The sequence below is a fragment of the Rivularia sp. UHCC 0363 genome (genome assembly GCF_034931125.1).
GTDB lineage: Bacteria > Cyanobacteriota > Cyanobacteriia > Cyanobacteriales > Nostocaceae > Rivularia.
The window spans coordinates 1-45,918 of the sequence record NZ_JAYGHM010000064.1; the positions used below are offsets into that span (position 1 = coordinate 1).

Annotated in this window: 34 protein-coding genes and 2 pseudogenes; 16 read left to right on the forward strand and 20 right to left on the reverse strand. The window is 39.7% G+C overall.

Annotated elements, in window-relative coordinates; translation table 11 throughout:
- Together VB797_RS27265 and VB797_RS27270 are read right to left on the reverse strand one after the other, a co-directional pair.
- Positions 1-231 (reverse strand): annotated as a pseudogene (locus tag VB797_RS27265) (RNA-guided endonuclease TnpB family protein); the annotation flags it as partial.
- Between the two features lie 331 nt (positions 232-562).
- A complete protein-coding gene (locus VB797_RS27270; RefSeq protein ID WP_323240904.1) occupies positions 563-1,048 on the reverse strand; it encodes a hypothetical protein in 486 nt (161 codons plus the stop codon).
- A 165-nt stretch (positions 1,049-1,213) separates the two neighbouring features.
- On the opposite strand from VB797_RS27270, the gene VB797_RS27275 reads away from it, so the two are divergent.
- A complete protein-coding gene (locus VB797_RS27275) occupies positions 1,214-3,022 on the forward strand; it encodes a protein kinase domain-containing protein (protein WP_323240905.1) in 1,809 nt (602 codons plus the stop codon).
- Positions 3,023-3,570: 548 nt separating this feature from the next.
- Here VB797_RS27275 and VB797_RS27280 read toward each other — a convergent pair.
- The 8 genes from VB797_RS27280 to ndhL all read right to left on the reverse strand — a co-directional run bounded on the left by VB797_RS27280 (position 3,571) and on the right by ndhL (position 20,267).
- Complete coding sequence (locus VB797_RS27280) at positions 3,571-4,161, reverse strand: hypothetical protein (protein WP_323240906.1); 591 nt, start codon at positions 4,159-4,161, stop codon at positions 3,571-3,573.
- 305 nt (positions 4,162-4,466) lie between these two features.
- Positions 4,467-9,137: an SdrD B-like domain-containing protein gene (locus VB797_RS27285; RefSeq protein ID WP_323240907.1), complete on the reverse strand. Its 4,671-nt coding sequence runs from the start codon at positions 9,135-9,137 to the stop codon at positions 4,467-4,469.
- Positions 9,138-9,259: 122 nt separating this feature from the next.
- The gene (locus VB797_RS27290) at positions 9,260-11,566 is read right to left on the reverse strand and encodes an OmpA family protein (RefSeq protein WP_323240908.1); all 2,307 of its coding nucleotides are present in this window, start codon (positions 11,564-11,566) and stop codon (positions 9,260-9,262) included.
- A gap of 60 nt (positions 11,567-11,626) precedes the next feature.
- Positions 11,627-15,523, reverse strand: coding sequence for a hypothetical protein (locus VB797_RS27295; RefSeq protein ID WP_323240909.1), 3,897 nt, complete (start codon positions 15,521-15,523; stop codon positions 11,627-11,629).
- Positions 15,520-16,479 carry a hypothetical protein gene (locus VB797_RS27300; protein ID WP_323240910.1) on the reverse strand — a complete coding sequence of 320 codons (960 nt, stop codon included), beginning with the start codon at positions 16,477-16,479 and terminating at the stop codon, positions 15,520-15,522. Before VB797_RS27300 ends, VB797_RS27295 begins: the two co-directional genes overlap by 4 nt.
- A 1,900-nt stretch (positions 16,480-18,379) precedes the next feature.
- Positions 18,380-19,024 (reverse strand): heterocyst differentiation related protein, encoded by a 645-nt coding sequence (locus VB797_RS27305; RefSeq protein WP_323240911.1) that lies wholly within the window; start codon positions 19,022-19,024, stop codon positions 18,380-18,382.
- A gap of 649 nt (positions 19,025-19,673) precedes the next feature.
- Positions 19,674-19,979, reverse strand: coding sequence for a DUF3007 family protein (locus tag VB797_RS27310; protein ID WP_323240912.1), 306 nt, complete (start codon positions 19,977-19,979; stop codon positions 19,674-19,676).
- Positions 19,980-20,015: 36 nt separating this feature from the next.
- Positions 20,016-20,267, reverse strand: coding sequence for an NAD(P)H-quinone oxidoreductase subunit L (ndhL, locus tag VB797_RS27315; protein WP_323240913.1), 252 nt, complete (start codon positions 20,265-20,267; stop codon positions 20,016-20,018).
- Between the two features lie 1,127 nt (positions 20,268-21,394).
- Between ndhL and VB797_RS27320 the strand changes: the two genes are divergently transcribed.
- Positions 21,395-22,723 carry a hypothetical protein gene (locus tag VB797_RS27320; protein WP_323240914.1) on the forward strand — a complete coding sequence of 443 codons (1,329 nt, stop codon included), beginning with the start codon at positions 21,395-21,397 and terminating at the stop codon, positions 22,721-22,723.
- A 16-nt stretch (positions 22,724-22,739) separates the two neighbouring features.
- Here the strand turns inward: VB797_RS27320 and VB797_RS27325 are convergent, their stop codons facing one another.
- Positions 22,740-23,645 (reverse strand): lysylphosphatidylglycerol synthase transmembrane domain-containing protein, encoded by a 906-nt coding sequence (locus VB797_RS27325; protein ID WP_323240915.1) that lies wholly within the window; start codon positions 23,643-23,645, stop codon positions 22,740-22,742.
- Positions 23,646-24,178: 533 nt separating this feature from the next.
- On the opposite strand from VB797_RS27325, the gene VB797_RS27330 reads away from it, so the two are divergent.
- Both VB797_RS27330 and VB797_RS27335 read left to right on the forward strand, forming a co-directional pair.
- Complete coding sequence (locus tag VB797_RS27330; protein WP_323240916.1) at positions 24,179-24,655, forward strand: DUF6658 family protein; 477 nt, start codon at positions 24,179-24,181, stop codon at positions 24,653-24,655.
- Positions 24,656-24,753: 98 nt separating this feature from the next.
- Positions 24,754-25,341: a hypothetical protein gene (locus tag VB797_RS27335; RefSeq protein WP_323240917.1), complete on the forward strand. Its 588-nt coding sequence runs from the start codon at positions 24,754-24,756 to the stop codon at positions 25,339-25,341.
- A 787-nt stretch (positions 25,342-26,128) separates the two neighbouring features.
- Here the strand turns inward: VB797_RS27335 and larC are convergent.
- Positions 26,129-27,388: a nickel pincer cofactor biosynthesis protein LarC gene (gene larC, locus VB797_RS27340; protein ID WP_323240918.1), complete on the reverse strand. Its 1,260-nt coding sequence runs from the start codon at positions 27,386-27,388 to the stop codon at positions 26,129-26,131.
- A 297-nt stretch (positions 27,389-27,685) separates the two neighbouring features.
- On the opposite strand from larC, the gene VB797_RS27345 reads away from it, so the two are divergent.
- The 4 genes from VB797_RS27345 (at position 27,686) to rbfA (ending at position 31,523) form a co-directional block, all read left to right on the forward strand.
- Complete coding sequence (locus VB797_RS27345) at positions 27,686-28,351, forward strand: L-threonylcarbamoyladenylate synthase (RefSeq protein WP_323240919.1); 666 nt, start codon at positions 27,686-27,688, stop codon at positions 28,349-28,351.
- Between the two features lie 566 nt (positions 28,352-28,917).
- Complete coding sequence (locus VB797_RS27350; RefSeq protein WP_323240935.1) at positions 28,918-30,162, forward strand: HetZ-related protein; 1,245 nt, start codon at positions 28,918-28,920, stop codon at positions 30,160-30,162.
- 680 nt (positions 30,163-30,842) lie between these two features.
- Positions 30,843-31,049, forward strand: a complete 207-nt coding sequence (locus tag VB797_RS27355) for a DUF751 family protein (RefSeq protein WP_323240920.1) — start codon at positions 30,843-30,845, stop codon at positions 31,047-31,049.
- Positions 31,050-31,133: 84 nt separating this feature from the next.
- A complete protein-coding gene (rbfA, locus tag VB797_RS27360) occupies positions 31,134-31,523 on the forward strand; it encodes a 30S ribosome-binding factor RbfA (protein ID WP_323240921.1) in 390 nt (129 codons plus the stop codon).
- Between the two features lie 59 nt (positions 31,524-31,582).
- On the opposite strand, the gene VB797_RS27365 is transcribed toward rbfA, so the two are convergent.
- The 4 genes and pseudogenes from VB797_RS27365 to VB797_RS27380 all read right to left on the reverse strand — a co-directional run.
- Complete coding sequence (locus VB797_RS27365; protein ID WP_323240936.1) at positions 31,583-32,404, reverse strand: nitrate ABC transporter ATP-binding protein; 822 nt, start codon at positions 32,402-32,404, stop codon at positions 31,583-31,585.
- A 262-nt stretch (positions 32,405-32,666) separates the two neighbouring features.
- Entirely contained in the window at positions 32,667-34,664 is a 1,998-nt protein-coding gene (locus tag VB797_RS27370) for a nitrate ABC transporter ATP-binding protein (RefSeq protein WP_323240922.1), read from the reverse strand.
- Between the two features lie 155 nt (positions 34,665-34,819).
- Positions 34,820-35,662 carry a nitrate ABC transporter permease gene (gene ntrB / locus VB797_RS27375; RefSeq protein ID WP_323240923.1) on the reverse strand — a complete coding sequence of 281 codons (843 nt, stop codon included), beginning with the start codon at positions 35,660-35,662 and terminating at the stop codon, positions 34,820-34,822.
- A gap of 117 nt (positions 35,663-35,779) precedes the next feature.
- Positions 35,780-37,096: pseudogene (locus VB797_RS27380) on the reverse strand (CmpA/NrtA family ABC transporter substrate-binding protein); the annotation flags it as partial.
- A gap of 1 nt (position 37,097) precedes the next feature.
- Here VB797_RS27380 and VB797_RS27385 point away from each other — a divergent pair.
- Complete coding sequence (locus VB797_RS27385; RefSeq protein WP_323240937.1) at positions 37,098-37,877, forward strand: DNA (cytosine-5-)-methyltransferase; 780 nt, start codon at positions 37,098-37,100, stop codon at positions 37,875-37,877.
- Here VB797_RS27385 and VB797_RS27390 read toward each other — a convergent pair.
- The 3 genes from VB797_RS27390 to VB797_RS27400 all read right to left on the reverse strand — a co-directional run bounded on the left by VB797_RS27390 (position 37,874) and on the right by VB797_RS27400 (position 38,648).
- Entirely contained in the window at positions 37,874-38,074 is a 201-nt protein-coding gene (locus VB797_RS27390) for a hypothetical protein (protein WP_323240924.1), read from the reverse strand. The genes VB797_RS27385 and VB797_RS27390 overlap by 4 nt on opposite strands.
- A 2-nt stretch (positions 38,075-38,076) precedes the next feature.
- Complete coding sequence (locus tag VB797_RS27395; protein WP_323240925.1) at positions 38,077-38,325, reverse strand: helix-turn-helix transcriptional regulator; 249 nt, start codon at positions 38,323-38,325, stop codon at positions 38,077-38,079.
- Positions 38,326-38,387: 62 nt separating this feature from the next.
- A complete protein-coding gene (locus VB797_RS27400; RefSeq protein ID WP_323240926.1) occupies positions 38,388-38,648 on the reverse strand; it encodes a hypothetical protein in 261 nt (86 codons plus the stop codon).
- 110 nt (positions 38,649-38,758) lie between these two features.
- Between VB797_RS27400 and VB797_RS27405 the strand changes: the two genes are divergently transcribed.
- From VB797_RS27405 to VB797_RS27435, 7 genes are all read left to right on the forward strand, one after another.
- Positions 38,759-39,514, forward strand: a complete 756-nt coding sequence (locus tag VB797_RS27405; RefSeq protein ID WP_323240927.1) for a carbonic anhydrase — start codon at positions 38,759-38,761, stop codon at positions 39,512-39,514.
- A gap of 409 nt (positions 39,515-39,923) precedes the next feature.
- Complete coding sequence (locus VB797_RS27410; RefSeq protein WP_323240928.1) at positions 39,924-40,781, forward strand: hypothetical protein; 858 nt, start codon at positions 39,924-39,926, stop codon at positions 40,779-40,781.
- A gap of 39 nt (positions 40,782-40,820) precedes the next feature.
- A complete protein-coding gene (locus VB797_RS27415) occupies positions 40,821-41,513 on the forward strand; it encodes a hypothetical protein (protein ID WP_323240929.1) in 693 nt (230 codons plus the stop codon).
- A gap of 145 nt (positions 41,514-41,658) precedes the next feature.
- Positions 41,659-42,627: an acetamidase/formamidase family protein gene (locus VB797_RS27420; RefSeq protein ID WP_323240930.1), complete on the forward strand. Its 969-nt coding sequence runs from the start codon at positions 41,659-41,661 to the stop codon at positions 42,625-42,627.
- A gap of 189 nt (positions 42,628-42,816) precedes the next feature.
- Positions 42,817-43,587, forward strand: coding sequence for a sulfite exporter TauE/SafE family protein (locus tag VB797_RS27425; RefSeq protein ID WP_323240931.1), 771 nt, complete (start codon positions 42,817-42,819; stop codon positions 43,585-43,587).
- Between the two features lie 160 nt (positions 43,588-43,747).
- A complete protein-coding gene (locus VB797_RS27430; protein WP_323240932.1) occupies positions 43,748-44,377 on the forward strand; it encodes a hypothetical protein in 630 nt (209 codons plus the stop codon).
- Between the two features lie 114 nt (positions 44,378-44,491).
- Positions 44,492-45,217, forward strand: coding sequence for a hypothetical protein (locus VB797_RS27435; protein ID WP_323240933.1), 726 nt, complete (start codon positions 44,492-44,494; stop codon positions 45,215-45,217).
- A gap of 226 nt (positions 45,218-45,443) precedes the next feature.
- Here VB797_RS27435 and VB797_RS27440 read toward each other — a convergent pair whose 3' ends face one another.
- Positions 45,444-45,776 carry a DUF565 domain-containing protein gene (locus tag VB797_RS27440; protein WP_323240934.1) on the reverse strand — a complete coding sequence of 111 codons (333 nt, stop codon included), beginning with the start codon at positions 45,774-45,776 and terminating at the stop codon, positions 45,444-45,446.
- Positions 45,777-45,918: the final 142 nt, after the last annotated feature.

Sequence of the window (45,918 nt, forward strand, 5' to 3'; positions counted from 1 at the left end):
TCTTTCAGCACTGGCTTGACGAGCCATTGAGTTTAATTTAGATGCCCAAGGGAACTCGGTGTCTTCTGCAAGTACAGCACAAAACTTACTAAGGTCGTACCGACCAATACCTTTGTTATCCATCCAGTATCTCAAACAAGCATTGCGAACAAAACGAGCAGTCCTAATCGCTTCATCAAGCAATTGATACTGTTCGTTGCATCCTTCAAGTTTTGCTTCAAATACCAGCATGATTACGTCAGTTACACTAATATAATGATATCATGTTTTAAGGAAAAAAGCCGTCCTATAAGGACGGGGCTTTGTGCGATTCGTTGTTTAGTGAATCACGGTATTCAGCCCGTACATAACTAAGCCAGTGAAACTTAACCGAGCGTTAAGCACTGAACTCTCAGATTGATGTAGGTGAAAGCCCTACCCGCAAGATTCATGCGTGAATCCCTATCTGCCCACACCGAACCGATATTCATGCATTATTTATTTTTTTTAACGTCTTTTACATCTTTTTTATACTTGTTTCGTTTTATCACTTTGAAAACTTATCCCCTTGTCTCCCAACTCCCTAATTTGGTAAACTAGCAAACATCTCCTCAACAACTCGCTTTGCTTTGATATCTAAGAAATTCCATTCCACATCACCGGATTCATCGAGTAAAATAGTATCAATATCAACTGTGATATTACTAGGGGTGTATTCAACAAAACATACTTGATAACATAACTCCCATAAATCCACATTTACTTGCTGCTCTTGACGCTGCAAGCACAAATGATATCCTGGATGGGGCGTTGGCAATTTTGTCAATGTTTCTCTAATTTGCTCGGCTTGTTCGGGTGTTGCAGTTTCGAGTTCTTGCACCAATTGAGTGACCATAGCTTTAGTTTCCTCACTTGTGCCAGCAGCCCAAATCAGTACGTCATGATAAGTTGCTTTCCAGGAAGATTGTTCAAATAGCTTGCGAACGTTATCTACAACGCGAATAAATGCTGGTTGCATAAGTAGTTCAGCCTGTTGCCATGCTACTGAGTTTGTTATTTTAGGTGGCATTGTTAGTAAACAAAAATGTTGAAATCAAGATTAACAATGTGTATCTATAGAATACTGTGCTGAATAGCAAGAATCTTCTTTGTGATAAAGCGGATATCGTCGCAGTATGGATGGAGATATTTAGTACGTCCCGTAATTGTTGGTGTTAACACTAGGGAGTGAAATATGATAGGCAAGCTACTAGACACTCGTTACCAAATTGTTAAAATTCTCGCAACGGGTGGGTTTGGAGAAAATTATATTGCTCGGGATACCAAAAGACCCGGTAATCCGATCTGTGTTGTCAAGCATCTCAAACCTACCAGCACTGAATCGAAAGTGTTTGACACTGCGAAACGTTTGTTTCAAAGTGAAGCCGAAACTTTAGAAAATCTGGGGAATCACGACCAAATACCCAGATTACTAGCTTATTTTGATGAAAATCACGAATTTTTTTTAGTACAAGAATTTATTGAAGGACATCCTCTAACCGATGAATTACATGGGGAACGTTGGAATGAAAGTCAAGTCATTCAAATGCTGATTTCCATTCTTTCGATTTTAGAGTTTGTTCACAGCCAAGGTGTAATTCACCGCGATATTAAACCTGATAATATCATTCGTCGTTACAGTGACGGCAGTTTAGTTTTGGTTGATTTCGGTGCGGTCAAAAAATTACGCGCTTCATATGGTTTGGGTTTGCTCGAAGGCATCGAAAATCCTTCTGCTACAGTAGCAATTGGTACTCCCGGCTATATGCCTACAGAACAAGGACAAGGTAGACCCCGGCACAATAGCGATATTTATTCCTTGGGAATAATTGCAATTCAGGCACTGACGGGGGTTGCACCAATGGATTTACAGGAAGACCCGCAAACGGGAGAATTAATCTGGGAACATTTGGTACCGATAAGCCGCGAATTAGAAGATGTTTTGAGTCGGATGGTACGCTATCACTTTAAAGAGCGCTACCAAAGTGCGACTGAAGCGCTGCAAGCAATAAATTCATTTGCCAGCGATTTATCACCCCAACAATATCCTCAACTGCGGAATCAATCTTTTAGGGAGCATTCTCGGATCGCGACTATTGCTGTTGCGCCGAGTTATCCTCGTCAACCAGTAGAAGTTCCTCCGCAGGTTCCTCGCGGTTCTAAAGGTCCCGACTTTTTACAAATATTAATTTTATTAGGTTTAGCTGGTGGTGCTGCTTTCGCTACTCCGGCTGTAGTAAATAATGTAAATAACTTTGCAAACAATTTTACTAGTGCGAATGCAAACTGCTCGGTAATCGTTGCGGCTAATTCTAATATTCGTTCCGAACCTAGTGCTTTAACTAATAATAATATTATCAAAAATGTATCTAAAGACACTCAGTTCGGAGTTACAGGTAAACGGACAAAAAGGGGTTGGGTAGAACTGCAAAATAATTCCGAAAGTTCTGCTTGGGCGCACTCCGATGTGATTAAAAATGGGGAACAATGGGTTACTTGTCTGCGAGACAAAAACATTGCGGTTAAAACAGTTGACGAAAGCGGATTGATTGCTACTCCGGTAGCACCTTCAGAGCCAATAATTGAGTATGAAAGACCAACTCAAAACGCCGCACGAGATGATAAAGCCGTCGAACAAGCCAGAGAAAAATACGAATCCGGAGATTTAAAAGGTGCGATCGCCATTCTCAGATCTCTAACTCCTAATGAAAAGAATATCAAAGAAGCAGGGGAAATGATTAACCAATGGCAGAAAGATTGGACTAAAGCTGAGGGTTTTTTCAACGATGTTAATACAGCTATTTCTGAAGGAAAATGGGATAAAGTCCAGGATTATCAAAATAATCCGCAAAAGTTGCCAGATATTGATTATTGGCGCAAAAAAGTTGACCCTTTACTTCAGCAAGCGGCTGAAAATACCAAAGAAAGTCTTTCTCAATTAAAAGCAGAGGAAACACAAAAAGTCGAGGAAGCACAGAAAAATCAGCAGAATAAAATTAGATAAAAATCTATTTATAAGGGAGTAGGAAAATGTTGTATAGCAATCCGAATTGATATATGAGGAAATACATAGATTATACGTTAAGATTACAAGTTGAATTTGATTCAGCCCTGGCGACTGGAAGTCGCACGTTGCTACAAGTCGGGGAACCCGCCCAACGCAGTGGCTTGGCTACACAGGCAAAACCCCTCCGGGTTCACTAGTTTGGCGGGACGGAAACCGACACCGCCAACTAGATTCACCGCCTGCGCGGGTTATTTTCTATTTCAGAAAGTCCATGCCGATGGACTTTGTTTGTATAGTAACGGTTTTAACTGCCAGCTTATTTATAAATTTCTTACGAATCATTTAGGATTGCTATAGATAATCCAAAATCTAAAATCTAAAATCTTATAGGGAATAGGGGAATGTACCTCATCTCTTTGCAAACAGTTGTAGATAATCCAAAATCCATTGACGCGCAAGCGTCTTCTCGTAGAGTAATCCAAAATCTAAAATCCAAAATCTAAAATATGGGTAATGGTTAATTATTTTTCCATTACCCACACCTATTATTTATTCGTAGGGGATTCTAGAATCTGTTCTTGTGCGGCAGGTTTTATGTTTACAATTGGGGGCTTCTGCTGTAAGTCAGCATCGTAAAAGTAAACGCGACTGCAATATTGAGTAGAACTAGAACAAGTTGCTTCGATCGCAACGTTACTCACATTGTTAACATTCAGAGATAAATTAGCTACTTGGGTTGGTCTAACGGTAATAGTTTGAGTTGGTTGTCCGTCGAGATAAAATTTAACTCCAATGCTAGGACTATTTACGTTATTATCGCGCATTCCAAAACCCAAATTTAAGGTTTGAAATACATTTTGGGGACGATTATCCGGCTTAATTTTACAAGTTAGAGCAGCCGAACGATACCCAGGACTTAAATAAAATTTACTGTTGTAAACTGCTTTACCAATGGAAACATCGAGTTTTTCCATACGGACGCTACCAATTCCACTTGTAACGCAATTTGCTTTAAGTAAAGAAATCGGACGCATTTGTTTTTGCTTTTGAGCAGTGGCTTCACCCAAAGGAAACAGAGCGGGTAAGATTACCGCAATTGGTAAAATAACTGAACTGATTAATTTATTTTTTTTCATCGATCAAACATTCAAAAATTAATTTCAATCAAACAAAGCGAAAGTCCAAATAATAATACCTAATCACTCGAACTTTTTTTGTATTCGGGAATTGGGAATTGGGAATTGGGAAGTAGGTCGGCAGAAATAAACAGAACTATGTAACAGAATGTAAATTAGGTCTAAACTCTTACCCCTACTGCCTACTGCCTTGTCCTAATTACAATTTTCAAGGCGAACCTACTTAATTGGGAATTGGGAATTGAAAAAAAGGGACACGGAAACCCGCACCCCCTATCGTTGTTAAGGAAGACTTTTTGTTGAAATTAATTAACCGTGACGCGGAAGCGAACAAATCCAAATTGCCCACCAGCAGGTAAAGTACCCAAATTGGTAAGTACCGCACCATTTGCAGCAGTATCACCAGTACCGCAAATATTTTGGAATTCTGTACTTATGGTTCCTGGTGATGCGACTGGCTGAATTTCACCTGCACCTGCACCAGTTCCTGCACCAGTTACAGAAGCACTATTCGGTACCAAAGTTGTACCGTTAGGAACTAAGTCGCAGACCCTAACATTATTCAAGCTTGTGGCACCTTCGCTGAGGAAGTAGATCGTATATTCCACTTCGTCACCACTCTGTACTTCTACGGGTGTTTGCGAACCAATAATACCTACAGGTGAAGATTGCGGGGAAGCGTCTTGTAATACATTGTCATTTCTATCGCTAGGGTCATCTTCAAACTGGTTAAAGGGAACCCCGCTAACAGGTTGACCTCCTCTTAATACGTTGGTAATCCGTTTGACTAAACGTAAATTTGCAGGTCCCGATGCTGCTCCCACAAGACCGGGACGGAAACCAAAGTCTACGTCGATTGGGTTGGGATTGGCTGCGGTTAACTGAGTTGATAAGGTGGTTGCGGTAGTTGCAGTAAAGTCACTAGGTCTTGCAGATTCTACGGTGTAGTTACCTAAAGGTAAACCGTTGAAAGTGTAGTTACCGTTGTTGTTGGTGCTTGTGGTGGCAAATATGTTACCTCCGGAATCTCTCAAAGTTAATTGAATTCCGGGTATTCCGGGTTCACCTTCTTCGTTTGGTTCTTTGACACCGTTGTTATTAGTATCGGTGTAGTCCTGCACTCCGTTACCGTTTGTGTCGTTGAAAACAGTATCGCCGATGGAACCACCTTCGGGACGACGCAATCCAAAGTCAACGTTGGTTAGGGATTGTCCGGGTTGTAAAGTAGTTTGTATTTGCGAACCACCGGGGTTAGTTACTTCTGGTAAATTCAAAGGAGGAGTTACCGTAACTCTGTAAGGTCCGGGTGGTAACTGGTCAAAGGTGTAAATACCTTGGTCGTTGGTAGTAGTTGTACGGGTGGTATCGTCGGGAGTACCCAGTCGGTTATCGGGTCCGGGAAGAGTTAAGGTCAAGGGAACGTTGGGAACTCCCGGTTCACCTTCATCTCTGACACCGTTACCGTTGCGATCGTTAAAGACTTCATCACCGATCGAACCGGGATTACCACCTGTAAATGCGGTCATTCTGATCCCAAAATCAGCGCTAGTTAAATTTTGATTTGGCTGTAGATTTATTGAAAACGGATTAGTCCCACTTGTGAGAATGCTACCGTCAGGAAGCGCCAGTTGTACTTGATATCTTCCTGGTGGAAGATTGTCAAAGGTGTATCTACCCGGAGTATTTGCGTTGAAAGCAACAGTAGTAGTGTTATCAGTGTTTTGCTCGGTTATTTGGTCGTCGGTAGTACCGAAAACACCATCTTGTCCGGGACGAATTAATTTAATCGTAGCACCGCTAACTCCCGGCTCTCCTTGGTCTTGAATCCCGTTACCGTTTACGTCAGCAAATACGGTATCTCCAATGGAACCTTGTGTGGGTGGTTGGAAACCAAAGTCAACTGTATCGATATTTTGACCGGCTTGTAAGGTAACTGGGTTAGGTTGTGTCAGTGTTGGTGTCAAACCTTGAGGAGGATTGCTAACTGCAACGGTGTAAGTACCCGGAGGTGCGACAAAGCTATAGGAACCGTCTTCTCTAGTGTTCGTGGTTGCAACTACGTTATTACTACCGTCTCTAAGAATCAAGGTCAGTCCCGGAATTCCGCTTTCGTCAGCGTTGGGAGTGCGATCGCCATTATTGTCGTAAAAAACAAAGTCTCCAATTGTTCCAACTGAGGACGGTGAGAAACCAAAGTCAGCGATATCGAAGTTTTGACCCGGTTGTAAAGCAATCGGATTTTGTGGGGCTTGGGTCGGACTTAAACCTTCGGGAGGAGTATTTACTGTAACTGTGTAGTTACCAGTGGGTATGTTGGGGAAACTATATCTACCGTTAGCATCTGTGGTGGTAGTTAGATTCTCAGCACCCGGACGAGTTAAAGTGACTACAACGTTGGGGATTCCTGGTTCACCTTGGTTTTGAGTTCCGTCGCTGTTGTTATCCCGATAAACGGTATCGCCGATTGTACCAGTTGACTGGGTATAGCCAAAATCAGCATCCTCAAAATTTTGACCCGCACTTAGATCGATCAATCCAGTAGGAGTTTGAGTTTGTCTCAGTCCGCGAATTGGCTGCTGAGATTGGTCGTTGATAGTAACTCTGTAAATTCCTGCTGGTAAATTAGGGAACGTGTAGCGACCATTTGCATCGGTTCTAGTTCTACCACTGGTATCGTCATCTTCAAGAGTATCTCCAAACACGCGATCGGGACCCGTACCGGCATAGTTAACAATTACACCAGCTATTCCGGGTTCACCTGGGTCTTGTTGATTGTTACCGTTAATATCGTTGTAAACGGTATCCCCAATGGTACCTGTTCCTTGACTTTGCTGACCTGCAAAACCAAAGTCAATTGTATTAATAGTTTGACCAGATTGGAGATTAATTGTATCCGGTTGAGTTTGAGTCGCAGTTAAACCGTTGGGTGTGGTGGTTGTAACTCTGTAGTTACCCGCAGGTAAATTAGGGAAACTATAATTACCGCTTTGGTTGGTAGTGGTGGTTTGCGGGGGACTATCGTCAAGAGTATCAAATTGGCCGTCGGAGCCGGGATTAGTTAAAGTAACTGTTACCCCAGGGATACCAGTTTCACCTGGATCTTGTTGGTTGTTACTATTAGTATCGTTGTAAACCGTATCACCGAGAGAACCCGTACCAGCTTGTTGTGGTGCAAAACCGAAATCAACGGTATCTAAATTTTGATTGGCTGCTAAAGTAACCGGATTCGGTTGAGTTTGAGTTGCAGTTAAACCGTTGGGTGTAGTAGTTCTAACTCGATAGTTACCCGCAGCTAAATTAGGGAAACTATAATTACCATTTTGGTCGGTGATTATAGTTCGCGTGGTAGAGTTTGGTGTACCGAATTGACCATTTTGATCTGGAATATCTAAAGTTACCGTCACTCCAGGGATACCAGTCTCACCTGCATCTTGAGTGTTATTACGGTTGGTGTCGTTGTAAACTGTATCGCCAATACTACCTTGTCCCTGACCCAATTGTCCCGGTACAAAACCAAAGTCAACTGTATTGATATTTTGACCGGATGTTAAGGCGATGGTATTCGGTTGGGTTTGAGTGGCAGTATCTCCTTCTCTGGGACTCGTTGCGGTCACTCTGTAATTACCCGCAGGTAAATTAGTAAAGCTATAAGTACCGGTGGCGTTGGTAGTGGTAGTTTGGGTTCTATCGTCGTCATCTGTGTCGAATTGACCATCAGCACCGGGACGAATTAAGGTAACTGTAGCCCCTTCAAGACCAGCTTCGCCTTCATCTTGAACGTTGTTGCGATTTCTATCTGTATAAACTGTATCGCCAATACTACCTACAGTGGACGGTGAATAACCAAAATCAGCATCTAGGAAACTTCCACCTGCTTCTAAAACGATGGTTTGCGGTGGTGTTTGGGTAGCAGTTAAACCATTGGGAGGATTATCGACAATGACTCGGTAATTACCCGCAGGTAAGTTAGGAAAACTGTATCTACCATTTGCATCGGTAGTGGTGGTTTGCGGGGGACTATCGTCAGGAGTACCAAATTGACCATCGGAACCCGCACCTGTCAAAGTCAGGTTAGTTCCAGCAATTCCCTCTTCACCTGGATTTTGAGTTCTGTCACCATTGGTATCTCGATAAACCGTATCGCCAATTGTACCTACATTAGGAACAGGCGCACAGATAGTAAATGGTGATAAACCGATAGTTTGGTCTTGTCCCGGTGAACCATATTCTGTTCCGGCTCGGTAAACAAGACGGATTTGGTCTACAGCACCCCCTGGTGTTATGGAAACGTTACCTTGAGGTTCACTAGGAAGTGAATTTTCCACGATACCCAAAGCACTATTCCCGGAAATTCTAGTGAATTGACCCAATGCTTGCAAGGTAACGGGAACGTTGGAATTACTACTCGATGCAGTGACAGTAACTACATCTTGGAAAATTCGACCATTATCTCGTGCGCCATTGCGGTCAACGTCTAATAAGGTTAAAGGCGATGCTAAGGTAACTGGTTGGGCAAAGGTAATAGTAAGAGTCGCGCTACCCCTTGGTAGATTACCAGTTTCGGGAGGTTTACCCGGACCAATATTTAAACGTAAATCGTTTCCTGGAATGCCACCGTAGGTATCATTACTAACTCTCGATTCGGTTTGATCGATAACTTGACCGGGGAATTCTTCGGTCAAATTAAAGATGGTGCGGATACCGCCAATATTATATTCTTGTGTTAAATCTGACAGGTTATCGCTAGTGCGTAACTGTAACGTTTCTGGTGCCGTACCCGCAGGACAACTTCCTGGAGTTTGCGCGATCGCCTTGGACGATCCAAATATAGGTACTTGAGGTACACCTAATAATACCGCTAATAAGGTAGTGGATAGAAACGGTCCAGAAATATTTTTATGAGGAGGTGTATGATTAGCCACCGTACCGGGTTCCTCCTGAGTAATTGCCGATAAATGCTTAAATAAAGCTTTCATTTTTTGCTTCCTAAACAACGAAAACTAAAGAATTGGGCAATGGGTATTGGACATCGGGATAAGAAGATAAGGGGAAAATTAAACTCCTAACTCCTCACTCCTAACTCCTAACTCCTAATTGATTACCTTCTTCTTTCAATTTGCAAATCTTGCTCTTGGTCTTCAACAATCAGGTCTATACCCCTGACATCCTTAAAGATGATTTCAGTACGTCGATCGCGGGCGTAATCGACAATATCCGTACTACCGGGAACTTTGAGTTGAGATTCACCAAATGAACGTATGGTCATTCTTTCTGGGGCAATTCCCTTCTGCAATAAATAATTCCTTGTAGATAGCGCTCTTCGTTTACCTAATGCTTGGTTGTAAGCATCGCTAGCGCGGGGGTCGGTATGACCTTGCAGTTCGATGACGATGAACGGATATTGTTTGAGTACTTCCGCTACTTTGTCTAGTACTTGAGCGCTTTCGTCACTAATGAAAGATTTATCTAAGGCAAAGTGGACGTTGCGCGGTACTTGAATTCGGATCGGTTCCGGTGGCGCTTCTGGTGGTATTGGTGGTTGTGGTGGTGGTTCTGGTGGCGGTGGTGGTGTCGGTTTAGATACGCACTGGGGGGGGTTGATCCGGTCTACCTTGGGCTGTACGTTAACGTTGGGGATAGTCCCCTCAACACCAATCATCGTTGCTACTGCTGGTTCCGATGTTCCATATTTGGGGTCGGTCGCGATCGCACTTATCACATCCCCACTTTGCACGTTTTCTAGTTGCGCGGTAAATTTACCGTCTTCCCCCGCAGAAACTATAGTCAGGGGTTCCGTTAATGCGCCAAATCCTGGTTGATATATGGCTTCTTTTCCCCGCTGATAGTCACCTAACCGATAAATTGTAATTTCACTACCTTTATCTGCTTTACCCGTCACCGTGGCACTACTACCGCTGGTTGCAAAGGCTTTTTCGGCAAATTCGGGAGCGTTAATGGCGGCGTTTCCGGTTTCTTTACGACGATTACTAGAATCGCGTCTGGGGTTTGGGCCATCTCCGCGCTGAAAGTCAATTACCCCCAGGTTCCCTTGGCTGTTGAGGTCAATGCTCAATCCTTCTAAAGCCGCGAATTTATTGTTACGTATCTCATTACGTATCGCTACTTCTCTTTTGCCAATATCGTTTCGAGGAAATGCCGTAACTACTACCCCAGGTCCGGCTTGATGGTCAATTTCGTTACCTATTACCTGGTGGTCGCTGCCCATAACGAAAACCGCCGCTCGTCGCAGTCTTCTGCCGTTATAAGTAATTTTATTATTCTGTACGAGTATCTTGCCTTGAGGTTTAAATAAATACACCCCTGCGCCATCATTAGCACAAATTAAATTACCCAGAATTTGGGAATTATCCACTACTCCTTCAAACCGCAAAGCATCGGGCATTCCATCAATACCGTTACCAATAATGATGTTTTGCTCTACCTTAGTATTTTCCGCTCTTACTGAAGTAATAATTGCACTTCCAGCATGGTAGGAAATCCGATTTTTGCGAATTGTCGCACCTTGACTGTTAAATAGATAAACCCCAAAAGCGGAAATTTTTTCCGGCATTCTTTCGTCAGTGGTTATTCCCAACCAGTTATTTTCAATAACAATATTTTTCGGGGGTACATCTCTTTCCCGAAACGGAAAGTTACTCGCTGGAGGTTTCTGCTGACTGATATCGGGAGGGGGTAAGCGGTGAGCAATGACAATATCTCCCGGTGGAGTTGTCAAAGTTGCAGGTTCGGGTTTACCGTCGTAAATCAACGCGCTTCCCAACTGTTGCTTGATGGGTTCGGCATTGAAACCGTACATATTCAAGCCGCGAATGGTAATATTATCCGCGACTACCGTTAAACCACGAAATACCTCTTGTCCTGTAGCGGGTTTTATTGTCACCAGAGGAACGGGAATCGCAATTTCCGCAGTTGCGGAAGTATTAGGGTCATATCCCGGTTGCGTAGTTCCATCAATTGTTAAACCTGGTGCAGCTAAATCGGGTAGCACCGTTTGCAACTCGATGGTTGTTGCACCACTTGGTAGATTAAACTCAATGCTGCTTCCACCGCTTGCGGGAGTAACTTGAACTTGTTCCGCACTGCTGAGTTGCTGGGGGGTTAAAGTTCCGTTGACAACTTCAATCGCTTCGCGCAAAGTTAATTGAGCATCAGCCGCGATCGCACCATCTAAGTTGCTATTTACCACCACTCTTACAGGAGTGGGGGAAGGGGGAGTTTGTGCAAATGCTGCGGGTGAGACTCCGTTGAAGGGAGTAGCTAACCCGAAGGGGAGAAAAAATATTGAAGTTGGGACGCAAAATATTTTTTTGTTAAGTAAAAGCGAAAAATTCACCTTATTACTTTGACCTATAACCTTTGACCTTTTTGATCTTTTTTTTGACATTGCTCACATCCTGTGACACCACATTTAAGTAATTCGTAATTCGTAATTCGTAATTCGTAATTACTTTTTCAGGTTATTTATCAATTTGGTTTGAGAAGATTTGGTATTGGAAATTTGGGATTGTTCTACTCCCTGTTCCCCTTTCAAACGATTAACTAGTTGACTCGATTGATTTTTTTTCAAACGTTCGGTTAACTTGGTGCTGGGTTTCCCGGATTGAGAACCGTTTCTTACCAAAGGTGAAACTTCCGATTCCTGTTCCTGCTTTGGTACTGGTTTTTGCAATCCAAATCCGCCAAACAATTCGTTAAGCTTCAAGCTGACATTGAGATACAGTCCACCTTCCGAGCGATATCCGGTAAAGTCGCGATCGTCTACGCTACCAAATGCATAACCTACTCCCAAACGTAAATCGGGGGTCAAGTAATATCCACCTTCTACCGCAATTCCAAATTCGTCGAAGTCCGGATTATTATTGGAACTTTGACCAATCCAACGTCCTTCTACTGCTAAGTCGGTACGGTAGCCTAATTTATAGGTCGCTCGTGCTTGGGCTAAATTTACCGTTCCGTCGTAACGTTCCCGGTCAAAATAAGTTACACCGTTACGCAGCGCGTATTTACCGTAAAATTCCCATCTCCAAGAAGGTGCATAGATTCCTTCTGCTGAAAATACGTGTCCAGTTGCTGTGGAATTTCCCGTAAACTGATTTTCGGGTATGGAATCAAAGTTTTGTCGCCATTCGTATTTGAGCAAGCCGTTAAATTTATCGTTGGTCGGGTCGCGATAAGCTAAACCAATTTTGAGGTTAGCAGTATCTCCCAATTCTTCAAATCTCACTCCTTGGGTTTCTCCCAAGTTATTGATAGTGGAAGGTAAAAATACGTTGGCTTCACCCGCTTGTTGATAGCGTGCTAATGCCGTTAATGCTGGTGAAATTTTACCCGCTGCGCCCAAAGAAATAAAGGTGGTGTTCCCTTCCTCTCCATCGCGCAATTCAAAGCGTCCGCTGGCTTTAAAGTCTGGGTTATCGGTATATTCCAAGCCGACGCTGTACACGGAGCCGGAAAATAAGCCCAAAGAAGCTGACGTTTGCCCCACTGCGTAATATTGCGGTATTTTGTCCCCCGCAGCAGTAGCATTAAAAATATTCTTGAATACATATTGATAACCCAAGCTCAACCGTAATCCTGGCGCGATCGCCATTCCGTGATTAACTCCCAAGGCACCTTGTCCCTGCAAGCCGTTAAAGCCCGATAATACCGAATACCGTCCGTTAAAGGTGGTATCTTTGGCTAAATTGTAGTCAAGTAGAGTATCTAAAGTAGTTAGAGAATTTCCAGGTAATAAGCTGGTATCGTCGTAAAATTGATGCGCCAGCCTAAAGGTAACTCCATCAAATGCCTGCCAGTCCAAACCCAAGGTTGTGCGGTTAGGATAAAGTGGGTCGGAACCGCTCAAATTAACTTCGTTCTGCGCTTGAAAGGTCAAAGATTGACTCAAAGGCACTTTTAACCGCGAAACAATTTGCTCGGCATCGCCGCTCAAAGCATTATTGATTCGATCTTCTCGCGAACGATTCACATATTCGAGGCTGACATCAGCAAAGCCAAATTTTTGTAAAATACCTGCTCGGAAAGTCTTTAATTCGTTATCTAAAGCTTCTCCAGGACGCGCTTGGGGTTGGGGGTTGAATAAGTCAAAGAAGTTTACTAAACCCGTGGCCGCTCGACCAAAGTTTTCTTCGACATCGTAGGATACACCGAGAGTTGTAGTATCACTTAACTTACCCAATAACCCAGCACCGTAACGAGTTTGTCCTGGTGAAAAGCTGAAAGTAGCGTTGTTATTAAAATTCGGCTCTACGGAACGGTAATAAGCATTTAAACCCAAACGTTCGTTTAAGTTACCAATTGCTTCTACTCGATAAGCATTACCTTGTTGATTTTGTCCGCCACCGAGATTGCTTTCGGAACGAGCATATTCACCAAGAATCTTACCCCAGCCGCCGAAGGCAAATTGGAAATCTGCTCCGTATAATTCAAAATCGCGATCGCCTTGGTCTTCTCTTAAATAAGAACCGGCGATAAAAGACTTATTATCTAAATCCTGAGAAATATTAAACTGCGCTCGTCCACCGAAAATATTGGAATTTTCGCCAAACTCCGGCTGATAGGTGACAACAATTTGTCTTTGCAGAGCGGTGCCAAAAGGATTAAGATCTGTTGACAAAATTGGACTAAAGAGCCTAATTGTGCCTCGGTCATAATCTATCTCGTAATCTCGACCGCGATATAACTGCTGTCTTTTAACAACGGTACCCGGACGGTTGATTTCTTGTGCTTCTAAATAAACATTCTCGCTTCCTGGCACCAACAACCGCTTTGATAAAAAGTAATTACCGCTGATTCCTTGAGGTACAAAAGTATCTCGCTGGAAACCTTCGACGTTATTGGCATACAAACCAGTGATCTGCAACGGGCCAAAACTGTAATTACCTTTAAAACCGTGCAGTTGCCGAGAAGTCGCTCCATACAACTGGGAAGGTCGAGCAAATTCCTCAGTGCTGTAATCTCCCCACATGGCGTAATCGGGATCGGCTCCAGGCACCTTAGAACTACGTTCAAAACGGGCGTAAAAGCTATCTATAGAAGGCGTGGTAGGTGTGAAAGTGGAACTATCACCATATACGGGATACTGCTGTTCGCAAAACTGAATCCCGCCAAATAATTGATTTCTACCTTCGCAATCTTGGTTAATTGGTCGCTCGCTATTAAATGCACCAGTAAATAACCATTCTCCGACTTTACCTGTAGCAAACACCTGGGAAGTCAAATCTACCTCAGTCCCACTCGAAGCATCCGGGTTGAGGAAATCTCTACGGCTACCCCAGAAATTCGTACCCCTCGCACCAATCCGCAGATTGACAATACCTGTAACCAAGGAAGGGCGTAAATAGGTGGTGAATTCTACTTGGGTATAGGCTTCTATGGGCTGGTCGATCAGTTCGTTATTAAATAGAGTCGTATCTCTACCGCTTTCTAAGATATTTTCTCCATCAATTGACTGCTCTCTCTGTCTCAGGGTAGATGTGGGCTTTTTAATTTTATTGACAGATGCTCGGATGCGGACAGATTGAGGCTTCAATCCTGATTGCAAAGTGGCGATAAATTCACCATTAATGGCACGCGCTTGAAATCCTGGTGCATCTTTGTCTTGGTCAGAACCGATAAACTTACCAGCGCTACTTGTCAGAGTCACCAGCACATCTTTAGGAATTACTTCTCCTTTTACGTTGACAATCTGCCCTCGGATCTGAATTGTCGAACGTCCGTCAGCCTGTACTACCGGGTCGCCTACGGGCGAAATATCTAGCTGTACCTGACTACGACTTCTCCTCACAGGAATTGAATTTTCTTGTAGGGGATTCGTCGGTTCTGTTTGGGTTTTTTGGTCGTTGGGAGCAGCAGGAACCGATTGCTGTTGCTCCAATAAAGACCCTCCCTGGCGATCAAACAAAGAGTCTGACTGTGAATTGGGACTCGGAGCAACAGGAGTATCTCCTATTTCTGCAAGCTTAATTGACTGTTGAGGTGCAGAAATCTTAGAATCTGAAATTAAATTTTTAAGTGCTTGACCTTTGTCCTCTTTTAATGTATAGACAGGCTGTGATTCAGCAGGTTCAGACAATAAATTCCGATCTTGACCTTTGACCTCTTTTACTGTATCGAGAGCCTCTCTCAATCTAGAACCTATTTCTAATTGAGCCTTTTCATCTGACTCAGCAGCGACGGCACTAGAAGAAATTACACAAAATCCGATAATTACCATAACTGTGGGTAAAATACCCGCGCTACCTAACTTTAATAAAGCAGATAACATCGTATGGGAAAATTGTTTTTGGTGGCGATGGTGATTACCATTGCTCAATCGCACGCGAGATAATTTCTTAATCATTGCTTACCCTCGGAAAATGCAGGCGTAACGCCAAAATTCACCCGCACCATACTTCCAGGCGCTAATTTTACTAAGCGTGACGGGCTATTTGTCTCAATAAAATATTTATTCGGAGCCAGAGAGTAGCCTGGTAAACTAGTCAAATCAAGTGCTGCCGAGCGATAGCCAGAAATCACGTTGGCTAAAGAATACAACCCATTGGCATCGGTAACAATGCGGTTGCCATCATCCATGTAAACCACAGCATTCGGTATTCCCGGTTCGTTTGGCTGTTGCTCGCCGTCAAAGTTTTTATCGACAAACACTCGCCCGATCAAAGTACCGCAATCGGACAAAATTCCCGATCTGATCCGCAATCTGTGGCTGGATGTGTTGCTTTGCAAAGTCCCAGCCCGTGCTTGAGCTAAGTTTATGCCACTACCACGGATGGCATCTGGAGTCAACTCCGCAGCATAATTAACTACCAAGGTTTCTTTTGGTTGTAAAGTTGCTGTGGAACTGATAGTTACTTGTCTTCTTGGTTTAGAATCATCATTAACCGTTTCACCCAAATTCAGCGTTAAATCTACTTCTCTACCGCCGATGGAACCTTTCAAAGTGTTGGATTTAGCAGACAATCGCAATCCTAAAGGCAATCTATCGGTAAAGCCGACATTATTTGCTGGTGAAGAACCGACATTTTCAACCCGTAACGTGTAAATTACTGTATCTCCAGGTTCCGCAGCTGCGCGATCGCCAGTTTTGGTCAACCGCAAATCAGCGGGAGTTGCACTGAGTCTTACCCGATTCGAGTTAACTGTAGTTTGTCCGGGGGGTAAATTATCTGCACCGCCAGTTGCGGTATTATCTATCACCGTTTGGGCGATAGTCGGTATAACTCCGTAAGTAATTACACTTAGGGAACTAACAGTTAAAAAGAGGCTTTTACGCCTTAGCCATGAGATTAAAGATATCATTGGAAGGCATCAATGCAATAAATAGCAAAGTTTTCTAGTGTATAAGCTTTAACTAAAAAGCCATTATTCTCGAACATTCAAATTCTGAGCTAGTAGTCAAGAATTGGATTGCTAAAATCCACTGAGTTATACGCAATATCGAAGAAAATTTTGTTTTTCAACTCTCCTTCCGTGCAAAATGTATATTTTTTTGCAATCAGAGCATATTATCAAGTACTTGTCAAGATTAAAACCAGTCAGGGATAGTTTTAAAATCCGATATTTTAATGTCCTCTAATTAAACAAACTCAACGAATAAACAAGCGGATTAGGGTTTTCGATCTAAAGTCTTTAGCCCCTATTCCCAGATTCCACTAAAAATAGTAGGAAAAATGTTTCTATGCAATCCGTACCAAAAAAAACATTCTTTACTGGCTTTAGCTTGATTTATTTGCGTAAATACACTACAGATAAGAACACAAAATTAGAAGGAGACAGAAATTTACCTATTAGACTGTACTGATGTCAATAGGTAGCTAACCTGGGTACCTGGTTTAAATTGCGACCGTAGTTGTTTATGACTCGGAGATATAACGTGTAACTTTTTTATTAAAGGTATTGCGCCTAAATTTGCGTTAATTGAAATGACAAAAATTTTGTATCAAGGTAGTAATAGTTGCCTTTATCTGAGTAATTTAATATCCGTGGTTTATTTTTGGGGATTAAATAAAAGATATTCATGTTTGTCTCCATAACCTTCACACCACTGTCATGAAATTGCTTAAAGTTGAGTATCCCACGTATGGGTTCTTTTTGAGTCATTAATTGTGTGCAGACAATAATTAAAAGTTTCTGCACTAATCATTTCTTACCGTGTTTCCAATTTTTTAAACACCTGTCGAAATATATATTAAGAAAACCGAACCGAGTATTTACCTATGCTTCACAGAAGCTTTATTTAATCGCCAGCTATATTTCAGGTTCCGATTAATTAGCACCTTAGAGATATCCACTAGACTATATGTTTCCAATTTACAATCTATGGATTACTCAATACCCTACTTTGCCGAATCTTTAATTTCCAGGTCACACTTAAGTAATATTACCCAGAAATTGCTTTTAAGCAATCAGGGATGGTGTATTTATTTATGTGTTTTTTTATTCGCAGTAATTAGTGGGGATAATACTGTTAGTAGTAATACTTATTTGGAATGCATGGAGTAAAAAAAACAATCGGTAATAATCTACAATATTTGATTTATCAGCTTCTTTACAGCACAATACCGATGAAGTGCAGAATTCAAATCAGTTTAAATAGGCAAGCCTATGAGCTAGTGCGGGGAATTTTGTCCAAAGTGTATGTATGTATATCGCACAAATTCTAGAAAAACTTAGTCTATTCTTTGTTCTTAAGATTATTTTTAAAAAAGCAAGCTTGCAACTTGTGTATAATATGTTTTACTTAGTTCGCACCACTATTTATTTTTATACAAAAAATATTTTTTTAAAATAGGATATATTTATACTTAGCTTTAGTGTTTTTATGTAGAAAAACGTGTAATGTATTTATGTAGACAGTTTATGAAGTGTCTACCAAAAGATAAAATTGCTGTGCCTTTTTTGTTTGTTCTTATCTGTTACTACTGAAGATAATATGAATTTAAGAGCTAATAGCATCATAATGTTTATAGAATAAAGCCGCTCCTTTAGGACGGGGCTTTAAACCCAATTTTTCGGTAAAAAAACAAGGGAGATCGACCAGTAGCCCATCTTCCCCCGTTAATAATATCGCGATAATTATTTTTAATTTTTGCAACAAATAGTAAGCAAACTTAACATTAACAATTAGGTAATTTTCTCAAAAGTGCTTGCGCTGTCATCCTACAGATGCAGCGCGATCACTATGCATTTCATCTAATATCTAATAAGTATCGTCGTATTCGGGGGCTTCCATACGTCTTTCCGAACGAGGAGGCAAAAACTCCGCACGACGTACCGGAGGAGATATAGTCTGACCTGAACTGCTGTAAGGATGAATTACCTGTACTGTTCTGGTAGGACGCTGTTTTTGAGAGAATAAAGCTGAAACTCCAGCAACTACAATACCACCACCAACTGTCAACGCCATACCTCCCACAGCCCAAAGTATATTAGAAGTCCACCAAGCTTCTTGGGGCTGTAAGGCAGTTTGTTGCGCCGAATTTTGGTTTTGTTGCGCGTTTAATTGTGATTGGTAGTAAGTTTGTATTTGAGACTGAAACTGTTGAGTTTGATTCTTCAACTGGTCATTTTCTCGCTGAAGGACATCAAGTTGGTTTTTTTGACGTTCTAACTGCGATCGCAACTCCATCGGATCTGAACCTGGAGGAATCTGGTTGGGATAAACTGGTAAGCCAGGATAAGTACCTGGTTGAGCCATATAAGGTTGTGCGACAATGGGAGCTTGTACTTGCGGGGTACCGTTAAAATTCGGCACAGCAACGGAATTACCCGACCCCTTGAGCAGTAAAAGAGCTGCCAACCCAGCTACTGCAACTCCGCCAATAAATGCCATACTTTCACTCATAGCGTTTGCCCCCATAACGCGACAAAATTAAAATCATTGATAATCTATACTCTCTCACACTCATCATTTATACCTTACTCAATTCCACATAATAACGAAAACATAAAACTTAGCACCAGCTATTTTTACTGCTGTCAATAGCCTTATATATTCAAGATCATATCGGTAAAATTGTCTACTACAGGTAGCTGAATCGAACATTGTTGTTATGATTTTTTTATATAGTTTTTTCTTGTTATCAATATTAGTAATCGAGCATATTTACGTTAACTCATCGGCTCGAATCGCTGTTAAAGCTTGTTTAAGCCCTACGCTGACTCGGTTTTGGCACTGAGTTTAAAAAAATATTCGCTAACTTAACACAAAAATACTTGTCTGACAAAGATTATCCACAATCTCAAGTAAAAATACTTATAGAATATCAATAAAATTTACATATTTATGTAAAAAACTCAGTCTATATAATGGTTTGGCACGTTTCCTTAATTCACTGCTTTTAAATAAACTGAGCCGATACCATGTTGATATCTAAATCTTAAAAATAAAAAAACTCTTAGAGCAGTTTATATATAACAGTGGATATTCTTATGAAACATTTATGTTAATCGACTCGTGCCAAAATCAAAGCATTATCGTGCGGGTTTAAATCCTAAGTATCTTTGTCATCTTCCACCTCAGTTAAAAGTCGATCCATTTGTTCGGGAGAAAGCTGGTCTAGCTGATGTTGCAAAAAGGCTTTTTCGTATTCTTCTCGCTGTTGATGGTAAGTCATTTTATTACCTACCGCACGAAAAACATAGCTAAGCAGCCAGCCAATTAAACCTCCTACCAACAAAACTTGGCTCCAAATGCCAGCGCTAAAGCTATTAAAACCCGCAAGCTTAAGAACTACATAAGCTAAACCACCTAAACCAAAAACGCCAAATACAATTCCAATAGCGTCAATGCGTCGCATTTCTAAATATTTCTAAACATTAAGTGCCAATACATTTTAAACTTCAATTTGTCGTCGCCGTGGTCGAAAATTAACAAACGGTGATAAGAGTAACAAGCCGGGGAAGAACAAAAACACTAGAAAATACATGAAGCCGCGTTCAAAAGAACTGACTGAGTACCAGCGAAATTTCATGTAGGTTAAAACCAAGACTGGAATTACTAACAGGTAAGAACCTGCTAAAGCTAGGTACGTCAGAGGTACCATCATGGTTTCGGGGTTTAAATAAGTGAGTAGATTTAGCTGCATATATTTTCCATAGTTAAGTGGCTGAATATATTTTCCATCATAAACTTAAGCTTGGACTCAAGGAAGTATAGCTTGTCGCAATATTTTCTGTCACCGATAAGTCCCCAAAGAAAGTAAATTCTATCTCGTAGAGTATCACAATCACCGTTATACAAGGATTTCAAGCGATCACGTTCTGCATTATGCTTCCAATTCCAAGAAGTAGGAAAAAAAAATTTTCAAAATGTTGGACAAAATACGTAATTGATGGTCAAATAGATGAGGAGATATTTGCTGCTAATAGCGAATATCGATAAATTCCCTGAAAAAACGGGGGTGTGGCGGAATGGTAGACGCTACGGACTTAAAAAGTTGAGCCTTGTTGAAGAAATTCTACAAGTGGATGCTCTCAAACTCAGGGAAACCTAAAACTTATGCCCAAATGTTGCGTAAGATATGGCAATCCTGAGCCAAGCCGAACTAAATTAAATTTTTAGTTAAATTCGGAAGGTGCAGAGACTCGACGGGAGCGACCCTAACGTAATTGCAAATAATTATTTGTTTGTTAAGTCGAGGGTAAAGGGAGAGTCCAATTCTTAAAACCTTGTCGGTGAGTAAACCATCGAGGTAGTAGCGAAAGCTGCGGAAGAATGAAAATCCGTTGACCGTAAAAGGTCGTGAGGGTTCAAGTCCCTCCACCCCCATTAATTCTATTTATAGTTTGCTTGCTGTCCTAGATGTAACTGCATTTAGGACATATTATTTGCTGATTTATTACTTTACTTCTTCAAATAAGAATATCCCAGCAACTAAAATGATTTTATAGTGTATAAAACTAACAGTTATTTTTTTTGACAAACTGTTCTTTATTGCCTGCGATCTACAATAAAACTTATATCTTCCTGATTTTAATAATTAACCAAGAATTAACTAATTAAGGATACGGTCGAATCCCAGTATAATTTTTAGTTTTCTTATAACGGTAATTACTCAAGTGGCTGCAACATTTTTATCCTCAAATCATAAGTTTATCAAATTTATGTAAAAAAATACGTAAGTTTAAAATAATCAGATTGATGCTCCTGTTTGTGAAGGATAAGCTAGTAACAACATCCATCAGGAGACTTTTGGGTCTTGAGGACCATAATATGATTGTTGATGGCTTACCGATTATACAGGGTAAAAAGCAAAAGCATCTTCTTGAGTTGAATCATAGAGGATTAGATGTGCAGGCTGCACAAGAGAAAGTTTATAGCTTTTTTATAGAAGTGGTTCAAAACCAAGAACCAGAAGATGTTTTACAAGAATTTAAGAATTTATTTGTAGATTGCTTAGATTCGGTTAGCTCGGACTACGGTCTAGGAATATACCAAATTTTTGTCGGTAGTAACGAACCGGAGTTTCGCAATACTCTTAAACGGACTTGTTATATACTGATTAACAATTGGGAAAATCGTCGTCAATATAAATATATTCAACATTTAATTGACTTATTTACAAAATATACGCCCAAAACAAGTTTAACTAGTTCGAGAAAAATTACTATTTTTAGAACTTGGCTAACAAACTTTATTAACAGTAAGGATTGCCAAGAACTAAAGTTATTCGCGATTAAACATGAAGACCAAAGCAAGCTGCATTGGACAAATCGCTATAGCTCTTATTTGTTAGTAGCTCAGTCAACTGATAAGAATAACCCTAAAGAACAACAGCAAGCAGCAAAGCGTCTTTCTAAACAATTAAAAGATAAATTTAAGTTTGAATTAGCAATGTATATTGCTCGTTCTCAATCTTCTGCTTCTAATGTTAATCGCTACCAAAATCCCAGTATTTTAGGAGATGAGGTTTTACGTTTAATTAAACTACTTGTTGTGAGAAAGGGTGCATTTAGTTATGAAAATATTGCTAATATATTTATTAAACAGACTCGCAATCAAAGTTTAAAAGAATTTAAACAAAGCTTGCTTAAATATTTGGCATATTCGGTAAGTCAACCAGAATTTCTGGAAAGCTTACAACAACAGCTATCTGAAAAACTTTTACCCTGGAAAATAGAATATAATCAAGAAACTATTAATAAGAATTTATTGCTGAGAATTTGTAATAAGCTTATTGACTGTTTGACCTCAGAAAACGGTAAAGAACCTTCACCGCTATTTGTCTTACTGCTTTCTCAAGGCAACCCAATCAATTTAGTAATTGTACTGCTCAAAATCATTTTGATTAGCAAGCATTCGCGTAGTCATTTAGAAATGCGAATTGCAAATTTAATTTACTATTATGATATTTATCCCGAAGAAGAGTGCAAGTCGGTAATTAATTTTATCGAGATATTTACTATAACTTTTGCAATTTACGCAGATAATGTGGAATACAATTTAATTAATATGGAAGAAAATTCTCCTCATACTAATGAATTGCAACCAAATTTGGATACTTATCGAATATTTTCTCAGTTAAAACTGCATAGAAAATAGAATTACTAGATAATTACTAAACAATACGTTCATCCAACCAAGCAAGTCCAGCAGCAGTCGTTTCGGCTAAAATGCTAATTAAACGATATAAACCAGTCGCAGCAACTATTAGTGGTGTGGGAAAAAACTGCTGTAAAAGCGCTATAGCGGTAGTTTCAAATATTCCTAAGCCACCGGGGGCCCCAGGAACAATTAACCCTAATAACCAAGCAAAACTAAATGCTCCTACGATCAAAGGTATTTGACTAAAATTGATTGGTGCTATTGCATATAAAGTAAGAATAAAACCGGCACTACGCAGCAGTATAAAGCCAAATTCTCCTAGCAAAGGTAATATTGGATAACGATTTAGACTTAAGGAAACCCCATTTAAATTATCGGTACTAGATTTATTTTTACGACGGTGTGCAAAACGAATTACTGGATTAAGAAATAAAGGGTGAAGTACGCACAACACAGCAACTAAACCTAATATCTGTCCGATGGCTAAAACCACAGAACCCCTGACGGAATGACTGCATAAAATCACAACGACCAAAGCTGCTGCTAGCATTAATAAAGGTTCGAGCAGCACGCTGATTGTAGCAGCACTAGTAGTAACTCCAATATGTTTTGCAGCAATGATTCGCGCTATATAATGTCCTACATTTCCCGGCAAATACTTAGCAATATTTGTTTTAAGATAAACTTGAATAAGTTGTATTGAATTTATCGATTGATTCAATTCTCGGAGAATCCAAGTCCATACCCATCCAGCCCAAGTGTGTGCTAACAAAGTTATTCCAGTGGCAATTGCTAGCATTGACCATGCAACCCCATCAATACGAATAGCTGCAATTTCTTGCCAATTTTTCTTTAAAGCGTTTGCTAAAAAAAATAAGGTTCCACCTAAAAGTAGCCAGCGTAAAACTTGCTTGATCATTTATTTAATTTCGCTGCTCCATTTTTTCGATAGACGAACACAAAGAATAATATGTTAAATTAGCAAAAAACCCAAACTTGTTTCAATTTCAAAACTTTTTCCACTATTCGATTACATTCTCTTCTATACACATTTACTCTTGATTTATTCCTAAGCAATAAGTTTACATTGGGTTCTTTTTACAAAATCAGCTATTGCTATTATTTTGGATAAATAGAAAGTTGACGCTTAATGAAAATTAGTATTCAAATTGATATATTACAAATCACTCTTTAGATGGATTTACCAAAGCATCGGTTGATAACTATATAATTGTATTACTTTTAAAATTGATATTTATTTTGCGCGATCAACTAAAAATTCGATTATTTAGGCTTATATCTCTCGAAAGTAAGAGAAAACCACTATCAAACTGGTCATAATAATAAGACTTTTGCTAGAGGAAATATATGTTTTTTTTGATGTAATCTTGACAATTGATAATCAAATTTTGCATCTTAAACACAAACATAAATCGAACGGAAGGAGAACTTATGGTGAATCGTTTAATCGGATTTTTGGAAAAATTACAACTGCGTCAGATTCTGACAGTATTTTTAGCTGGGATATTATTGTTTGCAAGCAGCATAACTCTTAATAATAGTCAATATTCTTTAGAAGTAAGTTCAAATAACGCTGCATTGCAAGCCGGTAAATTAGCTTATTTAGATACGGACTCGCAATTATTGATTTCTAGCAATAAAACAGATGGATTGCTTTATCCCGGTGCGGAGACTCCTGCTGGTAGAATTGCCAAAGAAAAAGAATTGCCAATTAAGACTTTGGAAAGTACTAACCAAGCTGAAGCTGGTGGATTTAACCAACGTCAAGCAGATTTAGGCGATCGCGTAGAAGGAAGACTTGATGCTGCTAAAGAAACTTTTAAAGAAGCTTCAAGTTTCTTCAAGGATAAAGCTGAAGAAGCAAGTGCTAGACCTGAATTGCAGAAAAATCCAGCGTTAGGTAGATAAAAATAATTCTTCAATAACTAAAGAATCAATTAAGGTTTAAGCTTTGGTTCTTTTCCGGGTTATAACTCAATTAGTCACTCAAAAATAAGGAGTCAACAATGAATAAGATATTTTCTACATTGAGAAAGATCCAAGTTAAGCAGATTTTTACTGCTTTCGTATTAGGAATGTTGCTGTTTGTTACCCAAGCTTGTAGTTCTGTGGATGCGAAATCTCCTGATTCCAACTATCGAGGAGGGATGAATCAGTATAGCGATGTAGACCCAAGAAGTAAAGCTGCGGAAGCTGCTGCAAATATGAAAGCTAAGGGTTTGAAAGATAATGCTGAAGTTAACGTTATCGATCAAACAGGTAGCTTATCAGGTAATACTCGTCGTACTTTGGACAAGAAAGGAGAAAACCTAGAAGATTTAGGTAGAAATGCCAAAGAAGATGCGCGATATGCAGCAGATAAAGCACAAGATAGTACTTCCGATTTTGTTGAAGGAACTAAGCGAGGAATTGAAAATATCAAAGAAAATACCTCTGATGCTTTTGGTAAACTCACCAATAACGCAGGTGATGCAGTTGAAGATACAAAATTAAGTACTCAACGTGCTGCTAAAGATGCAAAATTAGGTACTAAACGTGCTGCTCAAGATGCTGGGAATGCAGTACAAAGAACGCTTAGAGATGCGGCTAATTAATAAAAGCCTTTAAAAAATCTTTAGTTAATTTTTTAATCGGATAGGTTATTTAAAGCCTATCCGATTTTTGATGCAGTAATTATGTAACTACGATTTTCAAGACTAACCTATTGCAACCCTAAATCATTTGTAAAAAATCATAGTTATTAATATTTAGAATTGTAGTGCGAGCCGAAAAGCTTGCTCGTTACAACCAGCGGGGTAAAACATTCGTAGTGCGACCCGGAAAGGTCGCTCGTTACAATTAGCGAGCGAGACGCTTGCACTACGTTAACCCCTCATAACTTATGTAGTGAACTACTACTACTCCGCCACATTAATTTTGATGGATAAAATTTTCGTAGTGCGACCATCTTGGTCGCTCGTTACAATTAGCGAGCGAGACGCTCGCACTACCATGACCCCTCATAACTTATGTCTACTACTCCGCCACATTAATTTTGCGGGGTAAGAAATTCGTAGTGTCCGGGTCTCGCTCCCTGGTGGTAACGAGCGAGCGAGACGCTTGCGCTTCGCGCACACTTCGTGAACGCACTACGTTAACCCCTCATAACTTATGTGGTGGAGTACTACTACTCCACCACATTAATTTTGATGGATAAAACATTCGTAGTGCGACCATCTTGGTCGCTCGTTACAATTAGCGCGCGAGACGCTCGCGCTTCCCTGCGGGAACACCTTGCGGTGAACGCGCACACTACTCTTCGGGCAAACTTCGTTAACGTGAGTCTGCGCTTACGCACACGCACTACGTTAACCCCTCATAACTTATGTAGTGAACTACTACTTACTGATTTTTTGAATACCAAGATTGTAATGCTAACCTGTGAATTTCTTGCCAGGAGATACCGAATTTTTGCGCTAATTTCGCACAGTCTGCATATTCAGGATGTACATTTACGATCGCCTTATCTTTCACCGTTCCTCTCCACGCGACTTTCACTTTAACCTTGCCATATTCTGTTTCTAACTGTTGGATTTCTCTTTGCAGTACACTACGTTGTTGAGTCAAATGACGAATTCCTAATGTGGTAGTTTCACGAAACAAAACTGTTTCACATTCAACTAAATTTTCTGGATGACAAATAACAGTTAATAAAATTCCCGGTCGAGATTTTTTCATCCCTACAGCTTGAGTAAAAACATCCACAGCACCAACTGCAAATAATGCTTCAAATACATAACCAATTGCTTGAGGACTGATATCATCTATTTGCGTTTCTAAAACTGAAATATTTTCCAAATAAGGACTAATTTCTTGATCTTGTATTTGAGAAGTATCGTCATTATTTGTCGTTTCACCCAACCACACACGTAAAATATTTGATATTGGTAAATCTAAATTACCCGCACCCAAACCTACTTTTTCCAAAGTCATAGTTGGTGGCGAACCGAATTCAGTTGCTAAAGCTGTTACAATAGCCGCACCCGTTGGTGTCACTAATTCCCGTTCGATACCATTGCTATAAACGGGACATTTCCGCATCTCCCATAATTTCAATACCGCAGGTACTGGTACAGCCATTATTCCATGAGCGGCGCGTACCGTTCCTCCGCCAGTTGGTAACTTAGAGCAGTATAGTAAAGGTAATCCTTGCTTATTGCTGTCAATACCCAACCAGTCTAAGCCCAAGCAAGTACCGACGATATCCACAATCGCATCCACAGCACCGACTTCATGGAAATGAACTTTTTCTGGAGCTATACCGTGTACTGCTCCTTCTGCGATCGCTAACTGTCGGAATATTGCCAAACTCCAAGCTTGAGCTTTTTGGGGTAAACCTGCGGATTCGATCATTTGCTCAATTTCAGGTAAATGTCGTCCGTGGTGATGGTGATGATGCTCGATTAAATCGACATGAACAATACTCGCTTGTTGCAAATTGCGGCTAACTTGTTCAGTCCATAATTTATATTCTTGTCCAATTCCTAACTTGTTGAGGTTTTCAATTAAATATTCAAGACTTACTCCTAAGCTTACTAAAGCTCCCAAACACATATCACCAGAAATTCCGGTCGGACATTGAAAATAAACAATTTTACTCATGATTTCAATTTTAAATTAACAATTATCAACGATTAAAGTCTGTTTTTTAAAATTTAGAATACTCCTGATATTTAATCAAGAAAAATTTGGTTTTCCATTACATAGTATGCTAAATTATGATGACAATATGCCCTAATACTTATTATATAAAGATTTAGAATGTTACAAGCTTCATTTTATTACGCTTTTTCTTCCTTTTTACAACTATTTGATTAGCATAACAAGTACGGAAGAAGCAAAAATTTTGAATTTTGAATTTTAAATTAACTAATTACATATTCATCTTGACATTTTTTCATGGCAAAAATATTTAGTCTTCATCCTGATAATCCGCAAATTCGTCGAATAGAAGATATTATTGCAGCGCTAAAAAGTGGTGCAGTTATGCTTTATCCGACCGATACAGTTTACGCTATCGGTTGCGATTTGAATGCTAAATCGGCGGTACAGCGAGTGCGGCAAATAAAACAGCTAGCGAATGATAAACCATTGACATTTTTATGTCCTTCTCTTTCTGACGTGGCTACTTATGCTTTTGTCAGCAATACAGCTTATCGGATTATGAAGCACTTGATTCCAGGAACTTACACCTTTTTACTACCTGCGACTAAACTGGTGCCGAAATTGGTGCAAAACCCAAAGCGCAAAACCACTGGAATTAGAGTACCGAATAATGCAGTTTGTTTAAAGTTGTTGGAAGCTTTAGGAAACCCGATTATTTCAACCTCAGCCCATATTCCAGCTTCAGACACTGATGGTGAGGACATACTGCTAGAACCACAATCCTTATCGCAAGTGGAGTTATTTGACCGGATGGAAGGTTTAGTAGATGTAATCATAGATACTGGCGAAGAACCTAGCTATAAAGTCTCTACTATTGTAGATATGACTGAAGAACAGCCTACGATTCTACGTCAAGGCTTAGGTTGGGAGGAAGCCGCAACATGGATAGAAGGAAACTAGTGACCCTTTGCATTAATTCTGATGATTAAGAAATTCGTAGTGCGACGCTACGCGAATCTGCGCTTACGCACACGCTCATTGCTTCTAGCGAACTGGTGGAAACTTCTAGCGAGCAAGATGGTCGCACTACCTCAACCCGTCAAAACTTTTAAAAAGGACTACTGGGAGTAAACAAGCTTTCGATATTACTTACTGCTTTATTTGCTCGCAGAAGTTAAAAAAACTCGTTACTTCAATTTGTCTTTTCAATTAATTTTGGTACTCCAATTTCCAAATTGTCACATTAATCAAGCTAAAATGAGGATAGGTACATTAGGAGTCAAACCCTTACATGATAAAACTTTCAAGCCATTTTAAGTATTTGTACTTAGGAGTGTGACAGTCGCCTTTTGAAGAAACCCGAAGAAAGCGACACACCGGCACATCCGGAACTTACGGATATTTCTTATATTCATAAGTGTGAGCGGCACTGATAGCGAGCCTTGATAGATGACACCTTCTAACAACTCCCTTCTCAGTCTGCGAACGCACAGTAGTTACGGTGCAGTACCACTCTTAAAAAAATGATGAAAACAAACTTTGCTAATCTACCCGACTCTACATCTGCTGTTGAAAACGAAACTGCAAATGTACAACCCCAAAACCTACAACTCCAGGAAAATAACCAGGATACTAACAATGTACTAATTCAGCAGATTTGTCAAGAGTTAGAATCAAATGTTAAAGCTACTCCTGAAACTATTCAATTAATCGCTACACGCATAGCTAAAGAAGTAGAACGGATTTGCGAGAAAAGCTACCGCATTCAATCATCCGGACAAGTTAAATCTTGGTTATTTAGTTTAGCGCGGCACCGCTTGCAAAAGTGCTTGCACTATTATCAACTAGGTTCCAGACGCGGTAGAGTAGAATTACATAGTACTCTTGGTTCTATGGTTTACCGTCATATCAGTCTTCCCGGTTGTCAGTTAGGATTTGATGCACGTTACAACTTGATTGAAGATTTTCTCCAAGCATTTTATATTGAAGCGATTAAAGCCTTCCGTCGGGAAAACGAATTGCCCCAAGACTATACTCCCCGGACTCGGTTGCAATTAGGAGAGTACATGGCATTTACCGAACAGTATGCTAAGCGTCGTATCTCCTTACCAGGTAACGCTAACCAACAGTTAATCATCCTCCGCGCTCAAGGCTTTAGCCGTCGTTTACCTCAAGAAACTACCGTCGATATGGAAATGGCATTAGAATCTGCCAAATCCGAAGATGCAGAAGCTTATCAACGCAGTTCCGCAGTTCAACAAGTGCGATCGCAAATGGTTGCACAATCCAATTTTGACCCAGCAGAAGAAGCAGAGCGCGATCGCGTTGTTGGTGAGTTAGTAAATTACCTACAAGCTCAAGGTCAAAGTGACTGTGTAGACTATTTATCATTGAAGCTTCAAGATCTGAGCGCTCCAGAAATCGATCGGATTCTTGGTTTAACTAGTCGTCAGCGCGATTATCTACAACAGCGTTTTAAGTACCATGTAGAAAAATTTGCACGCACCCATAATTGGCAATTAGTACATCAGTGGTTGGGTGCAAGTTTGGAACAAAAATTAGGAATGTGTTCTACTCAATGGGATACTTTTGTCAATCAACTTTCCGAACAACAACGGCAAATGTTGCAACTAAAAAGCGATAAACAAAACGACCAAACAATTGCAAAAGCACTCAAGTGTACTCCGAAACAACTGCAAAAGCGATGGACTAAGTTGCTAGAATTAGCATGGTCTATCCGTAATGGTAATAGTGAAGTTGAAGCAGGTTAAACAAGCAGATTAATGACATCTACCAATTCGTGAATCTATTTTAACTTTGCAGAAATTTACAATTACTATAGATGATTTCATGGCATTCAACAGTGAAAAAGCTCCAAGTATCCCCTACAAACACCAGATGATGTAGTTAGTCAGGGGATAGTTGAGGAGACTCTACTAAGCTTAAAAGATTGTAGATAGTCAGGAATAGAAAAACGTCCCAACCTCAAAGAGTAGTATTGAGAATTACCAAAGCATTTCAGATTAAAAGTAATAATTCTCTTCAAATAAGATGTGATTAAAAATTCGTAAATAGTACTGTTATTAACAGCATTATTGTACTTTGAGTTAATGACTCGCGGCTATTCTACTCTGAAATATTTTCAGGTTTATATATAAATACAGTTATTTAATAATTCCATCAGAATTACATCTAATAATTTCAATACACTACTTTATTAAGTCTGCACAAATTATTTTATCAAAGAATTTTAAAAGAATTGTGACAACAAGCGGTAAAATAGCTGCTATTGCTGATAAAGTAGTAAAGATTGACAAATAAAAAATTGACTACAAAGGTGTAAACCAAATAGTTTTATATTTAGATGAGAGATGTACAAACTATTAGATTACAATTTATTTAGTTAAGTACATCAAAAAAACTACAGTTAAAGAACAAGATACTAAAAAAAATGTTTGATGGTTTTTGGGATAACGTTTCTCGCTACCCTCGCTACTTGATAACTACCGCGTTGGGTATATTTTTGAATGCGTTTGGCTGGTTAACACCAATATTTAAGCGCCCGATCACATCGGTTATTTTCGTCGGAATGTTAGTAGGGATTCTCGTTTTTATTTCTTTTACCCTGCGTGCAATGCTTGGTTTAAGTACAATTTAGTTTAGTAGGCTGAGGGTGGGGGCATTTAACCCCGCATCAATGCCGAATTTTCTGTAGTAAAACCTCTGTTAGGAGGCTATTTTTATGGCTACTAATCGCCGCGTTTCCCGCGTTGCTGAATTAATTAAACGGGAAGTTAGCCTAATGTTGATCCACGGGATTAAGGATGACCGAGTAGGTACCGGAATGGTCAGCGTTACTGATGTAAATGTTTCGGGCGATTTACAACACGCTAAAATCTACGTTTCCATTTATGGTACTGACGAAGCCAAAGAAGAAACAATGGCTGGTTTACAGTCAGCGACTGGTTACGTTCGCAGCGAACTTGGTTCAAGAATTCGTTTACGTCGTACCCCAGAAGTAATTTTCTTGGAAGACCGTTCAATTGAAAGAGGTAATCGGGTACTATCGCTTTTAGATAAAATTAAGAGCGAACAAAAACCAGAATTTGAAACTCAGGGGGAAGGGGAGTAGGGAATTGGGAATTGGGAATTGGGAATGAAGAATAATATAATCCCTATTCCCTGCCTTTTTCACCCTACATCATCATGAGCGTAACGGTTAAAGAGGAAATCTAGAGCATAGTTACGTAACTTATAGTATTCCGGGTCTTCCATAATTCTGGCGCGATCGCGAGGACGAGGGAAAGAAATTTCCATGACTTCCCCAATTTTCGCGTGGGGTCCGTTGGTCATCATGACTAACTTATCTGCTAAAAACAGCGCTTCATCAATATCATGAGTAATCATCAATACCGTACAGCGGTTTTCGTTCCAAATTTTCAGCAATTCTTCTTGTAGTTCTTCTTTGGTAATTGCATCTAGCGCTCCGAAGGGTTCATCCAAAATCAATACTTTGGGACGAATAGCTAAAGCACGAGCGATGGAAACCCTTTGTCTCATCCCCCCAGACAGTTGAGTAGGTTTTTTATCCATCACATCCCCCAATCCCACCATTGCTAGATGGTCGCGGACGATCGCTCTTTTCTCAGGTTTTGGTTTGTTGGGATATACAGCGTCTACAGCTAGGTAGATATTGTCAAACGCCGATCGCCAAGGTAATAAAGCATAATTTTGAAATACCACCATTCTATCGGGTCCTGGCTTAGTAATCAGTCTTCCTTCTAAGGTTACTTCCCCGGAAGTAGGAGTATTAAAACCAGAAACCATATTTAAAAGAGTTGATTTTCCACAGCCCGAATGACCGATAACACAAATAAATTCACCTTGACCAACATCAAGATTAACACCATCAAGAACCGTATAAGGTCCTCTCTTAGTCGGATAAACTTTACTAACGTCCTTTATTTGTAAATAAGGCTCACGAGACTTAACACCAATGGTACCTAGGGGCATTCCTAATGTACTTCTAACAGATCTGGGATTATTCATGATAATAAAAGGGAATTGGGAATTGCGAATTGGGAATTGCGAATTGGGAATTGCGAATGAGGAATCTACTTAAATAATGTTACTTAGCCGAGTATTATTAACAAAAACAGATCAACCATTCTGGAGGGGGTTTGGGGGACGCAGCCGTCCTCCAATCGGGGGTTTGGGGGAGAATCCCCCAATTCCGGGTTTTTCCTAACAGATAAAAAGCAACAGATAACCCCCTTCAAGCAGCAATCCGTTGACTATCAAGAATCACATCTGCAACAGCAAAATCATGTTTAATGTGCAGCCCATTCAGGTAAGAAATTGGGTCATCAGCATTGAATGGAGTCCCGTCGAAAAATTGAATCGGTTTACGAACATAGCTAGTATCCATACCTAACTCTCTCGCAGCAGTACTAAAAGTACCCACCCGACAAACCCGCTCCACAATTTCCACCCAGTTTCGAGGAAAAGGAGTATCACCCCAACGCGCTAATTGAGTCACAATCCAAATCTGTTCGGTGCGACTGGGACGATTAATCGCAGAATCCGCATAAAATTGGTGATGAGCGTAATCTCCTACCGGATGGTCTACATCGCAGGTAGTATGATTTGGTTCAATTTGAATATATTCAATAGGAACGCTAACGTAATCTTTACGCGCTAAAATCTGGCGAATTTCTTCCGTATTTTCCGGCAAAGAACAATAATAGCAAGCTTCTAATAAAGCTTTGGTCAAAGCAATAAAAGTATTGGGATAAGCCGCAGCCCAATCTTCCCGGACTCCGAGAACTTTACCCGGATGTCCCAACCATACATCTAAATCTGTCGCAGCCGTAAATCCTACCCCTTCATAAGCAGCGCGAATATTCCAAGGTTCGCCCACACAGTAACCATCTATACTGCCATTTTGCAAATCTGCTACCATTTGTGCTGGAGGTATAGTTTGGATATGTACATCTAAATCCGGGTTAATACCGCCAGCAGCTAACCAGTAACGTAAAAGCAAATTGTGCATCGACGAGGGATGTACTACCCCCATGATGTGTTGGCGATCGCGAGTACGTAGGATGTAATTTCGGAAATCATCTAAATTTTGTATCCCCTGCTCGTAGAAATTCCGAGATAAAGTAATAGCATTACCGTTACGAGTCATAGTTAAGGAAGTGACTACAGGTATAGATTTATTCTCATGTCCTCCCAAAGTCAACCACATGGGCATCCCGGAAGGCATTTGTGCTGCATCTAAATAGCCACCATCAATACCATCAACAATACCCCGCCAACTGGTTTCTCGTACCAAATTCACTTCATCTAAACCATGCTTGGTAAAAAAGCCTTTTTCTTTAGCGACTGCAAGCGGAGCGCAAGCTGTTAGGGGAACAAAACCAATTTCTAAATTAACTTTTTCTAAACCATGATTGGAAACAACGGTATTTTTGCGAGCGCGAATTTTTTTGATCCGTTTCTGCTGGTTGAGGAAATAAATCATTTCGCTACGTAGACTGTAGTAACTAGGATGTTCCACTACTTCCATCCGTTTGCGGGGTCTGGGAATATCTACTTCTAAGATGCTGCCAATTTTAGATGCGGGACCGTTGGTGAGCATGACAATTCTGTCGGATAGCAACACGGCTTCATCCACATCATGAGTCACCATGACGGCAGTAACTTGATTCTCCTCACAGATTTTCATCAACTGTTCTTGTAAATTACCCCGCGTTAGTGCATCCAAAGCACCAAATGGTTCATCTAGCAGCAATAACTTGGGACGAATTGCCAAAGCACGAGCGATCGCCACCCTTTGTTTTTGTCCCCCAGATAGCATTCCAGGTTGTTTATCAGCATGGGGACGTAATCCCACCATATCTATATGTCTATCGACAATTTTACGTCGTTCGGGTGCTGGTAAATCTCCCATGACTGAGTTGACCGCTAGAGCGATATTTTCTCGTACCGTCCGCCAAGGTAGTAAGGAATAATTTTGGAAAACTACCATTCTATCGGGTCCTGGCTGAGTAATTCTTTGACCTTCTAGGGTGACAACACCTTCAGTAGGCAAATCTAAACCAGCAATCATATTTAATAAAGTTGATTTTCCGCATCCAGAGTGACCAATTAAGGATACAAATTCTCCTTTTTTTATTTCTAAATCAATACCTTTAAGGGCAATATATTTACCACCACCAGTTAAATTAAAAACTTTCTCAATTTGATCGACGGCAACAAATACGCTCATATTTTTATTTCCTATGGATAATGATTTTTTGGTTAGTTCTTAACTCGTTTACGACAAGATTAATGATTACAAAACCGCAGAGGACGCTGAGAAAAGAAGTTAAAGAGAGATAGGGAGTTAAAAATAAATATTAATTCTTAACTCCTAACTCCTAACTACTTCTGGTCTGCTGGTGGCAAGATTTTGTTTTGAATCCAAACCATCATTTTATCTAGCAACAAACCTACAATACCGATATAAACTAGAGCCAAAATGATTTCACTGACATAATTATTTTGATAAGCATCCCAGATGAAAAAGCCTATTCCCACAATCCCGGACATGACGATTTCTGCGGCGATAATTGCTAACCATGCTAAACCGATCGCAATTCTTAATCCCGTAAAAATGTAGGGTAAAGCGGCGGGAATTAAGATATTAAAAAAGTACTCTTTTTTAGAAAGTTGTAGTACTTTGGCAACGTTATTGTAGTCTTCAGGAATTTCTTTTACTCCTACCGCAGTGTTAATTAAGATTGGCCAAATTGCGGTGATGAAAATTACGAATAATGCTGCGGGTTCGTTTTGTCGCAATGCAGCTAAAGAAATCGGTACCCAAGCTAAAGGTGGGATAGTCCGCAATAATTGGAACAGCGGATCTAAAGCTTTGGACATGGTTTTATTGACACCAATCAAAATACCCAAGCCAATACCAATAACTGCGGCAAAACTATAGCCAATTATTACCCTTTGTAAGCTTGCTAAAATCTGCCAAAATAAACCTTTGTCAATACCGCCTTTATCATAAAAAGGATATAAAATCAATATCCACGTATCTTGAATTACTTTTATCGGTCCGGGTAAAGTTGCTCCTGGTATCCAAGAAAAAAGCTGCCAGACAATTAAGAAAACGAGAAGCGCTATTAAGGGAGGGATAATATCGGGTAATTGCTTTTGAAAACGGGCAGTTATACTGCGATTGATACCAGGAGTTACTGGTCTTTTAGTAGTAGTTGTCATTTCTATTTTTATCGTTGATTTAATGATTTGTAAGTAGTTGTTGCGAGTGAGTAATTAATTTCTAATTTCTAATTTCTAACTCAATAACAGACGTAGCGATGCACCCCGTCTCTAAAGTTAAACGCTGACTTTCTTAATCTTGAGACTGCGTAAATATTCTTCGGGTTTTTCAGGATCGAATTTAACACCATCAAAAAATTCTTCCACACCCCTAGATGTATTTGTCGGAATATCGGCAGCCAGAATTCCTGCTTCTTTCGCTGCTTCTTTCCAAATATCTTCACGATTAACTTTATCAATCAATGCTTTAGCTTTAGCTGCATTATTAGTAATGTAATCTTGAGGCAAGAATCCCCAACGCACGCTTTCAGTGATAAACCATAAATCGTGACTCTTGTAGGGATAAGAAACGCTGCCTTTTTCATCTTTCCAATACAGTGGAGCCATCGATCTATCATCAACTTTGCGACCATTCCCCATGTCGTATTTACCCATAAATGGGTCTAAAAGAACATCAACCGGAACATTAAAATATTGTCGCTGTGACAAAATGGTTGCCATCTCTTGACGATTATCAAAATTATCGCACCACTGCTGAGCTTCCATTATGCCTTTCAAAATTGCTTTGGTTGCTTTGGGATTTTGATTCACCCAATCTGCTCTGATAGCTAAATATTCTTCAGGGTGATTCTTCCAGATATCTGCGGTTAATGCTGCCATGTAGCCAATTTTATCTTTAACAATTCGATAGGGCCACGGATCTCCCGTACTAAAGGCATCCATAGTCCCAGTCTTCATGTTGGCAACGGTTTGAGCCGACGGTACGGGAAGTAAATTTATATCATTGTCGGGGTCAACACCACCAGCAGCCAACCAGTAACGAATCCAAAAATCCTGATTGACGTGGGGGAAAGTATGAGCGGCTTTGAAGCGATCGGCTCCTCCTTTACTAGCCTTGACTTGGCTAACTAGTCCTGACGAAAGTTTTAGATCGAGTCCTTTACCTTCCCATTTAGACGCGATCGCAATCCCGTTCCCATGAGTAATTAACTGACATAGCAGATACATGGGAATCGGTTTATTACCTTTGGTAATTACTCCTTCGGTAATTAGATGAGCCATAGGCATTTGCCATTGTCCACCATCAATACCGCCACCAGCAGCACCAATTTCAACGTTATCTCTAGCCGAACCCCAAGAAGCTTGTTTGGAAAGTTCTACATCATTCATGCCATATTTAGCAAAAAAACCTTTTTCTTTGGCAATAATTAAAGGTGCTGATTCTACAATCGGCACGTATCCCAACTTAACAGAATTGGTTTCTGGTGCTAATTCTGGACTAATATTCGCAACTGGTTGGGCTGTTGCTGGTGCTTGAGCGCTATCACCACCTTCTTCGGGTGGATTTCCCAAACAACCTGCGAGTAAAGTTGATCTGGTTGCAGGAGGGGTACCTTGTCAGCCTTTTAGTTCGGGAGGAAAGCAACTTGGCTTTTTTGATGAAAGAGATTTATTTCCAGAGGTAATCAGAATTATTTCGGAATGCTTACCCCGCTTTATTCTCTTGGAAAATGTCAGAGGACTTAGCAATACCAAATTTAATAACTATAGAAACTGGATAATTAGTCAACTATATTCTTTAGGGTACTACTGCGAATGGAAAGTAGTTAATTCAAGTGAATATGGTGTCTGTCAAGCTAGATTAAGATTTATTCTTGTGGGAAGAAAATATGAAGAAATTCCTTTTCCTTGGAATTGCCCAGTTATGCAAAAAAGCACTGTTGGAGAAGTTTTGAAAGATTTAATGGGTGTAAAAGACTGGCTAGGGTTAAATGATTGGGTGCAAAAAGCTAATAAAGTTGCTCCTTGCTTAGTTGGAGGTAGCAAGAAACATGGAGGAGCCGATTTAAGACCGCAAAGAGCAAAAAGAGAATGGCTTGAGCTTGGTATTGATGGAAAAGGTATTGCAAATGAAGCACCAGAGAAAAACTTTTTAGGAATACCTCGATTAACTAATAGGATGGCTGCTAGACTTCAAGGCTTTCCCAATGATTGGCATTTTTATGGAGGAAAAACCGCTGTTTATGGTCAGATTGGCAATGCTTTTCCTTCACCAGTTGCTAAAGCACTTGGGATTGCATTCCATAAATGGCTATATGCAGATTATTCAAACGTAACAAGTAAACAGTTGGAACTTCCTTTAGCACTTAATTAGTGCTGTTCTTTGATAAATTTATCTACAGCTTCAATGATTAATTCCTGAGAATGTATGCCTTTTGCTTGTGCTATTTTGCGTAAGTCCTGTAATACTTGATTGGGTAAGTGTACTGGAATAACTTGACCATAATGTTCAACTTGAGAGAGATACACTTCAAATTCTGAACTTGAACTTTGATTGTGTTCCTGAACCATATTTAACCTCGCATCAAAGCTGCTTCAAATTCTTGTGCAAATTCTCCAAGAGTAATTCCCATTCCTAAACAAAAATGCCGTAGTTCAACAATATCTATACGTCTTTCTCCTCGTTCGCATTTACTAATAAACGACTGAGTTTCACCGATTCTGTATGCAAGGTTTTCTTGGGTACAAGCGCGTTCGGTTCGGATATTTTTGAGCAGTTTAAGAAAAATTTTGTACTCGTTTGAAACAATACTTTTATCCATAGACTCTTTATATGCATATGAAAAAGTCTATAGTCCATTTTAGAATAGTCCAAAATAGACTATTAAGAAAATTTAGCCAATCTTTGACTGAGTAGCTGCTGACGTTCAACATTACCAACAACTTGAATATCTAACTGCTGTTGAGATAGTAAACGCTGGATGACAACTTGTCCTGCGATCGACAAACAAGCGACTAGAGCTAGGGAAGAACTATAAAGTATTGTCAGACGACGGGTAGGGGATTTTGGATAGCGATCGCCGATCATAATTCTCAGTGATTTAGGGATATACCAAGTATTCCCAAAACATGAGAAAGTAAACATAAGGTTAAAAGTTATTTGATTTTGGATTTTAGATTAAGAGGACAGATATTTGGAACTCTACTCTATTCCCTATTCCCTATTCCCTACTTCCTATTCCCTACTAAAATAATATGAAAAAACTCGTAAAGGGTCTGCGTGAATTTAAGGCTAATTATTACAGCATCCATAGAGAATTATTTGAACAACTTTCTCACGATCAAAAGCCGAGAGTATTATTTATTACTTGTTCTGATTCCCGTGTTGACCCCAATCTAATTACCCAAGCTGGAGTTGGAGAACTGTTTGTCATTCGCAATGCTGGTAATATAATTCCTCCCTATGGAGCTACAAATGGCGGTGAAGGAGCGACTATTGAATATGCTGTACAAGCTTTAGGTATTAACCAAATTATTGTGTGCGGGCATTCTAATTGCGGGGCAATGAAAGGACTGATGAAGTTAAATAAATTACAGTCTGAAATGCCTTTGGTGTTTGATTGGCTTAAGTATGCTGAAGCAACTCGACGTTTGGTTTTAGACCATTACAGCGAATACGAAGGGGAAGATTTACTAGAAATCATGATTGCTGAAAACGTCTTGACGCAAATCGATAATTTACGTACTTATCCGGTGATTCACTCCAAACTTTATCAAAAACAAGTTAAGGTTTACGCTTGGATTTATCAGATTGAAACGGGAGAAATTTTAGCATACGACCCGGAAAGTCATGCTTATATTTCACCTCATAGTCAGGTTAATGAATATGAAGTTGAAGAAGTGGTTGAACCATTGAAGAAAATAGATTACGAGGATTTAGGTTTTCCTAAAACACGCTTATCAAGAGAACAAATGAATCGAATTTATCAAGGTTCGAGAGGAAGCAATTAATTATAAAGTTATAAAGTAGATTTTTTTATAACCTAAATAACCAGTGGACATTAAAGCCGATATTAGTACCCGTATCTGCGACTAATCCCCCGATTCCGTTTTGTCCGCTGGTATTACTTGCGTAGAGATCTAATCCTAAATCTGCTCCAGGTTAAAAGTAGCGTAAATTTTTACTTTAAATAAGTAAATAAGTTCATTTATCCTCTACAAATAATTCAATTTTATTAAATATTTATTTATCAAAATCATTATATATAGACATGATGAATGCGAAGTTTATACTCATGTCTATCTAAATTTTTCATAAAATTTAAAAGATAATTCTTTTTAGTAATAGCTGTTACTTGTTTTCTAAAAATAGCTCTCCTAAGATTGCTATGCCCGAAAATAAGTGATTTTTATTACTTCTATGAAAGTAAAATTTCTGAAGAGTTCTTTCGCTAGCTTTTTTCTACTGAGTGCTGTTATTTCTGCAAATCCAGCAGTTGCTCAAACAGACTCTTCTGGAGTCGTTGGGGATACATTTGGCGATTCTAACGAACTGCGTCAAAAGTTAATGATTGACCCCATTCTCGTACCAAGTGAACCTCCAGCAGCAGCCCCTGGTTCTAGCGCTGGAACTCCCAGTGCCTATGGTGCAAGTGCTGGTCAAGCTTATGTCGGTGGCGGTGGATTTATTCCTTTAGATGACGGTTACGTTGACGGTTCTCTAAGCGTTGGTGCTGGTTTCGGAGACCCAGTGAAGTCAGTTGGTGTAGAGGTTGGCGTTAACCTTACCAGTATTGGCGGTCAAAATTTTGACCTTGGCGATAGCGGAACAGTTGGTGTAAAAGTACACAAGTATTTAAAAGATGGTACTGCTGTAGCTTTAGGTTGGTCGAATCCCGTGAAGTGGGGAGATGCTAAGGGTGCTAAAGAGACTTTTTACGGTGTAGCTACCAAGTCATTTGACCTCAAACCGAATGACTCAAAAAATAAAATGCCTTTAACTGTTTCTGTCGGTTTAGGTACTGGTAGTTTCCGTTCCAAAGGTGCAATTCAAGATAACGAAAATTCTGTTAATCTCTTCGGTAGTGCGGGTCTACGAGTCACACCTGAAGCCGCTATTGTTACCAGTTGGACTGGAAATAGCTTAAATTTTGGTGGTTCCTTTGCTCCTTTCAAAAAGTCCCCTGTAGTTATCAATGCTGTTGTAACAGACATTACCAATAATCTTGGTAACGGTTCTGGTTTATCAATCAGTGGTGGTTACAGTTTCAAGTTCTAAATTTCAAGTTTGGCGTGAATTTTATTTGAGGCAAAAGTGATGAAAAAGCAAAGACTACCTTTAAGTCTCGGTTTAGTTTTATTGTTTGTAAGTTCTTTCATCGGTGCTATGTCGATGAAAGTTAATGCTGGCTCTGCTCCTTCTCCCGGTGTTACTCCAGACTCATCAAGTGCTGTTGGAGGTGCATTCAGCCCTGCTCAAGCATCACCCGCAGCTCCTGGTACGGGTGCAACTGTTGGTGCTAATGGACAAGTTAGCGTTCCTCCAGCAGTTCAGGCTAATGTTAATAGTGCCGCAGCTAGCATAGCCAGCAATCCTCCAGCAGCAGGAACTCCTGCTGGTACTGTTCTACTTATTATTTTGGGTGGTTCTGGTTCTAGCGGAGCAGCAGCTCAAGTACTGGCTGTATTGGGGAGTCTGGGAGTTTCTCCAGCATCTGCACAGGCACTTATAGGTGCGCTTTCGGCTCTGTTTGGTGGTTCTACTTCAGCATCCGCAACACCTGGTGTTCTTGTCGCGAGTCTTAAAGGTATAGCAATAGATACTAAGCTAGCCCAGAATAGTGGTACACCAAGTGTAGATATTAATCAGCTTAATACTGCAATTAGCGCTTACAACCAGATAATCATGGAAAGCGATGACGAAGCTCTTACAAAACTCTCACAAAATCCAGAATTTGTAGAAATTGGTAATGTTTTGAAAGAATTAAGAGCGGCTTTGAATGCAGGTTAATCGCTAAAGTTAACTCAAATGTATAAATTATTTAGTTGCTGTCATGCCTTTCTAAAAAGACATGGCAATTTTTTATCTATCTTTGTTTCTAAACATCAAACAAGCTATCCTAAGCAATAATACTGAGCAAGCATAAAGTCCGCTAATGACTCATCACATTCTCAAAGCCACTAAAGAAACGGTGCATCTTGGCGGTTTTTCGCATTTGTTAGAACCTGTTTTAACCGTAAATTCCGGTGATACGGTGGATGTAGAAACTTACACGGGGTTTCATGTTTGCGACAAAGCACCAGCAGAATTTTTAACTCCTGAATTAAGCGATATTTATGAAAATCTTTCGTGCGATCGCAAAATTGCCCAGGGTCCTCATTTACTTACCGGACCAATTTACGTCCAAGATGCTCAACCTGGGGATGTTTTAGAAATAACTTTAAATAAAATTACTCCCAGTTTACCTGTTGGTTTTAATGCTATCCGTAAAGGTTGGGGTGCTTTACCGCAGCAATTCGATCAACCTGCATTAAGATTTATTCCTCTGGATTTGGAAAATAACGTTATAGAATTTCCCCCAAGTAGCGGGATTAAAATTCCCCTCAAACCTTTTTTTGGTATTCTTGGGGTTGCGACACCGGAAATACGAAATTCCATACCTCCAGGAAACTACGGTGGTAATATGGACAATCGTGAATTACAAGCCGGTTCTAAAATATTTTTACCCGTTTTCGTTCCCGGTGCTTTATTTTCCATCGGTGATGGACATTCAGCCCAAGGAGATGGTGAAGTAAACGTGACTGCAATTGAAACTTCCATGAACGGTACCATTGAACTAAAGCTTCGTAAAGATTTGCAAATTTCAACACCGATCGCCGAAACTCCCACTGATATTATCGCGATGGGCTTCGCTCAAACCTTAGATGAAGCTTTAGAAAAAGCATTAAACAACATGATTGATTTTCTGGTAAGCTGCACAAAGTTATCACCAGAAGATGCTTATGTCTTATGCAGTTTAGCCGTAAGTTTTCGCATTACACAAGTCGTTAATTTACCTCAAAAAGGCGTTCATGGAATGTTACCGAAAGCAATATTACCAGAAGGCAAAACAGTTAGGAGTTAGGAGTTAGGAGTTAGGAGTTAGGAGTTAGGAATTAGGAGTTAGGAATTAATAAATATTCCCTATCCCCTATCCCCTATTCCCTATTCCCTACTCCCTACTCCCTCTTCCCTCTTCCCTATTCCCTATTTCCTATCCCCTATTCCCTATTCCCTACTCCCTACTCCCTACTCCCTTTCTTTTAAATTAAACATGGAAAATTGGCTGCTTTTGACGATTAGTGGATTAGTTTCAGGTATTCTCGCCGGATTGTTAGGTATTGGTGGTGGTACGGTTTTAGTGCCTTTACAATTGGCGTTTGGATATACACCATTGCAGGCTGTTGCTACTAGCAGTTTAGCAATTGTAATTACAGCGACTTCTGGAACTATTCAGAATTGGCGCATGGGCTTTATAAATATTAAACAGGTAATTTTGCTGGGAATTCCGGCCGTAATTACAGCTTATTTTAGTGCTGGGTTAGCAAAGTCTATTCCTCCGAAAAATCAGTTAGTTGCTTTCGGAATATTACTTTTATTTACTATATATTTAGTCGATTTACGTAAGAATTTATCAAAAAAGCAAGAAGCAGAAACCGAGCAGAATCAATCAAAAATTAGTTCTATTATTTCCAGAATTGTTACCGGGGGAACTGCGGGAATACTTGCAGGTATATTCGGTGTGGGTGGTGGTGTAATTATGGTACCGTTACAAATTATTTTATTAGGAGAAACCATAAAAGTTGCAATCCAAACGAGTTTAGGAGTAATTGTTATGAGTTCTCTTTCTGCTGCTACCAGACACGCTTTTGAAGGAAATATTTTACTCGTTCCAGGTTTAATTTTAGGATTTGGAGGACTAATAGGAGCGCAAATTAGTACTCGTTTTTTGCCTAAATTAAAAGACCAAGTTGTGAGTCTGATGTTTCGGGTTGGACTTGCTATTTTAGCAGCTTATGTTTTTTGGAAAGCTAGCACTATTTAATTAGTATTTGAATAGTATTTGAAATCACATTTATCCTCATTTCCCGCTTTTAATAATCAAGATTTTATAACGTTTATATCTATACTTGACGCTGTTGATGATTGTTATATACTCAACACAGATTTGTTATGAGTATTTAATTTCATTTAAGGCAGATAAAATGGTTTTAATTAAACAGTTTGTTAGCGTTATTATGTTGGCTTTGGTAGTAAGTTGTTCTAGCAATTCAACACAAAAAGATATTTCACAAAATACTTCGATAATTCCAGGGAAGCAAGTTGGTGCGGTGACAAAAAAAACGACTCGTGCTGATTTAGTCACAATGTTTGGTGAGTCGAAACTAACTGACGACGTAATTTTAGAAGATAAAGGAACTCTCTCGGTTCCAGTTACAAAAGTAAATCTAGGTAAAGAGAATAATTTTACAGTTGTTTGGGAAGAAGATACACGAAAATCATTATTATATGTCACGGATTTTGGCTCTGCTTGGAAAACTCCAGAAGGTATCGGTGTCGGAACTCCTTTGAAGGAATTAAACCAAAAATTAGGTGATTTTAAATTAACTGGATTAGGTTGGGATTACGGCGGATTTATCAATTTAGAAACTACTAAATTACCTCAATACCAAGGAAAACTTTCTCTGCGACTTGCTGCTGATGAAAAGGCTGCTAAAAATCATCCCAAGCAGTATAAAGCCATATTAGGTGACATAGAATTTTCTTCAACTAATCCAAATTGGCAACCTTTAGATATGAAGCTTGCTCAAATGACAGTACAGTTTGATGAGTAACTATAAATGCTCATAAATACCGAAAATTTCACAATTTCAGGAATTAGCTAAACTGATTTAGAAGTCTCAAATAGAACATATATCTTTTACAAATACTCGTTTTGAGGTACATAAATGATTTCCGCGAAGAAGGGTTTTTTGGTTGCTGTTTTAAGTTTAATTATCGGTTGTTCAGCTAATAATTCCGCAAATTCCGTACAAACAGCAACTCAATCCCCAAATCCCGCTGCAATAGAAGAAAATATACAATCGAATAATCGACAAACTACTGCTTCAGCAAAGCCTGATAATAAATCGGAAAATACTTTAATAATTCCGGGAGAGCGTGTTGGTGCAGTAACTCCAGAAACCACCCGTGCAGATTTAGTTAAAATATTTGGTGAATCTAACCTCAAAGATGACACCATTTTACAAGCTGAGGGTACAGTTTCAGTTCCAGCTACCAAAGTTAATTCAGATACAAAACGTGCTTTTATAGTTTTTTGGAAAGATGAAACTCGTCAGAAAATAGCATATATTCAAGGCTTTGGTTCTGAATGGAAAACCCCAGAAGGTATTGGTATCGGAACTGCTTTGAAAGAATTACGCCAAAAATTGGGTGAATTTAAATTAACTGGATTCGGTTGGGATTACGGTGGTTCTGTTAATTTAGCAGGTACTAATTTATCTAAATATCAAGGTCAACTTTCCCTAGTGCTTGACCCAGATGAAAAAGCATATGAAAAGTACTCTAAGCAGTATATATCTGTATCTGGAGACCAAGAATTATCTTCAACTAATCCCAATCTTCAACCTTTAGACGTGCGGGTTAATGAAATGACCGTATCGTTTGATAAATAATTGCGATCCGCAAATGGGGAGTTGATTGCCGATAATTAATTTTATCCGATTCCCCATTATTTAAGAGGATGTTTTAAAAGTATCCGGCGGTTAAAACCGCTACTACACAGGCTAAGTCCACCTCCGTGGACTAATACGTTTTCAACCCACGGAGGTGGGTTTTGCTTGTGTAGCCGCGACTTACAGTCGCCAGGTAAGGTATTAAATCCGACTTTTAAAACATCCTCTAAGAACCAAGTTTAAAAGCTTCTACAAATAAGCTATAAGTAAAACCAACTTTTAACAAATTAAGTGATTCTACCCACAATTTACGCCGCTCTTTCGGAGGTCTTCTGTAAACTATCCGACTGCTAACTTCCGTAAAAGTTACTAGAAATGCAGCTACAACAATATCTAAGACCGCTCTTTGTCCTGCTGTAGTCGCAGCTACCGTTCCCATAAAAAAGCCAAACAAGAAACTCATTATCAATAGCGATACTCTCCTCCAAGGATTGAGAAACCATAGCGCTAAGTTCCTGACAGTTAAATCTAATAAAGAATTTAAGCGAGTGTTTTGCATTTACTTAAAGGAGTTAGGAGATTTTAGATTTTAGATTTTAGATTTTAGATTTTAGATTTTAGATTTTAGATTTTAGATTTTAGATTTTAAATTATGTCCTCCGGACACGCTACGAAGACTGAATTTTGGATTAAAAGAGTTA

Excerpts from the sequence above, each read along its gene's own strand:
- VB797_RS27320 (WP_323240914.1), top strand. The coding sequence starts at position 21,395 with ATGATTGTTGATGGCTTACCGATTATACAGGGTAAAAAGCAAAAGCAT.
- VB797_RS27410 (WP_323240928.1), top strand. The coding sequence starts at position 39,924 with ATGAAAGTAAAATTTCTGAAGAGTTCTTTCGCTAGCTTTTTTCTACTG.
- VB797_RS27335 (WP_323240917.1), top strand. The coding sequence starts at position 24,754 with ATGAATAAGATATTTTCTACATTGAGAAAGATCCAAGTTAAGCAGATT.
- VB797_RS27345 (WP_323240919.1), top strand. The coding sequence starts at position 27,686 with ATGGCAAAAATATTTAGTCTTCATCCTGATAATCCGCAAATTCGTCGA.
- VB797_RS27415 (WP_323240929.1), top strand. The coding sequence starts at position 40,821 with ATGAAAAAGCAAAGACTACCTTTAAGTCTCGGTTTAGTTTTATTGTTT.
- VB797_RS27425 (WP_323240931.1), top strand. The coding sequence starts at position 42,817 with ATGGAAAATTGGCTGCTTTTGACGATTAGTGGATTAGTTTCAGGTATT.
- ntrB (WP_323240923.1), bottom strand. The coding sequence starts at position 35,662 with ATGACAACTACTACTAAAAGACCAGTAACTCCTGGTATCAATCGCAGT.
- VB797_RS27420 (WP_323240930.1), top strand. The coding sequence starts at position 41,659 with ATGACTCATCACATTCTCAAAGCCACTAAAGAAACGGTGCATCTTGGC.
- VB797_RS27370 (WP_323240922.1), bottom strand. The coding sequence starts at position 34,664 with ATGAGCGTATTTGTTGCCGTCGATCAAATTGAGAAAGTTTTTAATTTA.
- VB797_RS27390 (WP_323240924.1), bottom strand. The coding sequence starts at position 38,074 with ATGGTTCAGGAACACAATCAAAGTTCAAGTTCAGAATTTGAAGTGTAT.
- VB797_RS27440 (WP_323240934.1), bottom strand. The coding sequence starts at position 45,776 with ATGCAAAACACTCGCTTAAATTCTTTATTAGATTTAACTGTCAGGAAC.
- VB797_RS27310 (WP_323240912.1), bottom strand. The coding sequence starts at position 19,979 with ATGCGACGCATTGACGCTATTGGAATTGTATTTGGCGTTTTTGGTTTA.
- VB797_RS27280 (WP_323240906.1), bottom strand. The coding sequence starts at position 4,161 with ATGAAAAAAAATAAATTAATCAGTTCAGTTATTTTACCAATTGCGGTA.
- VB797_RS27325 (WP_323240915.1), bottom strand. The coding sequence starts at position 23,645 with ATGATCAAGCAAGTTTTACGCTGGCTACTTTTAGGTGGAACCTTATTT.
- VB797_RS27295 (WP_323240909.1), bottom strand. The coding sequence starts at position 15,523 with ATGATTAAGAAATTATCTCGCGTGCGATTGAGCAATGGTAATCACCAT.
- VB797_RS27400 (WP_323240926.1), bottom strand. The coding sequence starts at position 38,648 with ATGTTTACTTTCTCATGTTTTGGGAATACTTGGTATATCCCTAAATCA.
- VB797_RS27290 (WP_323240908.1), bottom strand. The coding sequence starts at position 11,566 with ATGTCAAAAAAAAGATCAAAAAGGTCAAAGGTTATAGGTCAAAGTAAT.
- VB797_RS27305 (WP_323240911.1), bottom strand. The coding sequence starts at position 19,024 with ATGAGTGAAAGTATGGCATTTATTGGCGGAGTTGCAGTAGCTGGGTTG.
- VB797_RS27430 (WP_323240932.1), top strand. The coding sequence starts at position 43,748 with ATGGTTTTAATTAAACAGTTTGTTAGCGTTATTATGTTGGCTTTGGTA.
- VB797_RS27405 (WP_323240927.1), top strand. The coding sequence starts at position 38,759 with ATGAAAAAACTCGTAAAGGGTCTGCGTGAATTTAAGGCTAATTATTAC.
- larC (WP_323240918.1), bottom strand. The coding sequence starts at position 27,388 with ATGAGTAAAATTGTTTATTTTCAATGTCCGACCGGAATTTCTGGTGAT.
- VB797_RS27355 (WP_323240920.1), top strand. The coding sequence starts at position 30,843 with ATGTTTGATGGTTTTTGGGATAACGTTTCTCGCTACCCTCGCTACTTG.
- VB797_RS27300 (WP_323240910.1), bottom strand. The coding sequence starts at position 16,479 with ATGATATCTTTAATCTCATGGCTAAGGCGTAAAAGCCTCTTTTTAACT.
- VB797_RS27330 (WP_323240916.1), top strand. The coding sequence starts at position 24,179 with ATGGTGAATCGTTTAATCGGATTTTTGGAAAAATTACAACTGCGTCAG.
- VB797_RS27350 (WP_323240935.1), top strand. The coding sequence starts at position 28,918 with ATGAAAACAAACTTTGCTAATCTACCCGACTCTACATCTGCTGTTGAA.
- VB797_RS27275 (WP_323240905.1), top strand. The coding sequence starts at position 1,214 with ATGATAGGCAAGCTACTAGACACTCGTTACCAAATTGTTAAAATTCTC.
- VB797_RS27395 (WP_323240925.1), bottom strand. The coding sequence starts at position 38,325 with ATGGATAAAAGTATTGTTTCAAACGAGTACAAAATTTTTCTTAAACTG.
- VB797_RS27285 (WP_323240907.1), bottom strand. The coding sequence starts at position 9,137 with ATGAAAGCTTTATTTAAGCATTTATCGGCAATTACTCAGGAGGAACCC.
- VB797_RS27365 (WP_323240936.1), bottom strand. The coding sequence starts at position 32,404 with ATGCCCCTAGGTACCATTGGTGTTAAGTCTCGTGAGCCTTATTTACAA.
- VB797_RS27270 (WP_323240904.1), bottom strand. The coding sequence starts at position 1,048 with ATGCCACCTAAAATAACAAACTCAGTAGCATGGCAACAGGCTGAACTA.
- VB797_RS27435 (WP_323240933.1), top strand. The coding sequence starts at position 44,492 with ATGATTTCCGCGAAGAAGGGTTTTTTGGTTGCTGTTTTAAGTTTAATT.
- rbfA (WP_323240921.1), top strand. The coding sequence starts at position 31,134 with ATGGCTACTAATCGCCGCGTTTCCCGCGTTGCTGAATTAATTAAACGG.
- ndhL (WP_323240913.1), bottom strand. The coding sequence starts at position 20,267 with ATGCAGCTAAATCTACTCACTTATTTAAACCCCGAAACCATGATGGTA.